At 56.2% G+C, this 57,099-nt stretch carries 52 protein-coding genes and 2 pseudogenes (2 of these 54 cut by a window edge); 13 read left to right on the top strand and 41 right to left on the bottom strand.

Annotated elements, in window-relative coordinates; all coding sequences use genetic code 11:
* The 5 genes from thiL to nrdR form a co-directional block, all read right to left on the bottom strand.
* Nucleotides 1-706 carry the 5' portion of a thiamine-phosphate kinase gene (thiL, locus tag ACMGGM_RS18175; protein WP_045134716.1) on the bottom strand. 266 nt of this gene lie to the left of the window's left edge, so 706 of the gene's 972 nt are visible here — the first part of the coding sequence; it begins with the start codon at nucleotides 704-706; its stop codon lies off the left edge, out of view.
* 77 nt (nucleotides 707-783) lie between these two features.
* Complete coding sequence (nusB, locus tag ACMGGM_RS18170; protein WP_014882759.1) at nucleotides 784-1,203, bottom strand: transcription antitermination factor NusB; 420 nt, start codon at nucleotides 1,201-1,203, stop codon at nucleotides 784-786.
* A gap of 21 nt (nucleotides 1,204-1,224) precedes the next feature.
* Nucleotides 1,225-1,695: a 6,7-dimethyl-8-ribityllumazine synthase gene (gene ribE, locus ACMGGM_RS18165; RefSeq protein ID WP_014882758.1), complete on the bottom strand. Its 471-nt coding sequence runs from the start codon at nucleotides 1,693-1,695 to the stop codon at nucleotides 1,225-1,227.
* A gap of 87 nt (nucleotides 1,696-1,782) precedes the next feature.
* Nucleotides 1,783-2,886, bottom strand: coding sequence for a bifunctional diaminohydroxyphosphoribosylaminopyrimidine deaminase/5-amino-6-(5-phosphoribosylamino)uracil reductase RibD (ribD, locus tag ACMGGM_RS18160; RefSeq protein ID WP_032637351.1), 1,104 nt, complete (start codon nucleotides 2,884-2,886; stop codon nucleotides 1,783-1,785).
* Nucleotides 2,887-2,890: 4 nt separating this feature from the next.
* Nucleotides 2,891-3,340 (bottom strand): transcriptional regulator NrdR, encoded by a 450-nt coding sequence (gene nrdR / locus ACMGGM_RS18155; protein ID WP_008503337.1) that lies wholly within the window; start codon nucleotides 3,338-3,340, stop codon nucleotides 2,891-2,893.
* A 152-nt stretch (nucleotides 3,341-3,492) separates the two neighbouring features.
* Here nrdR and ACMGGM_RS18150 point away from each other — a divergent pair, with 152 nt between their 5' ends.
* Together ACMGGM_RS18150 and ACMGGM_RS18145 are read left to right on the top strand one after the other, a co-directional pair.
* On the top strand, nucleotides 3,493-4,032 hold the full coding sequence (locus ACMGGM_RS18150) for a DUF3251 domain-containing protein (protein ID WP_014882756.1): 540 nt from the start codon (nucleotides 3,493-3,495) through the stop codon (nucleotides 4,030-4,032).
* 270 nt (nucleotides 4,033-4,302) lie between these two features.
* Nucleotides 4,303-5,187 carry a nucleoside-specific channel-forming protein Tsx gene (locus ACMGGM_RS18145; RefSeq protein ID WP_014882755.1) on the top strand — a complete coding sequence of 295 codons (885 nt, stop codon included), beginning with the start codon at nucleotides 4,303-4,305 and terminating at the stop codon, nucleotides 5,185-5,187.
* A gap of 144 nt (nucleotides 5,188-5,331) precedes the next feature.
* Here the strand turns inward: ACMGGM_RS18145 and ACMGGM_RS18140 are convergent, their stop codons facing one another.
* The 7 genes from ACMGGM_RS18140 to queA form a co-directional block, all read right to left on the bottom strand.
* Entirely contained in the window at nucleotides 5,332-6,012 is a 681-nt protein-coding gene (locus ACMGGM_RS18140; RefSeq protein WP_014882754.1) for a helix-turn-helix transcriptional regulator, read from the bottom strand.
* Between the two features lie 14 nt (nucleotides 6,013-6,026).
* Nucleotides 6,027-6,392, bottom strand: coding sequence for a VOC family protein (locus ACMGGM_RS18135; RefSeq protein ID WP_014882753.1), 366 nt, complete (start codon nucleotides 6,390-6,392; stop codon nucleotides 6,027-6,029).
* Between the two features lie 155 nt (nucleotides 6,393-6,547).
* The gene (gene secF / locus ACMGGM_RS18130) at nucleotides 6,548-7,519 is read right to left on the bottom strand and encodes a protein translocase subunit SecF (protein ID WP_014882752.1); all 972 of its coding nucleotides are present in this window, start codon (nucleotides 7,517-7,519) and stop codon (nucleotides 6,548-6,550) included.
* Between the two features lie 10 nt (nucleotides 7,520-7,529).
* Nucleotides 7,530-9,377, bottom strand: a complete 1,848-nt coding sequence (gene secD, locus ACMGGM_RS18125) for a protein translocase subunit SecD (RefSeq protein ID WP_071890803.1) — start codon at nucleotides 9,375-9,377, stop codon at nucleotides 7,530-7,532.
* 27 nt (nucleotides 9,378-9,404) lie between these two features.
* On the bottom strand, nucleotides 9,405-9,737 hold the full coding sequence (gene yajC, locus ACMGGM_RS18120; RefSeq protein ID WP_000007630.1) for a preprotein translocase subunit YajC: 333 nt from the start codon (nucleotides 9,735-9,737) through the stop codon (nucleotides 9,405-9,407).
* A 22-nt stretch (nucleotides 9,738-9,759) separates the two neighbouring features.
* Nucleotides 9,760-10,887, bottom strand: coding sequence for a tRNA guanosine(34) transglycosylase Tgt (gene tgt / locus ACMGGM_RS18115; RefSeq protein ID WP_059372393.1), 1,128 nt, complete (start codon nucleotides 10,885-10,887; stop codon nucleotides 9,760-9,762).
* Nucleotides 10,888-10,940: 53 nt separating this feature from the next.
* Nucleotides 10,941-12,011: a tRNA preQ1(34) S-adenosylmethionine ribosyltransferase-isomerase QueA gene (queA, locus tag ACMGGM_RS18110; protein WP_014882750.1), complete on the bottom strand. Its 1,071-nt coding sequence runs from the start codon at nucleotides 12,009-12,011 to the stop codon at nucleotides 10,941-10,943.
* Between the two features lie 92 nt (nucleotides 12,012-12,103).
* Between queA and acpH the strand changes: the two genes are divergently transcribed.
* Nucleotides 12,104-12,685, top strand: a complete 582-nt coding sequence (gene acpH, locus ACMGGM_RS18105; RefSeq protein WP_014882749.1) for an ACP phosphodiesterase — start codon at nucleotides 12,104-12,106, stop codon at nucleotides 12,683-12,685.
* Nucleotides 12,686-12,811: 126 nt separating this feature from the next.
* Nucleotides 12,812-13,414 carry a peroxiredoxin gene (locus ACMGGM_RS18100; protein ID WP_008503347.1) on the top strand — a complete coding sequence of 201 codons (603 nt, stop codon included), beginning with the start codon at nucleotides 12,812-12,814 and terminating at the stop codon, nucleotides 13,412-13,414.
* Between the two features lie 43 nt (nucleotides 13,415-13,457).
* Here ACMGGM_RS18100 and ACMGGM_RS18095 read toward each other — a convergent pair whose 3' ends face one another.
* From ACMGGM_RS18095 to phoB, 7 genes and pseudogenes are all read right to left on the bottom strand, one after another.
* Entirely contained in the window at nucleotides 13,458-14,843 is a 1,386-nt protein-coding gene (locus ACMGGM_RS18095) for a DUF3999 family protein (protein ID WP_045134712.1), read from the bottom strand.
* The gene (locus ACMGGM_RS18090) at nucleotides 14,840-17,461 is read right to left on the bottom strand and encodes a DUF2339 domain-containing protein (protein ID WP_045134711.1); all 2,622 of its coding nucleotides are present in this window, start codon (nucleotides 17,459-17,461) and stop codon (nucleotides 14,840-14,842) included. The genes ACMGGM_RS18095 and ACMGGM_RS18090 overlap by 4 nt, the downstream gene beginning before the upstream one ends.
* Before the next feature lie 89 nt (nucleotides 17,462-17,550).
* Nucleotides 17,551-19,367, bottom strand: a pseudogene (gene malZ, locus ACMGGM_RS18085) (maltodextrin glucosidase).
* Nucleotides 19,368-19,529: 162 nt separating this feature from the next.
* Complete coding sequence (gene proY / locus ACMGGM_RS18080) at nucleotides 19,530-20,903, bottom strand: proline-specific permease ProY (RefSeq protein WP_014882745.1); 1,374 nt, start codon at nucleotides 20,901-20,903, stop codon at nucleotides 19,530-19,532.
* Nucleotides 20,904-20,983: 80 nt separating this feature from the next.
* Nucleotides 20,984-22,303: a branched-chain amino acid transporter carrier protein BrnQ gene (brnQ, locus tag ACMGGM_RS18075; protein WP_014882744.1), complete on the bottom strand. Its 1,320-nt coding sequence runs from the start codon at nucleotides 22,301-22,303 to the stop codon at nucleotides 20,984-20,986.
* Nucleotides 22,304-22,712: 409 nt separating this feature from the next.
* Nucleotides 22,713-24,007: pseudogene (gene phoR, locus ACMGGM_RS18070) on the bottom strand (phosphate regulon sensor histidine kinase PhoR).
* Nucleotides 24,008-24,028: 21 nt separating this feature from the next.
* Entirely contained in the window at nucleotides 24,029-24,718 is a 690-nt protein-coding gene (phoB, locus tag ACMGGM_RS18065; RefSeq protein WP_008503265.1) for a phosphate response regulator transcription factor PhoB, read from the bottom strand.
* 186 nt (nucleotides 24,719-24,904) lie between these two features.
* On the opposite strand from phoB, the gene sbcD reads away from it, so the two are divergent.
* Both sbcD and sbcC read left to right on the top strand, forming a co-directional pair.
* Nucleotides 24,905-26,110 (top strand): exonuclease subunit SbcD, encoded by a 1,206-nt coding sequence (sbcD, locus tag ACMGGM_RS18060; RefSeq protein ID WP_045134709.1) that lies wholly within the window; start codon nucleotides 24,905-24,907, stop codon nucleotides 26,108-26,110.
* The gene (sbcC, locus tag ACMGGM_RS18055; protein ID WP_063614019.1) at nucleotides 26,107-29,238 is read left to right on the top strand and encodes an exonuclease subunit SbcC; all 3,132 of its coding nucleotides are present in this window, start codon (nucleotides 26,107-26,109) and stop codon (nucleotides 29,236-29,238) included. Before sbcD ends, sbcC begins: the two co-directional genes overlap by 4 nt.
* 98 nt (nucleotides 29,239-29,336) lie before the next feature.
* On the opposite strand, the gene mak is transcribed toward sbcC, so the two are convergent.
* Nucleotides 29,337-30,242 (bottom strand): fructokinase, encoded by a 906-nt coding sequence (gene mak / locus ACMGGM_RS18050; RefSeq protein WP_014882740.1) that lies wholly within the window; start codon nucleotides 30,240-30,242, stop codon nucleotides 29,337-29,339.
* Between the two features lie 123 nt (nucleotides 30,243-30,365).
* On the opposite strand from mak, the gene rdgC reads away from it, so the two are divergent.
* Nucleotides 30,366-31,280 (top strand): recombination-associated protein RdgC, encoded by a 915-nt coding sequence (gene rdgC, locus ACMGGM_RS18045; protein ID WP_014882739.1) that lies wholly within the window; start codon nucleotides 30,366-30,368, stop codon nucleotides 31,278-31,280.
* A 47-nt stretch (nucleotides 31,281-31,327) separates the two neighbouring features.
* On the opposite strand, the gene ppnP is transcribed toward rdgC, so the two are convergent.
* The 5 genes from ppnP to ACMGGM_RS18020 all read right to left on the bottom strand — a co-directional run bounded on the left by ppnP (nucleotide 31,328) and on the right by ACMGGM_RS18020 (nucleotide 33,966).
* A complete protein-coding gene (gene ppnP, locus ACMGGM_RS18040; protein WP_014882738.1) occupies nucleotides 31,328-31,615 on the bottom strand; it encodes a pyrimidine/purine nucleoside phosphorylase in 288 nt (95 codons plus the stop codon).
* Between the two features lie 71 nt (nucleotides 31,616-31,686).
* Complete coding sequence (locus ACMGGM_RS18035) at nucleotides 31,687-32,364, bottom strand: AroM family protein (protein WP_014882737.1); 678 nt, start codon at nucleotides 32,362-32,364, stop codon at nucleotides 31,687-31,689.
* Nucleotides 32,365-32,602: 238 nt separating this feature from the next.
* Entirely contained in the window at nucleotides 32,603-32,794 is a 192-nt protein-coding gene (gene yaiA / locus ACMGGM_RS18030) for a protein YaiA (protein ID WP_014882736.1), read from the bottom strand.
* A 44-nt stretch (nucleotides 32,795-32,838) separates the two neighbouring features.
* On the bottom strand, nucleotides 32,839-33,363 hold the full coding sequence (gene aroL, locus ACMGGM_RS18025; protein ID WP_014882735.1) for a shikimate kinase AroL: 525 nt from the start codon (nucleotides 33,361-33,363) through the stop codon (nucleotides 32,839-32,841).
* Between the two features lie 144 nt (nucleotides 33,364-33,507).
* Nucleotides 33,508-33,966 carry a YaiI/YqxD family protein gene (locus ACMGGM_RS18020; RefSeq protein ID WP_014882734.1) on the bottom strand — a complete coding sequence of 153 codons (459 nt, stop codon included), beginning with the start codon at nucleotides 33,964-33,966 and terminating at the stop codon, nucleotides 33,508-33,510.
* A 97-nt stretch (nucleotides 33,967-34,063) separates the two neighbouring features.
* Between ACMGGM_RS18020 and proC the strand changes: the two genes are divergently transcribed.
* On the top strand, nucleotides 34,064-34,873 hold the full coding sequence (gene proC / locus ACMGGM_RS18015; protein ID WP_014882733.1) for a pyrroline-5-carboxylate reductase: 810 nt from the start codon (nucleotides 34,064-34,066) through the stop codon (nucleotides 34,871-34,873).
* A 14-nt stretch (nucleotides 34,874-34,887) separates the two neighbouring features.
* Here the strand turns inward: proC and adrA are convergent, their stop codons facing one another.
* The 5 genes from adrA to ACMGGM_RS17990 all read right to left on the bottom strand — a co-directional run bounded on the left by adrA (nucleotide 34,888) and on the right by ACMGGM_RS17990 (nucleotide 39,227).
* Entirely contained in the window at nucleotides 34,888-35,991 is a 1,104-nt protein-coding gene (gene adrA / locus ACMGGM_RS18010; protein ID WP_023332217.1) for a diguanylate cyclase AdrA, read from the bottom strand.
* A 102-nt stretch (nucleotides 35,992-36,093) separates the two neighbouring features.
* Entirely contained in the window at nucleotides 36,094-36,414 is a 321-nt protein-coding gene (psiF, locus tag ACMGGM_RS18005) for a phosphate starvation-inducible protein PsiF (protein WP_014882731.1), read from the bottom strand.
* Between the two features lie 275 nt (nucleotides 36,415-36,689).
* Nucleotides 36,690-36,950: an anti-adapter protein IraP gene (gene iraP / locus ACMGGM_RS18000; RefSeq protein WP_014882730.1), complete on the bottom strand. Its 261-nt coding sequence runs from the start codon at nucleotides 36,948-36,950 to the stop codon at nucleotides 36,690-36,692.
* Nucleotides 36,951-37,160: 210 nt separating this feature from the next.
* Nucleotides 37,161-38,375, bottom strand: coding sequence for a multidrug efflux MFS transporter (locus tag ACMGGM_RS17995; RefSeq protein WP_023332216.1), 1,215 nt, complete (start codon nucleotides 38,373-38,375; stop codon nucleotides 37,161-37,163).
* 168 nt (nucleotides 38,376-38,543) lie between these two features.
* Entirely contained in the window at nucleotides 38,544-39,227 is a 684-nt protein-coding gene (locus ACMGGM_RS17990) for an extensin family protein (RefSeq protein ID WP_023332215.1), read from the bottom strand.
* 102 nt (nucleotides 39,228-39,329) lie between these two features.
* Here ACMGGM_RS17990 and ddlA point away from each other — a divergent pair, with 102 nt between their 5' ends.
* A complete protein-coding gene (gene ddlA / locus ACMGGM_RS17985; RefSeq protein WP_014882727.1) occupies nucleotides 39,330-40,430 on the top strand; it encodes a D-alanine--D-alanine ligase in 1,101 nt (366 codons plus the stop codon).
* On the opposite strand, the gene ACMGGM_RS17980 is transcribed toward ddlA, so the two are convergent.
* On the bottom strand, nucleotides 40,427-40,657 hold the full coding sequence (locus tag ACMGGM_RS17980) for a DUF2754 family protein (RefSeq protein ID WP_014882726.1): 231 nt from the start codon (nucleotides 40,655-40,657) through the stop codon (nucleotides 40,427-40,429). The genes ddlA and ACMGGM_RS17980 overlap by 4 nt on opposite strands.
* Before the next feature lie 248 nt (nucleotides 40,658-40,905).
* Between ACMGGM_RS17980 and ACMGGM_RS17975 the strand changes: the two genes are divergently transcribed.
* Entirely contained in the window at nucleotides 40,906-41,205 is a 300-nt protein-coding gene (locus ACMGGM_RS17975) for a DUF2755 family protein (RefSeq protein WP_014882725.1), read from the top strand.
* Here ACMGGM_RS17975 and ACMGGM_RS17970 read toward each other — a convergent pair.
* From ACMGGM_RS17970 to ACMGGM_RS17960, 3 genes are all read right to left on the bottom strand, one after another.
* Complete coding sequence (locus ACMGGM_RS17970; RefSeq protein ID WP_023332214.1) at nucleotides 41,202-42,299, bottom strand: DUF1615 domain-containing protein; 1,098 nt, start codon at nucleotides 42,297-42,299, stop codon at nucleotides 41,202-41,204. The genes ACMGGM_RS17975 and ACMGGM_RS17970 overlap by 4 nt on opposite strands.
* Before the next feature lie 14 nt (nucleotides 42,300-42,313).
* On the bottom strand, nucleotides 42,314-43,534 hold the full coding sequence (sbmA, locus tag ACMGGM_RS17965) for a peptide antibiotic transporter SbmA (RefSeq protein ID WP_023332213.1): 1,221 nt from the start codon (nucleotides 43,532-43,534) through the stop codon (nucleotides 42,314-42,316).
* 115 nt (nucleotides 43,535-43,649) lie between these two features.
* Nucleotides 43,650-44,183, bottom strand: a complete 534-nt coding sequence (locus ACMGGM_RS17960) for an isochorismatase family protein (RefSeq protein WP_014882722.1) — start codon at nucleotides 44,181-44,183, stop codon at nucleotides 43,650-43,652.
* A 204-nt stretch (nucleotides 44,184-44,387) separates the two neighbouring features.
* Between ACMGGM_RS17960 and ampH the strand changes: the two genes are divergently transcribed.
* A complete protein-coding gene (ampH, locus tag ACMGGM_RS17955) occupies nucleotides 44,388-45,548 on the top strand; it encodes a D-alanyl-D-alanine-carboxypeptidase/endopeptidase AmpH (RefSeq protein WP_023332211.1) in 1,161 nt (386 codons plus the stop codon).
* 2 nt (nucleotides 45,549-45,550) lie between these two features.
* Here ampH and ACMGGM_RS17950 read toward each other — a convergent pair whose 3' ends face one another.
* Nucleotides 45,551-46,174: a helix-turn-helix domain-containing protein gene (locus tag ACMGGM_RS17950; protein ID WP_023332210.1), complete on the bottom strand. Its 624-nt coding sequence runs from the start codon at nucleotides 46,172-46,174 to the stop codon at nucleotides 45,551-45,553.
* Between the two features lie 92 nt (nucleotides 46,175-46,266).
* Nucleotides 46,267-49,041: an autotransporter outer membrane beta-barrel domain-containing protein gene (locus tag ACMGGM_RS17945; protein WP_045134707.1), complete on the bottom strand. Its 2,775-nt coding sequence runs from the start codon at nucleotides 49,039-49,041 to the stop codon at nucleotides 46,267-46,269.
* 450 nt (nucleotides 49,042-49,491) lie between these two features.
* Between ACMGGM_RS17945 and hemB the strand changes: the two genes are divergently transcribed.
* Together hemB and ACMGGM_RS17935 are read left to right on the top strand one after the other, a co-directional pair.
* The gene (gene hemB, locus ACMGGM_RS17940; protein WP_008503294.1) at nucleotides 49,492-50,466 is read left to right on the top strand and encodes a porphobilinogen synthase; all 975 of its coding nucleotides are present in this window, start codon (nucleotides 49,492-49,494) and stop codon (nucleotides 50,464-50,466) included.
* Nucleotides 50,467-50,538: 72 nt separating this feature from the next.
* The gene (locus ACMGGM_RS17935; RefSeq protein WP_045134706.1) at nucleotides 50,539-52,242 is read left to right on the top strand and encodes a lysophospholipid acyltransferase family protein; all 1,704 of its coding nucleotides are present in this window, start codon (nucleotides 50,539-50,541) and stop codon (nucleotides 52,240-52,242) included.
* Nucleotides 52,243-52,330: 88 nt separating this feature from the next.
* Here ACMGGM_RS17935 and tauD read toward each other — a convergent pair whose 3' ends face one another.
* The 5 genes from tauD to mmuM all read right to left on the bottom strand — a co-directional run.
* The gene (gene tauD, locus ACMGGM_RS17930) at nucleotides 52,331-53,179 is read right to left on the bottom strand and encodes a taurine dioxygenase (RefSeq protein WP_045134705.1); all 849 of its coding nucleotides are present in this window, start codon (nucleotides 53,177-53,179) and stop codon (nucleotides 52,331-52,333) included.
* Nucleotides 53,176-54,003 (bottom strand): taurine ABC transporter permease TauC, encoded by an 828-nt coding sequence (tauC, locus tag ACMGGM_RS17925; protein ID WP_014882718.1) that lies wholly within the window; start codon nucleotides 54,001-54,003, stop codon nucleotides 53,176-53,178. Before tauC ends, tauD begins: the two co-directional genes overlap by 4 nt.
* Nucleotides 54,000-54,767: a taurine ABC transporter ATP-binding subunit gene (gene tauB, locus ACMGGM_RS17920; protein ID WP_014882717.1), complete on the bottom strand. Its 768-nt coding sequence runs from the start codon at nucleotides 54,765-54,767 to the stop codon at nucleotides 54,000-54,002. The genes tauC and tauB overlap by 4 nt, the downstream gene beginning before the upstream one ends.
* A 10-nt stretch (nucleotides 54,768-54,777) precedes the next feature.
* Nucleotides 54,778-55,740: a taurine ABC transporter substrate-binding protein gene (gene tauA, locus ACMGGM_RS17915; protein WP_063614018.1), complete on the bottom strand. Its 963-nt coding sequence runs from the start codon at nucleotides 55,738-55,740 to the stop codon at nucleotides 54,778-54,780.
* Nucleotides 55,741-56,366: 626 nt separating this feature from the next.
* Nucleotides 56,367-57,099, bottom strand: partial view of a homocysteine S-methyltransferase gene (gene mmuM, locus ACMGGM_RS17910; RefSeq protein WP_023332204.1) — the 3' portion only. Its footprint extends 200 nt past the window's final position; the window shows 733 of its 933 coding nt (coding positions 201-933); the start codon falls outside the window, past its right edge; it ends in the stop codon at nucleotides 56,367-56,369.

The raw sequence follows: 57,099 nt of genomic DNA, 5'->3' as shown, positions 1-57,099 counted from the left end.
GGTCGATGCGCGCGCCCACGCCGCTGGCCTTCAGAATATGGCCAAGATCGGAGATCAGCCCGTCGGAGAGATCGATAGCCGAGCTTGCCCGTTCCCGTAGCGCCTGCCCATGCAGAATACGCGGGGTGGGTCGCAGATGGCGTTTCACCAGATACGCCGCGTCGTCAGCATCCTTCACGGTCAAGCGATCCTGAAGAATAGCCAGCCCCGCAGCGCTGTCTCCCGGTGTACCGGTCACGTAGATCCAGTCACCTGGTTTTGCGCCCGAGCGTTTGAGCGCCCGACCGAGGGGCACATAGCCATGGATCGCCAGCGTCATCGACAGCGGCCCTGCAGTAGTATCACCGCCAATCAGCTGCATATCGTAGTAGTTCAGCTGTTCAAACAGCGCATCGCTAAAGGCTTCAAGCCAGGTTTCATCGACCTCGGGCAGCGTCAGGGCCAGCGTTAGCCATGCCGGATCGGCACCCATCGCGGCCAGATCGCTGACGTTGACCGCCAGCGCTTTATACGCCAGATCGGCAGGATCGATATCGGGTAAAAAATGACGTCCGCACACTAAGGTGTCGGTGCTGATTGCCAGCGTCTGTTTTTCAGGAATATTGAGAAGTGCACAGTCATCGCCAATGCCGGTTTCAACATCAAGACGAGAGGTTCTGACACGGTCGAAATAACGGGCAATCAGGGAGAATTCGCCGCATGCCATACGTTATGCCTCAGCAAATAAAAGAAAAAACCGGAGCCGCACTGCCCGTCAGGCAATGCAGGACTCCGGTTTGCGGATCACTTTTTGTGGGGACGGATCGCAGGTGCAGCTTTATCAAGAACGCCGTTAACAAATTTGTGGCTGTCTTCAGCGCCGAAGGTTTTTGCCAGTTCGATCGCTTCGTTGATGGCCACTTTGTACGGCACATCATCACGTTTAGACAGCTCAAACAGCGCGATACGCAACACTGCTTTTTCCACCTGACCCAGCTCTTCGAGCAGACGGGACAGGTATGGCTTCATCAGACCATCGAGATACGCGCTATTAGTCGCCACTCCCGACAGCAGTTCACGGAAGTACAGAACATCGACGTCTTTCACGTCCTGTTCTGACAGGAACTGGTACTCAACATCGGCGATGTCGTTGTGGGACAACTGCCAGGAGTAAAGTGCCTGAACGGCACATTCACGGGCGCGGCGACGAGCAGCAGGTTTCACGGAATTCCCCTTACAAAAAAATCAGGCCTTGATGGCTTTCAATACATTGATCATTTCAAGCGCGGTCAGTGCAGCTTCTGCACCTTTGTTACCGGCTTTGGTGCCAGCACGTTCGATGGCTTGTTCAATACTTTCGGTGGTCAGCACGCCGAACGCGACAGGAATTTCAGCATCCTGCGCAACGTGTGCCAGACCATTGCTTGCACCGCCCGCAACGTATTCGAAGTGCGCAGTGCCGCCACGAATAACAGTACCCAGCGCGATCACCGCGTCGTATTTACCGGTTTTCGCCAGCGCGCCCGCTGCCAGTGGCAGCTCGTAAGCGCCTGGAACCCAAACAACGGTAATGTTCTCATCTTTCACCTGACCGATACGTTTCAGGGCGTCAATCGCACCTTCCAGCAGGCTGTCGTTGATGAAGTTGTTGAAACGCGCAATGGTGATGGCGACGCGAGCGTCCGGGGTAGCTACAGCAGCTTCAATAATGTTCATACTCTTCCTTTACGGGTTCATTTGGCCCCGCAGGGGGGCGGATTTTATCATAATACTTTGCGCACTGCTTCCCTATTTCAGGAGCAATTACGCTGTCGTTAAATGGAGGCAGACATCCGGGCCTACAGGACGAATCTCGCTGAATGTGAGTTGCGGTGCGTCGGCCAGTTTTTCAAGGCCAGGCAGCACAAACAGGCCGCGCGCGTCGTGGCCTAACAGTTTAGGCGCAACGTATACAATCAGTTCATCCACCAGCCCGGCCTGCAACAGCGCACCCGCGAGCGTGGGTCCCGCTTCTACCCAGATGCTGTTCACCTGCTGCTTGCCGAGCAGCATCATCAGCACCACTAAGTCGAGGCGACCGTTGTGCTCAGGTACCATAATGCTACGCACGCCCTCTGGCCATTCGCGCGTATCTTCTTTGGTACGGGCAATCCAGGTTTCACCCGGCTGCTGCACGATGCGATGTTCCGGCGTTATGCGGTTCTGGCTATCAATGACAATACGCAGCGGCTGACGCAGGTTCTCCTGCGGGTAAAGCGCCTGAGTATCGGCATTCAGTTCGTCCCAGCGCACGGTCATAGCCGGATCGTCAGCCAGAACGGTTTCACTGCTGGTGAGGATAGCATGGCTTTGCGCGCGAAGACGTTGCACATCGCGCCTTGCCTGGGGCGAGGTGATCCACTGGCTTTCACCGTTTGCCATCGCCGTACGACCGTCCAGCGAGGCGCCCAGCTTAAGCTGGATATACGGGAACCCGGTGCGCATGCGCTTCAGAAAGCCTTTGTTGATCGCTTCGGCGTCCTGCATCATCAGCCCATGACTGACGTCAATGCCTTCCTGCTGCAGGCGATACAGACCGCGTCCGGCAACCTGCGGATTCGGATCCTGCATCGATGCCACCACGCGGGAAACCCCCGCAGCAATCAGCGCGTCGCAGCACGGTGGGGTACGCCCGTGGTGGCTGCAGGGCTCCAGCGTTACGTAGGCGGTGGCACCGCGTGCCTTCTCACCTGCCATCCGCAACGCATGGACCTCGGCGTGCGGCTCGCCGGCACGATAGTGGAACCCCTCCCCCACGATCTCGCCATCTTTAACGATCACGCACCCGACGTTCGGATTGGGATGGGTAGTAAAACGCCCGCGCTGCGCCAGCTTCATGGCTCGCGCCATGTAAATCTCATCCTGCATGAGCTTAATCCTGTAAGCGGGCGATCTCTTCGCCAAACTCTTTGATATCTTCGAAACTGCGGTAGACAGAGGCGAAGCGGATATAGGCGACCTTATCGAGCTTTTTCAGCTGCTCCATCACCAGGTTGCCGATCATCTTGCTTGGCACCTCGCGCTCGCCCAGACCACGAAGATAAGATTTTATGTGGTTTAACGCCATTTCGACGTCATCCGCGCTGACGGGACGTTTTTCCAGGGCCTTCAGCATCCCGCTACGCAGCTTCTCTTCGTTAAACGGCTCGCGCACATCGTTACTTTTTACCACGCGCGGCATTACCAGCTCAGCAACCTCAAAGGTCGTAAAACGCTCGTTGCACACCAGACACTGCCGACGACGGCGTACGGATGACCCTTCGCCTACAAGACGCGAGTCGATGACTTTGGTATCCACAGCGGAGCAGAATGGGCAATGCATACGGTATCCCTGTTATCCGGTTAACTGAGTTTCATTTTACCCTGATCTGGCCTGACAACAAAGGAAGAGCTTTTTGAGACAAAGGATCTATGTCTGACGGCACGTTGCTGGCTACCATTAGGGAGATCCGTTATTTCAAGGAAATAAACGCTATGACAAGACGTTACCTGAGAATTTTACTGGTGGGGAGCCTCTTCACCCTCAGTGCCTGTGCACAGCAAACCGAAGTCCGTCAGATGAAACAGAGTGTGAATACACTTAATACGGCGATGGACAAACTGAACAAAGAAACGGTGAAGATCACCCAGCAAAACGCGCTGAACGCCAAATCCAGCAGCGGGGTATACCTGCTGCCTGGCGCGAACACACCTGCGCGGCTGAATAGCCAGATTGGCACGCTGAAAATGTCGCTGGTCAATGTGGCAGCGAATGCAGATGGTACGCGCGCAACATTGCGCATTCAGGGAGAATCCAACGATCCGCTGCCCGCTTTTAGCGGCACCGTTGAGTGGGGACAGATCCAGGGCACGACGGAGAATTACCAGGAAGTGAACGTGAAGAACCAGCTCTTCACCGCCCCGGCCAGCGTTTTAGCGCCCAGTGATGTGGATATTCCGCTGCAGTTAAGCGGCCTTACGCCAGAACAGTTAGGCTTTATCCGCATTCACGACATCCAACCCGCCGCGCAGTAAACCCTTCCTTCTGAGCGGAGTGAAATGTCACTCCGCTAACATTTACATTTCGTATGGATTGGCAACATAAATGATTGCCGCTACAATCCCGGCCGTTTAAAGTACGCAAACGTGAACGCAATCGATTACGCGTGTGATAGATATGTGAAACAACACATATTTTTGTGAGCAAGGATTCCTATAATAGGCTCCGCAGAAACACGAAATATTTAGAAACGCAATTCGCGCATTTTTCACTCCCGGAAGGGAATTTCAATCAGTGGCATGATTATGAAAAAAACATTACTCGCAGCTGGCGCCGTGCTGGCACTGTCCTCCTCTTTCACTGTTAACGCAGCGGAAAACGACAAACCACAATATCTCTCCGACTGGTGGCACCAGAGCGTTAACGTGGTTGGTAGCTATCACACCCGTTTCGGACCACAGATCCGCAACGACACCTACCTGGAATACGAAGCATTTGCCAAGAAAGACTGGTTTGATTTCTACGGCTACATGGATGCTCCGGTCTTCTTCGGCGGTAACACCGATGCAAAAGGTATCTGGAACCACGGTTCTCCGCTGTTTATGGAAATCGAACCACGCTTCTCTATCGACAAGCTGACCGGTACCGATCTGAGCTTTGGTCCGTTCAAAGAGTGGTACTTCGCAAACAACTACATCTACGATATGGGCCGCAACAAGTCCGGTCGTCAGAGCACCTGGTACATGGGTCTGGGTACGGACATCGATACTGGCCTGCCAATGAGCCTGTCCCTGAACGTTTATGCTAAGTACCAGTGGCAGAACTACGGTGCGGCAAACGAAAACGAGTGGGACGGCTACCGTTTCAAAGTGAAATACTTTGTGCCAATCACTCAGCTGTGGGGCGGCAACCTGAGCTATATCGGCTTCACCAACTTTGACTGGGGCTCAGACCTGGGCGATAACGACTTCCGCGATCTGAACGGTAAGAAAGCACGTACCAATGATTCTATCGCGTCCAGCCACATCCTGGCGCTGAACTACGATCACTGGCACTATTCCGTGGTTGCGCGTTACTGGCACAACGGTGGTCAGTGGAACGACGATGCCAGCCTGAACTTCGGCAACGGCGATTTCAGCGTTCGTTCTACCGGATGGGGTGGCTACCTGGTGGTGGGTTACAACTTCTAACCCGTGCGGGACTGTGCGGGCTGATGCCCTCACCCTGCCCCTCTCCCACAGGGAGAGGGAACAAATACTAAAAACGGCAACATACGTTGCCGTTTTGCTTTTACCTCGCCGCCGGGCAAAAAAGCCAGCTCAAGAGCTGGCTTTTTATTGCTTAACCTTGCGCAAAAAATCCGCCAGAGACCTGTCCGCACTTTCGCTAAACCGTCTCTCCGTCTGCACGATATTGAGACATCTGTCGAGTCGGAAACAGCGATAGTCATCGCGCCGTTCACACCACGCCGCCAGCAGCCAACGCTCTCCCCAGAAGAACAAGCCCAGCGGCTGAACCTCACGCTTTGAAAGCTGCCCGGCTTCATCACGGTAATGCAACGCCAGCACGTGCTGGGCGGAAATTGCCTGATGAATCATGTCAAAATCGCTGCGGGAGTGGCTTTGCATGCAGAAATCCGGGGCATAAATCCGCGTCTGCTCCGCCTTTCGACGACTCTCCTCAGGCAGGATCGCCAGCACTTTCTCCTGGGCCGACTCCAGCTCGCGCGACAGCGATTCTCCTCCCCAGGTCTTGAGCAGGCGAATTGCGACGATCAGCGCCTCAGACTCCTTATTTGTCAGCATCAGAGGCGGCAGATCAAAACCCGACATCAGCCGGTATCCGCTTCCCGCTTCGCCTTCCACCGGCACGCCGGAGAGCGACAGATCGCGGATATCGCGGTAGACCGTGCGCTCGGAGACGCCAAGCCTGTCCGCCAGATGCGCTGCCGTCGTCAGACGCCTGCCCCGCAGGATTTGCACAATCTGAAACAAACGGTCAGCGCGTCGGGTCATATCGTATTACGCTCTCAGGCAGGTTGATGGAGGCCGACGCGGTTACCTTCGCTGTCGATAAACAAAGCAATGGTGCCAATACCATCCGGCAGTTCCAGCGGGCCAAACACGCACTCGCCGCCCGCGGAGGCAATGCGATCGAGCGTAGCCGTCAGGTTATCCGTATGCAGATAGATAATAGCGCCCTGCTGCGACGGCGAAACGCCCTCAAATTTTGCCAGCGCGCCGCCGGTGGCCGGATCGTCATGCGGGAATACCGCGAGCTCTGCCATGTCCATTTTCTCACGTCTCAGCTGGACCTGCATGACTGGCTCATAAAATTTGATGGCGCGATCCATATCTACCACGGGAATTTCAAACCAGTTAATCACACTTTTCATACATCCTCCTGACTGTTGTTTGGGTTCGAAAAGAGTCTACGACAGGGCTCCTGACAGCATACTGTCAGGAGTGTTTGTCAGGAGTGTTTGTCAGGAGCAGATAAAAAAAATCCCGGTCAACCGACCGGGATTTCGATAACACGCTATTCGACGCCTTACGGCAGAATGGACGGCTGATCCGCCCCTTCTTTCTCAACCTTCTGCTGGAGCAGGTGCTCGCGCTTCATGCCGAGTTTCAATGCCAGTGCGGATGCGACGTAGATAGACGACGCCGTACCGATGGAGACACCAATCAGCATGGTCAGCGAGAAGCCTTCCAGTACCGGGCCACCGAACAGGAACAGCATCAGGATCACCATCAAAGTGGTACCGGAGGTGATCAGGGTACGGTGCAGCGTCTGGGTCAACGACACGTTAAAGATTTCGTACGGCGTACCGCGACGGATCTTACGGAAGTTTTCACGGATACGGTCAGATACCACGATACTGTCGTTCAGTGAGTAACCGATAACGGACATCAGAGATGCCACGATGGTCAGGTCAACCTCAATGTGGAACAGCGACAGAACCCCCATGGTGATCACCACGTCGTGCGCCAGGGCGATAACCACCCCGGCCGCCAGTCGCCACTCGAAGCGGAAACCGACGTACACCAGGATGGAGATCAGCGCCACCAGCAGCGCCATTGCACCGGTCTGCGCCAGGTCCGCACCCACGCTCGGGCCGACAAACTCAATACGCTTGACCGCCGCGTTCTGGCTGGTTGTTTCGTTAATCACGTTAACAACCTTGCTGCCTAGCTCCTGGCTGCCGTTAGCATCGTGTACCGGCGGCATACGCACCATGATGTCACGGCTGCTGCCGAAGTTCTGCAGCAGCGGCTCTTCAAAGCCGGCTTTCTGCAGAGACAGACGCATCTGGTCCATATCGACCGGTTTTTCCAGGGAGATCTCGATAACCGTACCACCGGTGAAATCCAGACCCCAGTTAAAGCCTTTCACGCCCATAACGACGATGGACAGAATCAGCAGTAAACCTGAAATGCCGAAGGCCCAGTAGTCCCAGCGCATAAAGTCCCAGACTTTACGGCCATGGTTCAATTGTTCAACAGTATATTCCTGTGCCACAACGCACTCCTCAGATAGACAGCTTTTTGACGCGCTTGCCGCCGTACAGCAGGTTCACGATGGCACGGGTGCCGACAATAGCGGTAAACATTGACGTTGCGACACCGATACCGGTAGTAATCGCAAAGCCTTTGATCGCGCCAGTACCCACTGCATACAGGATAAGAACCTTAATCAGTGTTGTTACGTTCGCATCGAAAATAGAGCTGAACGCGCCTTTATAACCTTCGTCAATCGCCTGCTGAACAGAGCGACCGTTGCTCAACTCTTCTTTGATACGTTCGTTAATCAGTACGTTGGCGTCGACCGCCACCGCAAGGGTCAGAACGATACCCGCAATCCCCGGCATGGTCAGCGTCGCCCCTGGCAGCAGGGACATAATGCCGATGATCAGCACCAGGTTGGCGACCAGCGCACTGGTCGCAATCAGACCAAACTTCTTATAGAAGAAGATCATGAAGAGGATAGAGACCACCAGACCGGCCAGACACGCTTCCAGACCCTGTTGGATGTTCTGCATCCCCAGCGTTGGACCAATGGTACGTTCTTCAACAATCTGAATTGGCGCAATCAGCGCACCGGCACGCAGCAGCAGAGAGAGCTGACGCGCTTCGTTCGGGTTGCTAATACCGGTAATACGGAAGCTGTTACCCAGACGAGACTGGATATTGGCGATGTTAATCACCTCTTCCTCTTTCACCAGCACTGCACGACCGTTCGCATCTTTCTTACCGCTGTCTTTGTACTCCACGAACAGGGTGGCCATCGGTTTACCGATGTTGTCCTTGGTGAAGTTAGACATGATGTTACCACCCGCGCTATCCAGCGAGATGTTAACCTGCGGCTGGTTGTATTCGTCCTGGCTGGAAGTGGAGTCGGTAATATGGTCACCAGTCAGAATGACGCGTTTGTACAGCACAACGGGCTGACCTTCGCGGGTCTGTTTCACTTCGGAGTCACCCGGAATACGGCCTGCTGCGGCAGCGGACTGATCGACGTTAGAGTTAACCAGACGGAATTCCAGCGTTGCGGTCGCACCCAGAATCTCTTTCGCACGCGCAGTGTCCTGAATACCCGGCAGTTCAACCACGATACGGTCAGCACCCTGACGCTGTACCAGCGGCTCAGCCACGCCCAGTTGGTTTACACGGTTACGCAGAATGTTGATGTTCTGCTGAACGGCATATTCACGCGCTTCTTTCAGACGCGCATCGGTCATCACCGCGCGCAGCTGGTTGCTGCCCTGAGAGGTGATGACCAGGTCACGGTGACGTTGGGTCAGGTAATCTACAGCCTGATCGCGCGCCGCACTGTCGCGGAACGTGATGCTCATACCGTAGTTATCTTCTTTACGCACGGTAGTGTAAGGGATGCCTTTGTCGCGCAGATCGCTGCGCAGGCTGTCGATATTCTGTTCCTGCAGCTTGCCGAGCGCGGTATCCATATCCACTTCCATCAGGAAGTGAACACCACCACGCAGGTCAAGACCCAGTTTCATCGGCTCTGCGTTCAGCGCAGCCAGCCAACGCGGGGTTGCAGGAGCAAGGTTAAGCGCCACGACATATTTGTCACCCAGCACGCCCATCAGCGCTTCGCGAGCGCGGAGCTGCGTGTCGGTGGTGTCGAAGCGAGCAAGAATTGCACCCTCTTCCAGAGCCACAGACTTAGCGGTAATTTTTTCTTCTTGTAACGTTTTCTGGACCTGGATCAGCGTTTGCTCACTGGCGGCGACACCGCGCGCGCCAGTGATTTGAACGGCCGGATCCTCACCATACAGGTTGGGAAGCGCGTACAGCAGGCCGACGAGAATCACGACGACCAGCATGATGTACTTCCACAAAGGATAACGGTTTAACACGGCAGTTCCCTTTGGGAAAAGTTGGGATTACAGCGCCTTCATGGTGCCTTTCGGCAGAACGGCAGCTACGAAGTCACGTTTGATAACCACTTCAGTGGTGTCGTTCAGGGCGATTGCAATGTAGCCACTTTCAGCCACTTTGGTTACGCGACCGACCAGACCACCGTTGGTCAGCACTTCATCGCCTTTCGCGATGGAGTCCATCAGCTTTTTGTGCTCTTTGGTACGCTTCTGCTGTGGGCGGAGGATCATGAAGTAGAAGATCAGACCGAACACAACCAGCATCAGGATCAGAGACATCGGGCTGCCCTGCGCCGGAGCACCTGTTGCCGCTACCGCATCAGAAATAAAAAAGCTCATTCAAATTCCCTCATTATTAAAATTAAACAACGTTCAACGGTGGTACATCCCGCCCCTGACGTTGGTAGAAATCGGTCACGAAGCTCTCTAATTTACCCTCTTCGATAGCCTTACGTAAACCAGCCATTAAGCGCTGATAATAACGAAGATTATGAATGGTATTGAGACGCGCGCCCAAAATCTCGTTGCAACGATCGAGATGATGCAGATACGCGCGGGAATAATTGCGACAGGTATAGCAATCGCACTCGGAATCGAGCGGGCTGGTGTCACTCTTATGCTTCGCGTTACGGATTTTCACCACGCCGTCAGTCACGAACAGATGACCGTTACGTGCGTTACGGGTTGGCATGACGCAGTCGAACATATCGATGCCGCGACGTACGCCTTCCACCAGATCTTCTGGTTTACCCACCCCCATCAGGTATCGTGGTTTATCCGCCGGGATTTGCGGGCAGACATGCTCCAGAATGCGGTGCATATCTTCCTTCGGCTCACCCACAGCCAAACCGCCGACAGCGTAGCCATCAAAACCTATCTCTACCAGACCTTTAACGGAGATATCGCGTAAATCTTCGTAAACGCTGCCCTGGATAATGCCGAACAGCGCATTTTTGTTCTGCAGGGAGTCAAAACGGTCGCGGCTACGCTTCGCCCAACGCAGAGACATCTCCATAGAGCGTTTCGCGTAGTCCCAGTCAGCCGGGTATGGCGTACATTCGTCGAAGATCATCACGATGTCAGAACCGAGATCGTACTGAATCTCCATCGACTTTTCTGGATCGAGGAAAATCGGATCGCCGTTGATCGGGTTACGGAAGTGAACGCCCTGCTCGGTGATCTTGCGGATATCCCCCAGGCTGAAAACCTGGAAACCGCCGGAATCGGTCAGGATTGGGCCTTTCCACTGCATGAAGTCGTGCAGGTCACCGTGCAGCTTCATGATCTCCTGACCCGGGCGCAGCCACAGGTGGAAGGTGTTACCGAGGATAATTTGTGCGCCAGTGGCTTCAACTTCTTCCGGCGTCATCCCTTTTACGGTGCCGTACGTACCCACAGGCATAAACGCGGGGGTTTCCACCACGCCGCGATCAAACACCAGACGACCGCGACGCGCGCGGCCATCGGTGGTATCGAGTTCAAATTTCATTTTTTCTCCGACGTCAGAAAAACAGTCCAACGTTGTCATACGGTGCCGCGGACTTATTCCCCGACACGCTCATTCAAAGCCTGCGGATTGTACGTGATAAACATCGCGTCCCCGTAGCTAAAAAAGCGATATTTTTGTTCTACCGCAGACTTGTAAGCATTCATCGTATGCTGATAACCCGCAAACGCGGAAACCAGCATAATCAGCGTCGATTCAGGCAGATGGAAGTTGGTCACCAGCGCATCAATGACTTTGTACTGGTAGCCCGGGTAGATAAAGATCTGCGTATCGCCAAAGAACGGCTCGATGAGACCCGTTTTCGCGGCCTGTGCAGCGCTCTCCAGCGAACGGACTGAAGTCGTGCCTACCGCAACCACGCGGTTTCCGCGCGCTTTCGCCGCCAGCACCGCGTCCACCACCTCCTGAGGCACTTCGGCATACTCAGAGTGCATGATGTGGTCTTCAATGCTGTCTACGCGCACCGGCTGGAACGTACCCGCGCCGACGTGCAGCGTCACGAACGCCATCTCAACGCCCTTCGCGCGCAGTTTTTCCAGCAGCGGTTCATCAAAGTGCAGGCCCGCCGTCGGCGCCGCGACCGCGCCAGGTTTCTGGCTGTAGACGGTCTGGTACAGCTCGCGATCGGCCTCTTCGTCCGGGCGTTCAATATACGGCGGCAGCGGCATATGGCCGATGGCGTTAAGGATATCGAGGACCGTGCGCTCGTCCTGGAATTCCACCTCAAACAGCGCGTCGTGACGCGCGGTCATGGTCGCTTTAATGCTCTCGTCATCGCCCAGCAGCAGTTCTGCGCCCGGCTTCGGCGCTTTAGAGGCGCGAATATGTGCCAGAATACGTTTATCATCGAGCATACGTTCGACCAGCACTTCAATCTTGCCGCCGCTGGCCTTACGGCCAAACAGACGCGCCGGGATCACGCGGGTGTTGTTAAAGACCAGCAGATCGCCAGGGTTGAGCTTGTCGAGCAAATCGGTGAAAGTACCGTGCGTCAGCTCGCCCGTTGGCCCATCCAGCGACAGTAAGCGACAGCTGCTGCGCTCAGGCATGGGATAGTGAGCAATCAGGGATTCAGGTAGTTCAAAGGAGAAATCGGCGACGCGCATGACGTATACTCGTGACTTAAAAACAGGCGGCATAGTCTAGTGCTCACACCCTTTTGCTGCAACAATTAGCCGCCCCCGGACAAATAAAACGCATGAATTTTCTCGCTCACCTGCATCTCGCTCACCTCGCTGACAGCTCCCTTTCCGGCAATTTGCTGGCCGATTTCGTGCGCGGCAACCCTGCAGAAGACTATTCCCCTGAGGTTGTCGACGGCATCTTTATGCACCGCCGCATTGATGTCATCACCGATAACCTGCCCGAGGTCACGGAAGCCAAAGCGTGGTTCCGCCCTGAGACTCGCCGCGTTGCGCCGATCACGCTGGATGTGATGTGGGACCATTTCCTGTCTCGCCACTGGGAACAGCTCTCCCCGTCGCTACCGTTGCCAGAGTTTGTGCGCTACGCCCATGCACAGGTGTCGGTCATTTTGCCCGACTCACCGCCGCGCTTTGTCAATCTGAACAACTATTTGTGGTCAGAACGCTGGCTGGAGCGCTATGGTGAGATGGCTTTTATCCAGAACGTCCTGAATGGCATGGCCAGCCGCCGGCCGCGTCTGGATGCGCTGCGTGACTCCTGGTATGACCTGGATGCACACTATGACGCGCTGGAGACGCAATTCTGGCAGTTCTATCCGCGCATGATGGCGCAAGCGAAAAACAAACAGCTGTGACAGATTTACATTGATAGGTAAAAGCTGGCGGAACGATTGTCACCACCTCTTTGTCTTATCCATGAACACTCTCTATACTGGCTCGCGTTGCGTTCCAAATAACCTTAGTATCTACAGGAGAATCATATGGTTCTGGTAACTCGTCCGGCTCCGGATTTTACAGCTGCAGCAGTTCTGGGCAACGGTGAAATCGTTGAAAACTTCAACTTCAAACAGCACACCAATGGTAAAGCGACCGTTCTGTTCTTCTGGCCAATGGACTTCACCTTCGTTTGCCCGTCTGAGCTGATCGCCTTCGACAAACGTTATGAAGAATTCCAGAAGCGTGGCGTGGAAGTGGTTGGCGTCTCCTTCGACTCTGAATTTGTACACAACGCATGGCGTAACACCCCTGTCGACAAAGGCGGCATCGGTGCGGTGAAATACGCAATGGTTGCGGACATCAAACGCGAAATCCAGCAGGCTTACGGTATCGAACATCCGGACGCTGGCGTTGCACTGCGCGGTTCTTTCCTGATCGACGCAAACGGCATCGTTCGTCACCAGGTTGTTAACGATCTGCCGCTGGGTCGTAACATCGACGAAATGCTGCGCATGGTTGACGCGCTGCAGTTCCACGAAGAGCACGGCGAAGTGTGCCCGGCTCAGTGGGAAAAAGGTAAAGAAGGTATGGCTGCTTCCCCAGACGGCGTAGCAAAATACCTGTCTGAGAACGTATCCAGCCTGTAATCGGCACGGTTTACGAAGAAGGCCCGCACATGCGGGCCTTTTTTTATGCTTTACGCTGCGTCTCTCGCCAGATGCGCCAGGCCATGAGCGCCAGCAGGAACACGCCCACAATCAGCACGCTCCACACCAGCAGCGCGTTCATCCGGCTCTCCTGCTCGCCCGCAGAAGTGGCGGTCAAACGCGCCTCACCGCCCAACGCGACATCATCCACAATATCGGCCTGCGGCAGATTCGCCATATCATAGGTTTTGCGCAGGTCGGCGGGGATCAGCATGTCAGGTTCCAGGTTTGCTGGTTTTGCCGCCCCGTTTCCCCAGGCGAGCACGTACGGTGCTTTCCCCTGCGCGTTAAACACCAGATCAACGCGGTCGCGATGCCCTATGACGTTCGGAAGGTATTCAGGCAGACGCGCATTCAGCGTCGTGATTTTTACCGCCTGGACCCGCTCTCCGTTAAGCGAAACCGGCGCAGACGTTTTGCCCTCCAGGCGGTAAAGAACCTCTTTTTTCAGGGGGTGCCATGTGTCTTTTTCCGTACTTCGCCACGCGATCTCCACGGGCAGAACGCCGTCGCCATTCAGCAAGAAGCTGACCGCGCTCAATGGCTGCGGGTGCGCCCAGTGCCACTGCGCTTCGCTTGTCGATAGCTGTTCCCCTTCCCCCTCCAGGTCGATCGCTTCCGGAGCCATCTGCGCAGGGGCGCTAATCGCGTTTACGCCGGTCAAGGTCATACCCTGGCTCTGCGTATTCAGCACCACCATGAGATAGCGATTCGCATCAGGAGATAAAACCGTATCGGTATCGATCCGATCGAGCTTAAGGCGATCCTGGCCACTGACGACGTCCAGCAAGGGCATATCCTCGCGTAGGGTATACCAGCGCTTCAAATCCTCGCTGTAATAGACCGACGCCGTTCCCTGCCACGACGTCTTAGGGGGATTCCAGAGCAGCTGCAGCTGGGATATAGCCATCTCGCCCGTCGCCTGCTCTGGCAAGGTCAGCAGATAATGTTGCCCGGCCACGGCAGCTTTCTGCCCTTCGAGCACAATCTCAACGCCATTTCCGGAACGGAGCAGGATCTTATTGCTCTCACCGGCATCTGGCGCCGCGGCAAGCGGTGAGGCGTCCAGAGGAAAAAGACGCAGCGCCGTGGATTGCGCCACCACCTGCGGGCGCGTCGCGGTGACCAGGCTGAAGGGAACCGGCTCACCCGACTGATTAAAGACGCGGACATCGTCCAGATTCGGGGAGGTGCTCTGTTCATAGACGGCGAGCGGCAGCAACACCCGATACCACTGGGAAGGAACCGACGTTTCCAGTGAACGACCAAAGGCATAATCCCGCGGCGATTCCGTTTGCATCTCGTCGCAGAACGCCATGCCCGATAGCGCCAGCAGCGTGGTACAGACTACCGCTTTCATCCATTTCATTTTTCATCTCCAGTTTTAGGCGGTAGTGGCGAGAAATACCCCACGATCAGGACCAGTATCGCCACGCCGATAAACGCCACGGCACGGGACAGGCCGCCTCCGCCTGCGCTGTCCACCAGCATCAGTTTAACCATCACGCCCCCCAGCAAGGCGGCCCCGCAGAGCCACTCCTGGCGGGAGGCCCGGCGGGTAGCATGGACCATGACCACCAGCGCGATCAGCATCCAGAACAGGGCAAACGTGGTCTGGATAAGCCGCGAATCCCACAGCGACGCCATATTCCAGGCCACATCCCCATACCAGGCCAGGGCGCGCATCAGCGCCCCGTTAAGCCACCAGAAGCCAAACGCCATGATAGCAACGGCAGGCCACGGGCGAGCCTGAGCAAGCAACGCGGGATAGTAGCGATCCACTGCCCGATAAAAGACCACCAGCCCCAGCAGCGCGAATGCCGCGCCTTCCTCAAGCGGGTTCACCAGCGGCAGCCAGGTTTGCCGGTAAACGACGCCGTCCTGGAAATTGGTCACGACCAGCAGCACCAGCAGCGCCACGACGACAGGGATCGGCGCCAGGCAGGTATAGAGCGCAGGCCACTCCCCGAACGGCCACGCGCGGCGACGCACCGCCGCGGAAAGCGCGAGAATCACGCCGCCCCCAGCCGCCATCGCCAGTCCACTGCCCCACGCCGCCATGCCCCACGGTAGCGCGCGAGCAAACCAGTAAAGTTCAGCCGCCAGCGCCAGTAAAATCATCCAGCAAAGCGTCAGGTGCAGCCCCATCGCGATGCGCGGCAGCAGTCGTTCACCGTCACGTCGCAGCAGCATCAGTGCGGCAGGAAGTGCAATGCACCAGGCCAGATTTGACCAGCCAGCGGCAACGATCTGCTGATGCGAAAGCTGGTAAACCACCATCACCAGCATCAGTGGCCACAGCAGCCATTTGCTGGCATCCAGCTCCCGCCACGCCAGACGAGCGGCAGCCTGGCGCCAGCCCCAGACCGAGACGGCCGAGAGCGCCAGCACGCCTGCCAGAACCGGTAATTCTTGTTTCAGCACCCGTTGCGAGGCACCCAATAGCGCCACGATCCAGAACAACAGGCCGCCTGCCAACAACGCCCAACTGACCGGCAGAACACTTTTGCGCCATAGCCACGCCCCAGCCAGCCAGCAAAGGCTGAGGATGGCGAAGATAAGGAGAAGGCTCAGCGACGTCACGCCGTCCATTTGCGCCCACAGCGCGCTGCCGAGTGCCAGCACCAGCAGCGCCGTCCCGCTATAGCTCATACGACGCTGGTTCTGCTGCATGCCCAGCCAGAGGATACCCAGCCCCTCCAGCGCCCAGGCCATCGCCGTCCAGCGCGCCGAGAGCGCCAGCGGAATGGAGAGCGTAGCGAACCCGCCGCCGATGGCCAGCGCCGCCATGACCAGTGGTCGTCCGATAGACGGATAGCGCCGCAGCGCGAGGAACGCAATGGTAAGATAAAATGCCCCATATCCGAGCGCGCTCAGCGCCGGGCCATATTCCCAGTGCCGGGTCATGCCGTACTGCATCCCGAAGCCAATCAGCGGCGGAGCAAACAGCAGTACGCCGTCAATAATCTGTTTCCCTTTTTCCTGCGCCCGCAGCGACAGCGCCACGCACAGCACGCCGAATATCAGCGTATTGGCAATCAGGAACAGCTGGCACACCCAATAGTGTTCAGGTTGATAGTCGTTCAGCCCCCAGAGGCCGCCCACGCCAAACGTAAAAAGCAGACCGAGCAGATTGAGCTCGCGCCAGTGCTGCCAGATGCTGATGGCGAGAATACCGATGGAAAGCAGGAGATAGAAAGAGAACAGCGCCACAAAGTTGCCGCCTCCGGTAGACAGGAGCAGCGGTGCCAGATACCCGCCGAGGCTCGCCAGCATGGCCAGGCTCAAGGCCTTTTGCAGCACGGCCAGCCCGACGCTCGCGGCGCAAATCGCTACCAGCAGCGCAAAAGCCAGCGTCATCGGCAACATTTGCCAGAGCCGGAAGGCACCAAAGACCGTCAGGTAAAGAATGCCCGTCGCCCCACCCTGTAAGATAAGCGCATAAACCGGCTGCTTATGCCGCAGTCGCCAGCCAATCGCCAGCAGAACGATGGCAAACAGCGCCGTCGCCACCAGGCGCAGCTCAAGCGGGAACAGAGAATGTTCGACGGTATAGCGCAGCAGGAAAGAGAGACCGAGGAAAAGCAGCAGGATCCCCAGCTTCGCCAGCGGATTACCCTGCATAAACCAGCGCACCAGCGACGTCAGTATGCCGCCAAAGGCGGATGGCTGTTTTGCCGCAAGGGCAGGAGCGGAAACGGGAGCGGGTTCAGCCCTGGGCACGCGGGCGTCCGGACGCCAGGGGTCGACAGGTGCGGGAGTGTGCTCCACCACTGGCGCGGTCACAACCACCGGCGCGGCGGTCTTCGCCGTCTCCGGCGCTATCTCAGCGGCACCACGCTGCTCAAGCGCTTCAATACGCTGGCGAAGCCTGGCGATCTCCTGCCGCGCCGCCGTGCTCCGATTAAAGCCAATAACCGCAAGCACGGGCGCAACCACCAGCGCAAAAACCAGTAACAAACAGCCAAGGATGTAGAGCTCGTCCATGTTTCCACCTTCACCGTAAACTATTCGTTAAGATTGACACAAATCGTTGCATTTGCGCCATCTTAAAGGTGGAAACATTTACCGTCGCGTTAGCTACCGACCCAGATCGTCGCGGATATCGCCGGCAGCGCCAGCACACCGTCCTGAATCGTCGCCTTGCCCTCTTTATTCTTCCACGTAGCCACCTTCAACAGCGGGGAATCATCCAGCACCACTTCACAAGCCTCGCCCCGGTTGATAGCCACCAGCACGCGCTGCTGGTTATAGACGCGGACAAAGACCACCACGTTATCATGGGCGTACACCACCTGGCAGCCGCCGTAGCGCAGGGCGAGGCTCTGTTTACGCAGCTTCGCCAGCCGCTGATAGAGGCTGAACAGCACCTTGTCCTGTTTTTCCGGCGCCCACGGGAAGGTTTTGCGACAGAACGGATCGTTGTTGCCGTCCAGTCCCACTTCATCTCCGTAGTAGATACACGGTACGCCCGGCCAGGTGAAGAGCCAGGTGACCGCCAGCGGCAGACGCGCCACATCCTTGCCGAGCAGGGATTTAAAGCGTGCGGTATCGTGACTATCAAGCTGGTTAAACATCCTCAGCTGCTGCTGATGAGACAGCCCGGCGCGGTAGTTATCCATCCACGCTGCGCAGGTTTCGGCGTCAATGTGGTTCGGATCGTAGGAGATATCAGTATTCGCCAGGAAACCCCATAGCGGGAAGGTAAAACCGCGATAGTTCATCGCCGCATCTTCGGCATCGTTTTGCAGCCACTGCCGCGCGTCGCCAAAGTGTTCGCCAAATACGAACGCTTCAGGCCGGGCCGCTTTTGCCGAGCGCGTGATCCCACCGACGTGCTGCAGGTTATTTCGCGCCCCTCCCGCTTCACCCAGCATATGTACGACGTCCAGACGCCAGCCGTCCATATTCCACGGGGCGTTCAGCCAGTGGCGGACGATGCTGTCTTCGCCGCCGTAAATCTCATTAACCAGCGTTGATGACTGGAAATCCAGCTTCGGCAGACTGGGGTAGCCCAGCCAGTCCAGGGCACGCCCCTCCTCATTAAAGCTGTACCAGTCACGCTGCGGCGAGTCCGGGTTATGACATGCTCCGCCCATCGACTGGTTATGACGGTCAAACCAGGCGTGCGAATCTCCGCTGTGGTTAAACACGCCGTCCAGAATCAGGCGCATGCCTTCCTTAAGGGTGTTCTCTCGCAGGCGCAGCAGTGCCTCGTCCCCGCCAAACTGCGCGTCAACGTGGCGATAATCCTGTGTATCGTATTTATGTACGCTCGGGGCTTTAAACACCGGGTTGAGGTACAGCGCCGTCACGCCCAGTTTTTTCAGGTACGGCAGCTTTTCGCTGATGCCGTCGAGATCGCCGCCGTAAAACGTCGAGCCGCCCGCCTGCGCCGTCACCGGCTCATCCCATTTTTTCAGGATAATGTCGTGGCCCGCCGCGTGGTGGTGATAGACCTTATCCTGGTCGGCAGTGCGTTTTTCGCTACGCGCAAAGCGGTCCGGGAAAATCTGGTAAAAGACCTGATCGTTAACCCACTGCGGTCCGCTATCCGGATAATCAACGGCAAACTGTTCCAGCCGTGCGGGCGGAACCGGCTAAACCCCTGCGGGGTAAACCACAGCTGACGATGGTTCCACAGCAGCTTGAAGCTATAACGGCGGCGCGGCTGTCCGCTACGCAAATCGATATTCGCCCGCCAGGCGGTGATCCCCGGCTGCGGCTGGCTGCGCAGCTTGTGCATTTTCAGCCCGGTCTCTTCATTATCAATTTCGGCGCGGAGCGTCACGCGTTCAGGCTGATTTTCCCCCGCCAGCCAGAGCGTAATCACAAGGTTGTCTTTGTTTTGCTTAACAAATGGGGCAACCGGAAGGTGCCAGGCATTTAACATCACGAATCCCCTTTGATGAAATTGACGTCACCTTGCCACAGGGTGGTTAAGGATAGCTCACCATGACGTGATTTATTGGGGGAGGAGGACGGGGGAGGAGGGATCAGTGCGGCCTGATGCCCTCACCCTAACCCTCTCCCACAGGGAGAGGGAATAAAAAAATTACTGCGCTTCTGCCAGTTGGCGATCGCGGCGGCATTTAAACACCCAGCCAACCAGCAGCAGGACGATCCACGCACAGCCCACGTAGAGGGAAATACGGGTATCCGGATGGTAGCCAATCAGGCCAATGATAAACACCAGGAAGATCAGCCCGACGACGGTTGTTGCAACGCCACCCGGGACTTTAAACTTCAGCGCTTTCGCCTCTTCCGGCGACAGTCGACGGCGGAACGCAATCTGCGACAGCAGGATCATGATCCACACCCACACGGTCGCGAAGGTCGCCAGCGACGCAATCACCAGGAAGACGTTCTCCGGCATGATGTAGTTCAGGTAAACCGAGAACAGCAGCGCAACGGTCATGACCACCACCGTCACCCACGGCGTGCCGCGGCGGGAGGTTTTAGCGAACACCTTCGGCGCACTGCCCTGCTCCGCCATGCCGTGTAGCATACGGCCTACGCCAAAGACGTCACTGTTGATCGCGGAAAGCGACGCGGTCAGCACCACGAAGTTCAGAATGCTGGCAGCAAACGCAATGCCCATATGCTGGAAGGTCAGCACAAACGGGCTACCGTTGGTACCGACCTGGTTCCATGGGTAGATGGACATAATCACGAACAGCGTGCCCACATAGAACACCAGAATACGCATCGGCACGGAGTTGATGGCACGTGGAATGGATTTCTCAGGGTCTTTCGCTTCCCCGGCGGTGATACCAATAATTTCAATACCGCCGTAGGCGAACATCACCATCTGCAGCGACATCACCATCCCGAGCCAGCCGTTGCTGAAGAAGCCCCCGTTGCTCCAGAGGTTATGGATCCCGGTCGGCTGACCGCCGTTGCCAATCCCCCAGAGGATGATGCCAAAACCGGCCACAATCATGATGATAATGGTGGCGACCTTGAAGAAGGAGAACCAGAACTCAAGTTCGCCGAACACCTTCACGCTCATCAGGTTGACGGCGCAGATGAGCAGCACCACGCTCAGCACCCAGATCCAGTGCGGCACCGTCGGGAACCAGACGCCCATATAGATACCAAACGCCGTCACATCGGCAATGGCCACAATCAAAATTTCAAAGCAGTAGGTCCAGCCAGTGATAAACCCGGCCAGCGGTCCGAGGTTTTCCTGCGCATAGCGCGAGAACGAACTGGCAGAAGGATTGTGAACCGACATCTCTCCGAGGGCGCGCATGATGATATACGCCGCCACGCCGCCAATGATGTAGGCCAGCAGAACGCTTGGACCGGCCATTTTGATGGCATCTGCCGAGCCATAAAAAAGACCGGTACCAATCGCAGAGCCCAGCGCCATAAAGCGGATGTGGCGTGTGCTGAGACCACGTTTAAGTTTGTTAGTGCTTTCCATTAAAATCTTGCCATTCAACACGAAAAAACAAAAAACCACGGGGCCTTAAGCCCCGTGGTTAAACAGTTTGTTGCCGTTGATTAATGGGCGTTAGATGCAACCTGGCGCCCTGCAGCACGGTCCCAGATAATCGCCAGAACCAGTGCAACAACGGTAGGCATCAGCCAGGCCAGGCCCTGCTCGGACAGCGGCAGACGCTGTGTCCAGGCGGGCAGAATCGCGGCGAACGCTGATGCTTTAATCCCGTCAAGGATACCAAAAATCAGGCTGATAAACATGGCTGGCGCAATAATTCGTGAGGAGTTATTCCACCACGGACGGGTGAAGCTCAGCACCACCAGCACGATGCACGGCGGATAGATGGCCGTCAGCACCGGAATAGAGACCTGAATCAGGTGGCTCAGACCGAGGTTGGACACCGCCATGGAGAAGATACCGAGGATAAACACCAGGGTGCGGTAAGAGAGCGGCAGATACTGCGCAAAGAACTCAGCACAGGCGCAGGTCAGGCCCACTGCGGTCACCAGACACGCCAGGAAAATCAGCGCCGCCAGCAGCATACTGCCCGCACCACCGAAGGTGTGCTGGACGTAAGCGTGCAGAATAGCCGCACCGTTCGCGTTCTGATCAACCAGCATGGCGCTATCAGAGCCCAGGCGGAACAGCGCCAGATACAGCAGCGTCAGACCCACACCAGCCATCAGGCCAGCCCAGATGGTATAGCGGGTCAGCAGACGCGCTTCGGTCACACCGCGGGAACGCGCGGCGTTAACGATAACAATACCAAACACCATTGCGCCCAGCGTATCCATCGTCAGGTAGCCGTTCACAAAACCGTTAGAGAACGCGGCGTTTTTATAGGCGTCCATTGCGTCGCTGATCGGGCCTGCTGGCCAGATGATAGCGGCCACGGCGAGAACGATCAGGGCGATGATTTTCAGCGGCGCCAGGAAGTTACCCACGGTATCCAGCAGTTTGCCCGGATAGAGGGAGACCAGAATGACAATCGCGAAGTAGACCAGGCTGTAGATAAACAGCGGCATCGGGCCGTCGCCGGTCAGCGGAGCAATCCCCACTTCAAAGGAAACGGTCGCCGTGCGCGGGGTGGCAAACAGCGGGCCCACGGCCAGATAGCAGACGGTGGCCAGCAGAACACCTGCGACTTTGCCAATCGGCGTGCTGAGGCTGTCCACGCCGCCACCGACTTTCGCCAGCGCGACGACGGTCAGTACCGGTAGACCCACGGCAGTAATCAGGAAACCAAACGCAGCGGTCCAGACGTGTTCACCCGCCTGTAAGCCAACCATTGGAGGGAAAATAATGTTGCCTGCGCCAACGAACAGCGCAAATGTCATAAAGCCCAGCGCGATGATGTCACGCGATTTTAAGTGATGGGTCATAAAACCTTACTGCCTGTGGATGTGGTGTTGAAAACATTGAGATTTTCGTTTTCCCTGACGGGACGATACAGCCGAAAAATTGCTCAATTTCAGCGGGAAATGCTCCCGTCCTGGCGTGGAGAAGAATAGTTTTTCGATTTACCACGCAAATACAGTCGGTCTGACAGTATCTGGGGGGCAATTTAAACGCTTATAACGTTTAAAGGCAAGGTGGGATCTCAAAACCAGAACAATATGCCATCATGAAAATACACGCCAGCACAATACGCTATTTACAGGAAAAACTCATGGCTAATCATGCGAACAAAAAACACCCAGCCGTATATTATTCATCCGCGTTTCGCTTGACTGCAAAGCAAACGGGCCAGCAGACGCTGACCCGTGGAAAGGGAAAATGACACACCTGCCCTCAGGCGGTCTTTTTGGCAATTAATCGTTCCGGAATAACGAAACTGAAGCGGGTTCCTTTCCCCAGCGTACTCTGAATATCAAGTCGGCTTTCGTGGTGATTTACCGCGTGCTTCACAATCGCCAGCCCAAGGCCGCTCCCCCTGTTTGCCGCGACCGCGCTTTATCCACGCGGTAGAAGCGTTCGGTCAGACGCGGGATATGCTCCGGTGCGATCCCCGGCCCGTTATCTTCCACGCTAAACTCGGCGCCCGTAGGGGTACGGTTCCAGCGCACCATAATATCCGTCCCTTCCGGCGTATGGTTCACTGCGTTGTACACCAGGTTGGATATGGCGCTACGAAGCTCATCCTCACTGCCCAGCACCTTTAGCGTGCTGTCGACCTCAAAGGTCAGGTGATGCTTTTTGTGGCTTAACGTCTGCGCTTCACGCTCCACAACCCGCAGCATCATCGGCACATCTATCGTGTCATTCAGCGCAAGCGTAGGCGCCGCTTCAATCTTCGAGAGCGTCAGCAGCTGCTTCACCAGCCCTTCCATGCGATGCGTTTGCTCGCGCATGGTATGCAGCGCTTTTTCACGCGGCGCACCTTCCAGCGTTTGCTCCTGCATCATCTCCAGATAGCCCTGAAGCACGGTCAACGGAGTACGCAGTTCGTGGCTGACGTTCGCAAAGAAATTACGGCGCGCGCCCTCAAGCTGGTGCATTTGGGTAACATCGCGCGCCACCATCAGCCACTGCTTATCGCTGTAAGGCATCACGCGGATTTCCAGATGGCGACCATTATTGAGCTTCAGATTGTGCGGGCGGGTAAAATCACGCTTTTTCAGATACAGCGTGAATTCGGGATAGCGTAAAAGGTTAAGGATGTTCTGACCGTTATCGTCCGGCCAGCGAAGGCCCAGCAGCTGTTGCGCCAGGCCGTTACACCAGAAGATGGTGCCTTCTTCAGTGGTCAGGATGACCGCATCCGGCAACGACTCCGCCCCGCTGCGAAAACGCTTAATCAGGCTTCCCAGCTCGCGACGGCGCTTTTTATTACGCATCTGCATCTGGTGCAGGCCGTACAGCAGGGGCTCCCAGCTGCCGCTGCCCGGCGGTGGGGTCATACTGCGGTCAACCCACAGCCACCAGGAGAGGCGCAGCAGGTTCCAGAAATGCCAGATCAGCAGCCCGGTGACCGACGCCAGCAGAAACCACGGCAGATGTCCGAGAAAGGCCCCAAGAATGAAGGCAGGAATACAGCATAAGATCAGTTCAAAGACGAGCCTTTTCCATGACAGACGTTCCAGCACGCGTCACACTCCTGTCATTGTTCAGAAACGGGTCGAAAAACGATAACCCGTGCCGCGGACCGTCTGTACCATGCGATCGTGGCCGCTCAGTTCCAGCGCTTTTCGCAGGCGGCGAATATGTACGTCAACCGTCCGGTCTTCGACATACACGTTAGTTCCCCAGACGTTATTCAGCAACTGCTCGCGGCTGTATACGCGTTCCGGGTGAGTCATAAAGAAGTGCAGGAGTTTAAATTCGGTAGGGCCCATATCGAGGGGGTTTTCGCCGGTCATCACGCGGTGCGAGGTAGGGTCAAGGCTGAGTCCCTGCATCTCTATCACCTCTTCCACCGCCATCGGTGAAATACGGCGCATCACGGCTTTAATGCGGGCGACCAGCTCTTTTGGGGAGAACGGTTTAGTGATGTAATCGTCCGCGCCGGTTTCTAGTCCGCGCACGCGATCCTCTTCCTCTCCGCGCGCCGTGAGCATGACAACCGGGATGTCGCGGGTCAGTGCCTCACGCTTCAGGTGTTTGATAAACTGCAGTCCGGAGCCGCCAGGCAACATCCAGTCCAGCAGAATCAGATCGGGCCAGGGTTCATTCAGCTGGTTCACTGCGCTGTCATAATCTTCCGCTTCAACCGGCTGGAAGCCATTTTGCTCGAGCACGAAGCACACCATTTCACGAATTGGAGCTTCATCTTCTACGACCAGAATACGTCTCGCCATACTTTGCCCTGTCTTATCTTATTAAGTTACACGTTTGTAATTCGGCGCCATTATGCGTCAGATTTATGACAGATTTATGAAAAACATTACCACGGTAGCGGGCAAACCGTTGTTTTATTACAGCGGTTATTTTCCCTTCTCTGAACGTTTATAATCCTGCTTTCTCATTTTTGCCACGGAACCGCTATGCGCATACTTCACACCTCGGACTGGCATCTCGGTCAAAATTTTTACAGCAAAAGCCGTGCGGCTGAACATGAAGCGTTCCTGAACTGGCTGCTGGAGACGGCGCAGGCCCACGAGGTCGATGCGATTATTGTCGCGGGTGACATCTTTGATACGGGGTCGCCCCCCAGCTATGCGCGCGAGCTGTATAACCGCTTCGTGGTGAATTTGCAGCAGACCTGCTGTCATCTGGTGATAGTCGCCGGTAACCATGACTCCGTGGCAACGCTCAATGAATCCCGTGACATTCTGGCGTTTCTCAATACTACCGTCGTCGCCAGCGCCGGGCATGCCCCGCAGATCCTGAAAAAACGCGACGGTACGCCGGGGGCAGTGCTGTGCCCGATCCCCTTTTTACGCCCGCGCGATATCGTACAAAGTCAGGCGGGACTGTCGGGCACGGAAAAGCAGCAACATTTATTACAGGCCATCACCGACTATTATCACCAGCAGCACGCGGATGCCTGCAACCTGCGTGGCGAACAGCCGATACCGGTGATTGCGACCGGGCATCTCACCACCGTTGGGGCCAGTAAAAGTGACGCCGTGCGTGACATCTATATCGGCACGCTGGACGCCTTTCCGGCGCAGAACTTCCCGCCTGCGGACTACATTGCGCTCGGGCATATTCACCGCGCCCAGGTTATCGGCGGCTGCGAGCATATTCGCTACTGCGGATCCCCTATTTCGCTCAGTTTCGATGAAACCGGCAAAGCCAAATCCGTGCATCTGGTGAGCTTCAGCGAGGGCAAACTCAGTGCCGTCGAGACGCTGGAGGTGCCGGTCACCCAGCCGCTGGCGGTGCTGAAAGGCGATCTGGAGGCCATCACCGCTCAGCTTGAACAGTGGCGCGGCACCGCGCTTAATCCCCCCGTCTGGCTGGATATCGAAATCACTACGGATGACTACCTGCATGATATGCAGCGAAAAATCCAGGCGCTGACGGAAGACTTGCCGGTAGAGGTCTTACTGGTGCGCCGCAGCCGCGAGCAGCGCGAGAAAATTCTGTTAAGCGCCCAGCGGGAAACGCTCAGCGAGTTGCGGGTAGAAGAGGTGTTTGAGCGCAGGCTCTTGCAGGAGGATATTGACGACGCGAAGCGCGAAAGACTCAGCGAACTGTTCACCCATACCCTGCATGCCCTCAATGACGAGGAAGAAAACGCATGAAAATTCTAAGCCTGCGTCTGAAAAATCTCAACTCCCTCAAGGGCGAGTGGAAAATTGACTTTACCGCTGAACCCTTTGCCAGCAACGGGCTGTTTGCCATTACCGGCGCCACAGGCGCAGGTAAAACCACCCTGCTCGACGCCATCTGTCTGGCGCTTTATCACGAAACGCCGCGCCTGAGTAAGGTTTCCCAGGCACAAAACGACCTGATGACGCGAGATACCGCCGAGTGTCTGGCGGAAGTGGAGTTTGAGGTAAAAGGCATCGCCTACCGCGCATTCTGGAGCCAGAACCGGGCACGCAACCAGCCGGACGGCAACCTGCAGGCGCCGCGCGTGGAGCTGGCCCGCTGCGAAGATGGCAAAATCCTCGCCGATAAAGTCACGGACAAGCTGGAGCAAACCGCCGCACTCACCGGTCTGGACTATGGCCGCTTTACCCGTTCAATGTTGCTCTCACAGGGGCAATTTGCCGCCTTCCTGAATGCCAAACCGAGCGATCGCGCAGAGCTGCTGGAAGAGCTGACCGGCACCGAAATCTACGGCCAGATTTCCGCCATGGTGTTTGAAAAACACAAAGCCGCCCGCAGCCTGCTGGAAAAGTGCGAGGCGCAGGCAGCGGGCGTCGTGCTGCTGAGTGAAGAACAGCAGCAGCAATTACAGCAAAGTTTGCAGGCACTTACTGACGAAGAGAAAACGTTGCTGGCACAGCAGCAAAACCAGCAGAAACATTTTCAGTGGCTTACCCGTCATGATGAGCTTGTGCGCGAGCAACAACGCATCACCGCATTGCAGCAGCAGGCACAACAGGCTCTGACGGACGCTGCGCCTGAGCTGGCAAAGCTCCAGCTTGCGCAGCCCGCCGCCCAGCTTCGTCCGCTCTGGGCGCACCAGCAGGAGCAAACCGCGCGTCTGACGCAAACCCAGCAGCGAATTATTGAAGTAAATACTCGCTTACAAGCCAAAACCGCGCTGCGCGCGCGGATCCGTAATAGTGCCCTGCGTACCCACGCCGAGCTTCATACTGAACTGACGGCGCTGGCGCAGTGGCTGGCGGAGCACGAGCGTTATCGCCTGCTGGGTCAGGAGATTGCCGGATGGCGCGCGCTCTTCTCACAGCTTAACCGCGATAAAAACCAGTTGGCCACGCACGCTGCGCGGATGACTGAGTTACGTAACAAGCTGACTGACATGCCGGAAAATACGCTCACGCTGACGGCGGATGAGGTCAACGTGGCAATGGAGCAGCAGTCCCGGTCACGCACGCAGCGCCAGCGGCTGACGTCGCTACATGCTCGCTATCAGCCGCTGCAAAAGCGCCTGCGCCAGAGCAATGAAAGCGTACAGAAAGCCCAGGCGGAGCAGAGCAAACTTAATGAAACGTTGACGCTGCGCCGCCAGCAGTACAAAGAGAAACACCAGCACTATCTGGATCTGAAGGCCCTGTGCGAGCGTGAAGCGACAATTAAAGATCTGGAAAGCTATCGTTCACAGCTTGAGGCAGGCAAACCTTGTCCCCTGTGCGGTTCCTGCGAGCATCCCGCCGTTGAGCAATATCAATCGCTTGAGCTGACGGATAACCAGCGCCGCCGTGATGCGCTGGAAAAAGAGGTGGCCGCGCTAAAAGAAGAAGGCCTGCTGGTGCTGGGGCAGGTTAATGCTCTGGCTCAGCAGATTCAGCGCGAGACGGGCGACGTGCAGACCCTGTCTGAGGAAGAGCAAGCACTCACTAAAGAGTGGCTTGAGATCTGCGCGTCCCTGAATATCACATTGAATATTCAGGAAGATATCGCGCCATGGATAAACGAGCAGGAACACTATGAGCGCCAGCTTTATCAGCTCAGCCAGCGTCTTACCCTGCAAAACCAGCTGAACGAACAGGAAGCGCAGGCGCGCCAGTATCAGCAGCAGCTGACGGCGACACGCCAGACGCTGGAACACACCCTGCTCACGCTGTCGCTTAGCGTTCCCGAAGAGGGGAACGAAGCCGCCTGGCTGCGCGCCCGCGAAGGAGAATTCGCGCAGTGGCAGGAAAAACAAACGCAGCACGGCGTGCTTGTGGAACGCAGCAACGCTCTGAAGCCGTTGCTCGACACACTTCCGGCAACCCACACCGAAGAGACCGAACCGGCCATTCCTGATGGCTGGCGCGCCATTCACGATGAATGCGTATCGCTGCAAAGCCAGCTTACCGCCCAGCAGCAACAGGAGGCGCTGGAGCAAGAGCGCCTGCAACAGTCGCAGACCCAATTCTCCGCGGCGCTCTCTGCCAGCTGTTTTGCCGACAGGGAGGCGTTCATTGCCGCTCTGCTGGATGATGACATCCTCCGTGGCCTCGAACAGCTGAAGCAGTCGCTGGAAAACCAGATACAGCAGGCCACGGCGCTATCCGGCCAGGCGAACCAGCAGCTACAGGCGCATGTTGCGCTGCGCCCGGAAGGTCTCGAGGCCGATGCATCCACTTTGCAAATCCAGCTGCAGCAGCTGGCGCAACAGCTTCGCGAGAACACCACGCATCAGGGCGAGATCCGCCAGCAGCTCAAGCAGGACAGCGACAACCGTCAGCATCAGCTGACGTTGATGCAGCAAATTGAAGAGGCCGCGCGTCAGGCCGACGACTGGGGCTATCTGAACGCGCTGATCGGCTCCAGTACCGGCGATAAGTTCCGTAAGTTCGCTCAGGGGCTGACGCTGGATAATCTCGTCTGGCTTGCTAACCAGCAGCTAAATCGCCTGCACGGGCGTTATCTGCTGCAGCGCAAAGCCAGCGATGCGCTGGAGCTGGAAGTGGTCGACACCTGGCAGGCAGATGCCGTACGCGATACACGCACGCTCTCTGGCGGCGAGAGCTTCCTGGTCAGCCTGGCGCTGGCGCTGGCGCTTTCCGATCTGGTGAGCCACAAAACGCGAATCGATTCGCTGTTCCTGGATGAAGGATTCGGCACCCTCGACAGTGAAACGCTGGATATCGCACTGGATGCGCTCGACGCGCTGAACGCTACCGGGAAAACCATCGGCGTCATTAGCCACGTCGAGGCGATGAAAGAGCGCATACCGGTGCAGATTAAGGTGAAGAAGATTAATGGGCTGGGGTATAGCAGGCTGGACAGGGAGTTTGCGGTGGGGTGAATAAAGGGTCGCTGCGGTCTGGTGCCCTCACCCTGGCCCTCTCCCACAGGGAGAGGGTACAAACATCAAAAACAGCAACTTGCGTTGCTGTTTTGCTTTTATTCCGGCCACAGCCACGCCGCGCCGCGCACGCCGCTGGAGTCGCCGTGGACGGCTTTGCGGATCGGGGTTTCACACTCGCCGCCGAAAACCCATTGCTTCACAAGATTTGGCACCGTGGCGTACAAGCGGTCAACGTTGCTCATCCCGCCCCCCAGCACAATCACGTCCGGATCGAGAATATTCACGACGTGCGCCAGCGATTTTGCCAGACGCATTTCGTAACGGCTCAGGGCCAGTTCAGCCACCGGATCCTGTTCTTCAACCAGACGCATGATTTCATTACCCTTGAGCGGTCGACCGCTCAGGCGGTGGTAATCGGTCGCAAAACCGGTGCCGGAGATAAACGTCTCAATACAGCCCTGCTTGCCGCAGTAACACGGCACGTCGGCGCGGTATTTGAGTTCATCTTCATCCATCCACGGCAGCGGATTGTGCCCCCACTCGCCCGCCGTGCCGTTGCCACCGATGTGCGAACGCCCCCCAAACGCCACGCCCGCACCGCAGCCGGTCCCGATAATCACCGCAAAAACGGTCTGCGCCCCTGCGGCGGCGCCATCAACGGCTTCGGAGACCGCCAGGCAGTTGGCGTCATTGGCCAGACGCACTTCCCGGTTCAGACGCGCGCTTAAATCTTTATCAAACGGCTGACCGTTCAGCCAGGTGGAGTTAGCATTTTTAACCACGCCGGTATAAGGGGAGATTGACCCCGGGATACCCATCCCGACGGTACCGCTTTGCCCTGTCGCCTGCTCGGCCATATCGACCAGCCGGGCAATCGTCTCGATGGTCTGGTGGTAATCATCGCGCGGCGTAGGCAGACGGTGGCGGAACAGCTGTTCCCCCTGCTCGCTCAGTGCAATGACTTCTGTTTTGGTGCCGCCCAAATCAATCCCAATACGCACAAGACTCTCCTCATTCTTTTGATTATCAACAGAGTAGAAGCACGCTTCCCGATTAGCAATGCAAGCGATGCGACAATTCGTTATCATGCCCGCTGATTTAACGACAAGGCCGTGGAAATTATCATGCTGTGGTTCAAAAATTTGATGGTTTACCGTCTCAGCCGCGACGTTTCGCTGCGTGCAGAAGAGATGGAAAAACAGTTAGCCGCTTATAGCTTTTCCCCTTGCGGTAGCCAGGATATGGCAAAAACCGGTTGGGTTCCGCCAATGGGTTCACAAAGCGATGCCCTGACCCACGCCAGCAGCACGGGACAAATCATCGTTTGCGCTCGCAAAGAAGAGAAAATTCTGCCCACGCCGGTGGTGAAGCAAGCGCTTGAAGCAAAAATCTTCAAGCTGGAAGCCGAGCAGGGCCGCAAGCTGAAAAAAACCGAAAAAGATTCGCTGAAAGATGAAGTCCTGCACTCTCTGCTGCCGCGCGCTTTTAGCCGCTTTAGCCAGACGATGATGTGGATCGATACCGTTAACGGGCTGATCATGGTCGACTGCGCCAGCGCCAAAAAAGCAGAAGATACCCTGGCCCTGCTGCGTAAAAGTATCGGTTCTTTACCGGTCGTTCCGCTGGCACTGGAAACGCCGATTGAGCTGACCCTGACAGAATGGGTTCGCAGTGGTACTGCGGCGCAAGGTTTCCAGATTCTGGATGAAGCCGAGCTGAAAGCCCTGCTGGAAGATGGCGGCGTGATCCGCGCCAAAAAGCAGGATCTGGTGAGTGACGAAATCGCGGTACACATCGAAGCCGGGAAAGTCGTTACCAAACTGGCGCTCGACTGGCAGCAGCGCATTCAGTTCGTGATGTGTGATGACGGCTCCGTGAAGCGTCTGAAGTTCTGTGATGAGCTGCGCGATCAAAACGAAGATATTGACCGGGAAGATTACGCCCAGCGTTTTGATGCGGACTTTATCCTGATGACCGGTGAGCTGGCGGCGTTAATTCAGAATCTGGTGGAAGGCCTCGGCGGCGAAGCGCAGAGATAACAGGCAAAACACAGGCCGGGTAAGCGTTAGCGTCACCCGGCTTTTTTTTATTTCAAATAGCGGCACAGATAAGAGGTCGGTTCAGCAACCTGCAAATGAAATTCGCTGTGGCCAGGAACGTTGAAGGCTTCCCCGGCAGCGTAAACTTTCCATTCCGTTTCACCCGGCAGTAAGACGTTCAGCGCGCCGCTGACTACCGTCATCTCTTCCGCTTCGGCCGTGCCAAAGGTGTATTCCCCTTCAGCCATGACGCCCACACTGGCGCGGCCCGTGCTGCTGCTGGTAAAACCAATGGATTTCACTTTACCGGAAAAGTATTCGTTACTTTGAAGCATGAACTGGCCCTTATATTCAGAGATAAAAATTCACTATAGGGGCCATGCTCATTGCCTGTCACGCAAAATCATTACATCAGGAGTTCGGAAGCCAGGCGCGCCATCAGAACATTTGATAACAGCACCGGCACGTCCAGCGCCTTTTGCAATAAATCACGGTGATGCTGATGGAAACCGAGGCAGTCCAGTATCAACACATCCGCCCCTTTCTCCAGTAGCGCCTTCCCGGCAGCGATCAGTTTGGCCTCGCTGTCCCAGAAGGGATTTGCCAGGGCATACAGAGGCGTTTTTTCAAGCACGTGCCATTTTGCTTCCTGGTTGTTCATGAGCTCTTCCATCGGCACAATCACCCCCACCTGATGCCCGTCAACAATAGAGGCCACCAACGGCGGAATGATGCGCATTGGCTCAAGCAAAATCGCATTGCGCGCCACCAGTCCCTTAATGGGGGCGGTACTCATCAGCAAAATAACGTCATAATCTTGATTATCGAGCACTTCTATCACTGCCTGCAGCGAACGCTCAATTTTCTGTCGTGAAACATGCGCCAGTTTACCGTCGCTTAATAACGTCGCCAGGGGCTCCTCCCCCGCCTCAACAGCGTAGTCCTCCATGACCTCTTCCCGGCTCATCTTACCAAGCAGGCTGAGATGCGTGATCTGCTGTTCAGAGACATGCTCGGTTAAAAGCGGTAACACTTCGCTTACAGGGACCACACCAATAGTGAGGATCGCCAACGTTGCCTTCATCGTCTTCGCCTTCCATTACTACAAAATCTTATTACACAGGTACAGGCTCACTACGCTGCACAGTTCGTTTTTTCAACAAAACAGCACCAAGCGTAGCAGGTGATCTGCATCGCGAAATGTAAAGATCACCTGCGGGTAACGGAGTCACCTGTAATAACTAAATATTAACTCCTGCTTAACATTGGCGATGAGTAAAAAGTGTGATTCAGGCACGGTATTGGAGCGTTTAGGAAAACATCTATGACTTTTCGGGATCTTCGTAGCGCCGTTTGGCATCCAGGGCTTCCTGTTCAGTCTCATGTTCACTGATCAGCGAGTCCGGTTTGGGGTGATCGGCACGCAGCTGATACCAGGTCACGGTTTGATCGCCTGTGCCTTTTTCAACGGTAACGATACGTGCTTCGCGCGGATAGGGAGGTCTGGTTGGCATAGCTCATCCTTTTTTTATGTCTGAGCTATCAGTATAGACGGCGGTTAGCTGGCACAAGCCAAACGCAGGGCGGTAATAATCTGAATCACCACCTCTTCCGGTGCCGCAGAAGCATCCACAACGTGGTGCGCCGCTTCACGGTACAGGGCATCACGCTCGGCCAGGACTTCGCTCACCTCTTCGCTGAGCGGTCTGGAGGTCAGCGCCGGACGTTGTCCCTCCTCCGGAAAGGCCTCAAGGCGCCCCACGAGAGCCGAAACCGGCGCGCAGAGATAGATCACAATGCCCTTTTCACGCATAAAATGCCGGTTACACTCGGCGAGAACAATCCCCCCTCCTGTCGCAATCACGGCTGACGGCGTGGTGACCGCTTTCAGCGCGGCCGTTTCGCGTGCGCGAAAGCTCTCCCATCCCTCTTGCTCAACAATGTCCGCGATGGTTCTGCCGGCCTCGGTTTGCAGCCAGTGGTCGGTATCAACAAACTGACGATGACATGCGCGTGCCAGTTCCAGGCCAACGGTGGTTTTCCCACAGCCGCGGGGGCCAACTAAAAAGATGGGTTGGGTCATAGCCAGGTGTTCCCCTTGATGCCGGATGGCTGAAGAGTGTAAAGAAATCATTGCAGAAGATGTGTAGAATACTTTACTGCAAAGCGGTACGGGATGACAACCCTGCGGAAGCCACACTGTACCACAAAGTGACAATAATTATCATTACGCTGTGCGACGCTTCACTTCCAGCAGCCATTTATCCAGTTCGGCAGCAAACTGCTGGCGATCGCGCTGGGACAGGCTGTCCGGCCCTCCGGTCTGCACGCCGCTGGCCCGCATGGTATCCATAAAATCACGCATAGTGAGTTTTTCCCGGATGGTTGAAGGCGAATAACGTTCACCGCGCGGGTTGAGCGCCGCTGCGCCTTTCTCCAGCACTTCCGCCGCCAGTGGAATATCAGCGGTAATGACCAGATCCTCCGGGCTGCACAGACGAACAATTTCATTATCCGCCACGTCGAACCCGGCCGGGACGCGCAAGGAACGGATAAAGCGCGAAGGCGGAACGCGGATATTCTGGTTCGCCACCAGCGTCAGTGGCATCTGAACGCGCTCGGCGGCGCGGAATAAAATCTCTTTAATCACATTCGGACACGCGTCCGCATCAACCCAAATCGCCATATTGTCTCCCCATAATGTCTCTGCCGACTATTGTCGCCTGCATTTCGTTGTTAAGCTATCAATCAGAGAAAACAACGCATAATGACGGAGAATCGTGATGGATAAGAAAATCGGGTTTATCGGCTGCGGTAACATGGGCAAAGCCATCCTGGGCGGCCTGATCGCCAGCGGGCAGGTTCTGCCCGGTCAGATTTGGGTCTATACCCCGTCACCGGACAACGTCGCCGCATTGCGCGATCAATACGGGATCAACGCCGCCGAAAGCGCGCAGGAAGTCGCCCAGGTCGCCGATATCGTCTTTGGCGCCGTTAAGCCGAACATCATGATCAAAGTGTTGAGCGACATCACCTCCAGTCTGAATAAAGAGACGCTGGTCGTGTCGATTGCCGCGGGCGTGACGCTCGATCAACTGGCCCGCGCGCTCGGTCATGACCGTAAAATCGTCCGCGCGATGCCCAATACTCCCTCACTGGTTAATGCCGGTATGACCTCCGTCACCCCTAACGCGCTGGTGACCTCAGAAGAGGTGGCTGATGTGCTGAACATTTTCCGCTGCTTCGGTGAGGCGGAAGTGATTGCGGAATCCATGATCCATCCTGTTGTCGGCGTCAGCGGCTCTGCACCTGCATACGTGTTCATGTTTTTAGAAGCCATGGCCGACGCCGCCGTGCTTGGCGGCATGCCGCGTGCGCAGGCGTATAAATTCGCCGCGCAGGCGGTGATGGGTTCCGCCAAAATGGTGCTGGAGACCGGTAAACATCCGGGCGAACTGAAGGACATGGTCTGCTCGCCTGGCGGCACGACCATCGAAGCGGTACGAGTGTTGGAAGAACGTGGATTCCGCTCTGCCGTCATCGAGGCGATGGCAAAATGCATGGAAAAATCAGAGAAGCTGAGTAAATCCTGATTTCTGACCGGGCGTCAGGCGGCCACTTCGGTGCGGCCGCGCCCGGCATTTTTCGCCTTATACAGCGCCACATCTGCCGCCTTCAGCCATTCCCGATAATGTCCAAACTGTGGCCCCCAGGGGGCAATGCCTACGCTGATGCGCAGAGGCTCTTTCGGTGCGCACGGTAAGGACAACGTTTCCAGACGCTCGTGAACCCGAGACATGACGGCGATGGCGCTTTCAGCCGCTGTCTGCGACATAATCACGGCAAACTCATCTCCGCCAAAACGGCCTATCGCATCGCCTGACCTGACTGACATCTGAAGCTGACGGGTAAGAGCAACAATCGCCTTATCGCCCACGTCATGCCCCCAGGTATCATTGATGTTTTTAAAATGGTCGATATCAATCAGCAAAATGGTGGCGTTGCAGTGGCTCCGGCGGCAGTGCTCAAACTCATTACGCAGCAGCATTTCCCAGTGTCGTCGGTTAAAGACCCCGGTCATGCCGTCGCGGGTACTCATCATTTCCAGCCGCCGCTTATGTTCCGCAAGCCTGATGGCCGTCCGGTGGCTGAGCCAGGCAAACAGCATGGGATAAAGCATGAGCACCGGAAGCGTTAAGCCCCACTCCACGGGATCGGGGTTGAAGACAGTTACTTTCCCGACGAGGGGCAGCGTCACCAGCGCGGTCAGGAGGGTTAACGTTATCCCCACAAGAAACAGGCGGCAGCCACCGGAGCCCATCATGTTCATTCCCACCATCATTACCAGCGCTGCCGTGGGTAATGCATACAGCCCCATCACGCCAATCCAGAGCCCGGCGATAATGGCATCCATCTTAAGGTTGAAAATCTCCTGCTGGTGAGGTGACGCGGCGCGGCAGGATAACTGCCAGGCAAAATGGGGCCAGACGAACGCCCACCCTACCAGGATCAACCACCATCCGCCGGGTAAAAAATGGATGACCAGCATTCCCGCCACGGGGAAAAACATGGCTGCCAGACCAACAGCGCGCGCCAGCCGAACCCGCCGGGCAAACTGGATGCCGGCGCGATAAGGGTCATCCTGAGAAAGGGTTAAACTCCACTCTTCCCGAATGCGCTTTTTGTTGTAATACGTTTCATCATTCATCATTTTTGGGAATATTCTGAAACATTTTCCCAAATTATAGAGAGGGGGACTGCGGGGAAAGTATGAAATTTCGGGTGAGCAGCCGACGCCACTCACCCGTTAGAACTACACTTGTTTCTTCAGACAGGCACTCATGAACTTGCTGCGATCGTCTCCCTTCAGGGACTGTTCGGTCGCTTTCGCATTACACTCGCGCATTTTTTGCTGCTGCGGCGTCAGACTTTTTTCGCCAGGCTTCGCGGCACCGTTTTTAAGGCAGTCGCTCATATAGGTCTTACGGGCATCGCCTTTCAGACTCTGGGACGTCGCCTGTTGATTACAGGTCGTCATCCGTTGCTGCTGAGGCGTTAGCGTTTTCTCTTCCGCATTCGCCGATGAGATCAGGAACAGGCCGGAGAGCAGAGTAACCAGTAATGTTGTTTTCATTGCACCATCCTTTTGTGAATATTCCCTGTAAGTCTGGTTCGTAACAGGAAAAAAACCACCCGGCAGCGGTGATTTTGCCGGGAATTTCTCATTTCAGACCCAACGTACCGGTATTGGCGGTATCGACATAAAGGATAGGGGAAGTAACGCGATAACACGTGTGCTCTGTTTCACTTTTATTTTCTCGCGGTACAAACAGATAAAAAATAAATACAGAGCAGCGCCAGGCATCCTGCATGACAATTTTGTGAAACGTCAGAACCGTTCGTGACGGCTTAACTGCGCGGATGCCTCAACAGCTTCTTTACGTATTGCTGCAGCAATTCGGCATCCTCTGGTGGAACCTGAGTGTCGGGTCGCGCCTTATCCAGCGCCCCTTCGATGCTATTGATTAACGCCTGCTGATCGGATGTATCCATCCGCCGCAATAGCGCGGTGACGACAATTTCCAGCGCTTCGACCTGGGCAACCAGTTCTTTAGACTCTTCTTCCTTTTGTGCAAGCTTAACCAGCAACTCAGCAATGAGATTCTTCATCGTGCTATTTCCTTATGGGGTTTCCTCTGAAATTAACACCAGGAATGAAATATGCAAAGCGGAGAAAAGTATTATCTTATGTAAAAGTGACATTACCGCCAAATTAGGGTGCCACCCTTATTAGCGAAACGTTTTTCTATAAAAAAACGCCGCATTTAGTTATATAAAAATACGGCTACCATAAGAATATATAATACACCCGCGAAAGGACTATTTCGCTGATTTCGCCTCCGCCATTCGTGTTCGACGGCGCAGGGCAATCGCCAGCTGGATAATATTGATTAAAACGACAATTGCCGTAGCAGCAAATACCCAACGAAAACCTGCCATCGCAGAAACGGATGCGCCAATAAGCGGACCGGCAACGTTGCCTAAATACATAAACGACTGGTTATAACCAAAAATACGTCCGGTGACCTGGTCGCTGGAATATTTGACCAGCAAGGTCTGTACGGCAGGCAACATAGCCCCATCGGCGAAACCGAGTAAAAATCGCAGCACGCCCAGCTGAAGCGGAGAGGTAACAAACGACATCGCGAAAAAGAGCACCACCGCAAAAATCAGCGTCGCCATCAGGATACGCGCCGTGCCGATCCTGTCCCCCAGCTTCCCCAGACGTGGCGCAGAGATCAGCGCGGAAACGCCCGGCACGGCGGCAATCATCCCGCTGAGAAAAGCAATATTATTGCTGTCTGGCTCCATTGATTTAATAAACAGCGCCAGAATGGGCCCCACCGAGCCGTTACAGAGCTGGATCACCATGGTGGTGACAAACAGGCTGATCATCAACCCTGGGTAAGGCAGCGAGGCGAAGACGGCCTTACCGCTCAGGCGTTCAGACTTGCTGACAACGGGGCGCCCTCCCTCTTTGATCAGAAAGAGCGTGACCAGAAAGCTAACCACCAGCAGGATCGCAGTGATGATAAATACCGCGCGCAGCCCAACGTGGTCTGCCAGAAAGCCGCCCAGCAGCGGGCCACCGATGACGCCGCTTATCTGCGCCGTTGAGAGGGTGCTCAGCGCCCAGCCGCTTCGTTCGCGTGGCACCTGAGAGGCCACCAGCGCCATGGCATTCGGAATGTACCCGGACGTCAGCCCCATCACCGCCCGCAGGAAAAACAGCTGCCAGACGTTCGTGGCGAAGGCCTGGAGCAGAATCGCAATCGCCATCCCGAGCGAGGCGCGCAGCAGCATCAGCTTACGGCCTTTCCGATCCGCCAGGCTGCCCCACATCGGAGACACAATGGCGGAGACCAGAAACGTGACGCTGAACGTCAGACCGGACCACATGGAGAGCGCTTCGTGGGAGGTAACCCCCAACTGCGACACGTACAGCGGCAGGAACGGCAGGATCTGGCTAATGGCCAGCCCGGTAAAAAAGCAGCCGAACCAGACCGAGATGAGATTAACTTTCCAGGATTCCATAAAGAAATAGTCTTCATTTTTAGGCGAATTCGCCGTCAGATTAGCAAGTTACGCACGCCGGCGTCGCACCAGAGATGCGGCTTTGCTGACTTTGGTGTTTTATCTTCCCAGTCATCATATTTGTGAAATAAGTCACAAATCATCCACTTTCTGGCGGAAGATTATGCTTCAGCGACAGAGTCCGAAACCGCGCATCCCCAGATGAAAATGGTTGGCATGCGCCGCGTTATACTCCGGCCCCAAACCGTTACCGTAGTAGCCGCAGCTGGCCGCCAGCAGGGCCTTCAGCCATGGCTGCGTTTTTGCCGATTTCCAGCCGTTCAGCACCGTGACGCGCTCCCCGTTCGCCAGCCGAAAAGCGGCGATATCCAGCGCGTCTGCGGTGGCATGCTCACTGCGCCGCGCATCGGGCCGGTGGTAGATATTGCGACAGGCAAAGCTGCCAAGGTGCTCAATGCGCGTCAGCTCATGTCCCGTGAAGCGCTGCGTCAGTGGCCGGACCTGCTGGCTGACAAACAGTGCAGAGCTGAGCGCCAGCGGACAGCTGGCAAGAAAACTGCCGTTCAGACTCACCGGGCCGAAGTCACGCACGCGCACGACGTTGCGCAGCGGACATGTCCCGCCGCCGTCAGCGACCGGTTGGGTGCGGATAAGGTTTCGTTGATTGGCCTGCGTTAACAGGCTCGCGCAGGCTTCGGGGGTTAAACGTCGCAGTTTATACTGGGTAATACGGCCAGGGGGATCGTCCAGGGCCAGCGGTTTAAATGGATTGTAGTAAGACGGCAACCAGCGATAACCCGCCGTTGCAACTGCCCCCAGGATGAAAACGGTCAGCAGAGTTTTTCCTTTCACGTTCCCCCTCACTCTTCCCCAAAACATTATGGCAGAAGGCCGCGAAACCCGCAGGGCATCGTGGTATGTTATTGGCTTTTCGTCAGACTGGAAGAGAGTGAGATGGCAAAGCAGCGCGTAGGTATTGTCTTTGGGGGAAAATCAGCGGAACACGAGGTGTCATTGCAATCGGCCAAAAATATCGTTGATGCGATCGATAAAAGCCGTTTTGACGTGGTCCTGCTGGGCATTGATAAACAGGGCCAGTGGCATGTTAACGACGCCAGCCAGTATTTGCTGAATGCCCACGATCCGGCGCACATCGCCCTAAATCCTTCGGACATCAGCGTCGCGACCGTTCCTGGCGTCATGAAGGGACAGCTCATCGACGCCGGCAATGCGCAGGCTCTCACTCAGATCGACGTGGTCTTCCCTATCGTACACGGCACGCTCGGGGAAGATGGTTCCCTGCAGGGGATGTTGCGCATGGCCAACCTGCCGTTTGTTGGATCAGACGTACTGGGATCCGCCGCGTGCATGGACAAAGACGTCACCAAACGCCTGCTGCGCGATGCCGGACTGAATATCGCGCCATTCGTCACGCTCACCCGCGCCAACCGCGACAAGTACAGCTTCGCGCAGGTTAGCGGTCAACTGGGGCTGCCGCTGTTTGTGAAGCCTGCCAACCAGGGGTCATCCGTGGGCGTTAGCAAAGTCGCCAGCGAAGCAGAGTTCACGCAAGCCGTCCGTCTGGCGTTTGAATTTGACCATAAAGTGGTTATTGAGCAAGGGATCAAAGGTCGCGAAATTGAGTGCGCCGTGCTGGGCAACGATTTTCCACAGGCGAGCACCTGCGGTGAAGTGGTCTTAAACAGCGACTTCTACTCCTACGACACCAAATACATTGATGATAAAGGCGCACAGGTCGTTGTACCTGCGGATATCGATCCGGCGATCAACGACAAGATCCGGGCGATCGCCATCAGCGCCTACCAGACTCTCGGCTGCAGCGGCATGGCGCGCGTGGATGTCTTCCTGACGCCGGAGAACGACGTGGTAATCAATGAGATCAACACGCTGCCGGGTTTCACCAACATCAGCATGTATCCAAAACTGTGGCAGGCCAGCGGGCTTGGCTACTCTGAGCTGATCACCCGCCTGATCGAACTGGCGCTGGAGCGTCACGCCGCCGACAGCGCGCTGAAAAGTTCCGTTAACGGTTAATCGGCACCCTTCGCCGTCTCTTCCGTCGTCGTCTCTTCCGGGCGACGGCGGATAATCAACCCCGCCAGCCAGAAACTGATCACCCAGGTCACCAGCCCGACGGCATAGGTTTGCCACCCTTTTGCTTCAAATCCTAACAGCCCCACGACGCCGTTAAGAATAAAAATCAGCCCAATAGCAAAGGCATAGTAGTGCCAGTCACGGCGAAGTTTGGACGTGAGCTTCATAACAACTCCGGCAGGAAAAAAGACATCCTCTCACAGTTTAAGCACGAGGTCTGTGGCAGATGCGGAAATTCTGAAACGCGACGCAATTTCACTTAAGTTTAAAAATTGTGACGCGCTGCAGAAATCAATAATCCAGGAGAATTCCTGAGCGTAAATTACCACGATTCTGATATTGACAAATGCAATCACCTGTCAAACTCACCCCGTAAGACGCGTATTAAAACAGAGTTATACCTCGGGAGGTCAACATGGCTGACTTTACATTGTCGAAACCGATTTTTGGCGGCAAACCAAAAACCTCTACGGCGGGTAATATCGCGTATGCCTTGTTTGTCCTTTTCTGCTTCTGGGCAGGCTCCCAGTTGCTCAATATGCTGGTCCATGCGCCAGGTGTTTATGAACACCTGATGCAGGTGCAGGATAACGGACGTCCGCGAGTGGAGATTGGATTTGGCGTGAGCACGCTGTTCGGTCTCGTTCCTTTCCTCGCGGGGTGTATGATTTTAGGCGTAGTCGCGTTAGTCCTGCGCTTTCGTCGTCGCCATTAAAGCCCCATACAGCGAGCCCGGCGATCGTCCACGCGCTTCGCAAACCAGGCGGTGGTCAGGTTACGTGTGATCTTCGGGCTTTCCAACTGAATACCCGGCAGGATAGCCCTCGGTAACGTTTTCCCACTCTTCTGCTCCGCAAGGGCAAACACCTTCTTGTAGAGATCCGTTTTCTCGAATGCCAGGCTATCGCCTTTTTCAAGCTGACGGCGGATATCGCTGTTGCTCATATCAAGCGCTGTCGATAATGTCCGTACCGCGCTTTCGGTGCCTCCCGCCTCGCTGCTGCCGTAGGCGATGAGATCGCCGTCCAGCGCCAGCTTGACGCCGCTTGCGCGGCTAAGCGCACTTTGAAACGCCGCGTTACGGCTGGCATACCAGCCGGCATTAAAGTCTGCGAAGCGGTACAGCGGCGCGTTGTAATTCGCCGGATAGTTCAGCAGATGATACGTGCCGAACCACAGTCCGCCGCGCAGTGAGAAGACCTCCTGGCGCACCGTACCGTCAATTTTCCATGGATAGCCGTCGGTATGCTTCTCGGCAAACGCGATGCTCACCTGCATTGGTCCGCCGGTGTGAACCGGGTTGAGCGAGCCAAACAGTTTCTGCCCCATTGGCACCATGTTGATGAAATCATCAAAAATGGCGCTGAGCTGTTTTTCGGTTTTCACCGTGTCCAGCCGGTCGCTGTAGCTTTTACCGTTCGGCGAGGTGATTTTCAGTGCGGTATGCACGAGGAACACCGGGATATGCATCGATTCCGCGCGGCGGTCGATCTCTTTCCAGGCAATTTTATTCAGACCCGGCACCACCGGGTCTGACTGGTACATGGACTCCTGCTGCGCCACCGCCAGCACCGAGCAGATATTTTCCTCGGTCGGGGCAATCTTCTGGCTTTCAAAGGTTTTAGCCAGCGCATCTGCCCACGCATTGCGATCCTTCACGCTGGCGGGCATTTTTTGCCGCACAACGCTTGCCACATCCACGGGCTTTTCACCCTTTTTGAGCGGGGCTGCCCCTTTTTCGGCACAGCCCGCCAGCACCAGAGCGGCCAGTAAGGACAGCGATAACGCGCGCGGTACGGCAAAAGACATAGCAACTCCCTGTATTAGCTAAAGGTATTGGTCACTTCCTGCAGGTCACGATCGTCCAGCTCACGCTCAAAGCTGCGGAGACGTTTGTAGATGGACATCAACTCCACCAGCGTGGTCCAGGAGCTGATCAGATACTGGAACGACCCGCGCACCTGACCGAAAACATTGGTGATCTGCGTCATCAGACCGAGCGTAATCGTACCCGCAACAATCGACGGAAACAGCAGGAACAAGCCGAAAACGTTATCCACCTGCAGATACAAAATGCGCGCAATGTTGAAATACATATAGTGGAAGTAAAGGCGGAAGTAGTTACGACGCACGGCACCAAACAGCTCACGGACGGTCGGTGGCGACGCGCGGCTGGCATCATCTTCCCCGTAAACCAGCTCTTTACGATACGCCGCTTCGACGCGCTGATTTTTAAACTCCAGACCCGGCAGCTTGATCCCCACCACCGCCAGCAGGCCCGTGCCCATCAGCGACCAGACAATCGCGGCAATCACCAGACCATACGGCAGATGGCCGACAATCGGCAGATCCGGCACATGCGCAGAGAGCGTCACCAGTACCGGCAGGAAAGCAATCAGCGTCATGATGGCGTTGATGAAACTGACGCCCATATCTTCAAGGGTGGAGGCAAAACGCATGGTGTCTTCCTGCACACGCTGCGCGGCACCTTCGATATGACGCAGATGCTGCCAGTGCGCCATGTAATGTTCGTTCATCGCGGTACGCCAGCGGAAAACATAGTGGCTGACGAAGAAATTGTTCATAACACCAATGATCACCGCAATAAGCGCGATACCGAGGAAGACGCCGACTTCATGGTAGAACTGGTTAATGGTGACCTTGTGCGGCGAACTCAGTGCGGTCTGAATCAGATCGTAGAACGGTGCATACCAGGCGTTTACCGCCACCCCCACTTCCACCAGGAACCACGTCACAAAGATGATCAGCGAGGTACCGAGAATCGACCAGTACTGCCAGCGGTGCGGAGAATAGACAAACCAGAACAGCGCAAACAGCCCTACGCACAGCATGTAGTAGGCGTAAAACAGCAGATAGCTCAGTGACCAGAAGCGCGCTGCGCTAATCGGCACGTCGCCTGTCGCCCCGGCTATGCGTGCCAGCCATGCACCGCCGCCCGCCTGCCAGAAAACGACCGCGATAAGAGCCCAAATAAATGCCGACAGGAAAAATGGCCCCGGCTTTGGGAAAAAAGACTTAAACATGATGCTTCCTTCTTGTTGTTATGGTTGTTGCTGTGCTCAACACATGACCAAACGAATACCCTGCCCGGGCCGGAAGACCGGCTCGGGCAAAAAGGTCAGACCCGAGGGTTGATTATTAGTTCGCTTTCCAGTTTTCGAGAATTGTTTCGGTGCGTTTCACCGCGGGAGGGTTCATCGGTGCAATGAAGTTACGCCAGACGTCATTATGGTGGTTAATCAGAATCTGTGCTTCAGCCGCCGGGCGATTCGCGGTGGTATGGGCATCCTCAGCCACGGTAATGTGGTAGCCCCGACTGACGCCGTTTTTAATTGTCGCGTCCACGCAGTAATCCGTGGCGCAGCCGCAGATGACAAACTCACGAATTCCGTGTTCACGTAACAGCGCTTCAAGCGATGTGTTGTAAAAAGAATCACAGGCGGTCTTGGTAACGTAAAGCGCATCAGCCGGTTGATGGAGTTCAGGCAGCAGCGCAAACCCTTCACTTCCTTCTTCCAGCCCCCCGGCCTCGGTATGCTGAATAAAAATGACGGTGTCGGCCGCCTGCGTAAGCTGGTTGATCAGAGAGACACACTTTTCGCGCTGATGACGAGGGGTTTCAAATACCCCGTTTTGCATATCAACCACCATGACCACACGCTTTTCAGACATACCGTTCTCCGTAAGATTGAGTAATACTGGTGCCTATCATAAGCCCGATGCCAGAAAATGGGAGAGCGCTCGCAAGTAAATTATTCATATTTACCCATGGTTACGTTTTTCTGGCTATCGTTATGCTATTCCGGGCATTGCACGGTAGAGATTAGTAGTATAAATACCCATTACTTTCTTCATTCACTTCATGGATGCTTTTCGTTGAAACGTTGTCTGCTCTCTTTTGCCGCGCTGTGTGCGGTGAGCTTCTCCACCGCCCAGGCGGCCCAACCGCTGACGGCTCCCGTTTTGGCTTCAGACATTGCCGATCGCTACGCGAACCTGATCTATTACGGCAGCGGCGCAACCGGGATGGCAATGGTGGTTATTGATGGCAACCAGCGCGTATTCCGCAGCTTCGGTGAAACGCGCCCAGGCAATAACATTCACCCGCAGCTGGATTCCGTCGTTCGCATCGCGTCCTTAACCAAGCTGATGACCAGCGAAATGCTGGTGAAACTGCTCGACCAGGGCGTGGTGAAGCTCGACGATCCGCTCAGCAAATACGCCCCACCGGGTGCACGAGTGCCGACGTATCAGGGAACGCCCATTCGCCTTGTGAACCTCGCGACGCACACCAGCGCGCTGCCGCGTGAGCAGCCTGGCGGAGCGGCGCACCGCGACGTGTTTGTCTGGCCCACCCGTGAGCAGCGCTGGAACTACCTGAGCACCGCCACGCTGAAGGCGGCCCCGGGTTCGCAGGCCTCTTACTCCAATCTGGCGTTCGACCTGCTGGCGGATGCCCTCTCAGCGGCTGCGGGCAAACCCTACACGCAGCTGTTTGAAGAGCAGATAACCCGTCCGCTGGGGATGAAAGACACCACCTTTACCCCTTCTCCGGACCAGTGCCGTCGCCTGATGGTGGCGGAGAAAGGCGCAAGCCCGTGTAACAACACGCTGGCGGCAGTGGGGAGCGGCGGGGTCTATTCCACCCCAGGCGACATGATGCGCTGGATGCAGCAGTTCCTCTCATCGGATTTCTATTCGCGCAGCAGCCAGGCCGACCGTATGCAGACCCTGATTTATCAGCGAACTCAGCTGCACCGTGTGGTCGGAATGGACGTACCGGGTAAAGCCGATGCGCTCGGCCTGGGCTGGGTCTATATGGCACCAAAAAATGGCCGTCCGGGTATTATTCAGAAAACCGGCGGCGGTGGCGGGTTCATTACCTATATGGCGATGATCCCGCAGTCCAACGTGGGCGCATTTGTGGTGGTCACCCGCTCCCCGCATACGCGTTTCGTTAATATGAGTGATGGCATTAATAACCTGGTGGCTGAACTGAGCGCCAATAAAGCCCAGGTGCTGACCGCGTCTAACTGATCTTAATATTCCGTGGGCAAGCGGTTGATGCTGACCAGCTTGCCCCGGCTCATATTAATGTAGTTTCCCTGCCGCAGCGCAGCGAGAACCTCTGCAACAACCGAGCGCGAAATACGGGTGCTTTGTTGAATATGATTCATCACACCAATTTTCGAGCGCAACGTTTCATCCCACTCCGCCATATTCAGCAACATGGCGCGGATCTGGTGATAAGAATTATTTCCCACCAGCTGCATGTCGCGTTTCGCAAGAATGTAATTTATCCATGATAACCAGGTGAAGGCCTCTTTCCAGAGCGCATTCTGTTGTATGAGCTGACGGGTGGTTTCCGTGGATAAATAAAAACCCGTACAGGGTGTTTTGGCGATAACTTTGTATTCGTGACAGTGTTTAATCATCACGGTGGATAGCCCAAAAATAAATGGCGCTTTCGCGATCCCCAACAGCAATTCATCTGGATAACGATAGATTTCGATTATACCGGTCTGTAATACGACCGTGCGTGACTCATTGCACTCGTGAGAAGTAATGATTTGTTGTGGAGCACATTGAAACGTACTACTGGCTGCTATCAGACACTGTTCGAGCCGGCTTAATTCAGAAAGCGGTTTCGCATTAACGTTCATGCAGACCTCAAGACATCCGTATTGGTCGGTTCAATATTGTTTTTTGTTTTTATCGTAAAAAAGCGGGGGATATTCTCCCCCGCTTTCAGGTATTACCAGGTATATTTCACACCCAAATTGGCGCCCCAGTTCTGGTCAACGTCACCGCCGCCAAGATACGTGGCATCCGTATACGCGCTGAAGTTCTTCGTGAAGCTGAACTGCGTACCCAGCCCTACACGCACCGCAGAGCCTTTAACGCCGTTGTCGATACTGTCGTCGTTGATATCCGCAGTGTTATCAGCATCATCATAGACATAGGCCAGCTTGAAGTAAGGCGTCAGCGCCTGCTCGCCACCGTAGTTGAAGGTATAACCCGCATCCAGGCCGAGTTCATAGCGCAGGCTATCGTAAGATTGCCCATCAACGCGCATGTCATTACTCAGGCGATAATCATCCCCGGACTGGAACAGACCGGATACCGCCGCGTAAGGGGTTACGTAGCCAGACAGGTTTGGTTTCCAGTCATAGCCCAGCTTCATGCCAAAGCCAACCGCATCGGTGGTCGTGTCACCGTCAACGTATTGACCGTTGCTCATGGTAGCTGAAAGGTCGTTGTTAAAGCGGGTGTAGCTCAGGGAGCTGTCGAGGAACATATCGTTCGCAAACTTCGCAGAGGCATAGATCATTGCCGTCTGGCTGTCCTGATCGACCTGACCGGTACGATCGCTGATATCCCCCTTCGCGAAGCCTGCTGCACCGCCGACGATCCACTTCGCATTGTTACCGTCAATCTGGGTGTCCAGACCGACCATAATGCCGCTCACGTCCTGATCGTAGCTGATAACGCCATTGTCACCGTCGTAGTTGCCACCGAAGTAGCTCACCCAGGCTCCGCCATTGTCCGCCAGGCCATGACGGCTGTTGGTCAGACGCGAACCGACGGTATCCTGCTGCAGATTCCAGATATTGGTATTGGCAGAAGGAATGCTCAGCGCCATGTTGGCGTAGTCGCTCAGCGCTTTCTGCTCAAGGACAACGGTATCACCCTGCTGCTGTGCCTGATAGGTGTAAGCCCCTAAATCCGCTTTGTTTGCGGCAGTAAAGTGGGCTGCGGTATCCGGATTGTTATCATAAACACGGACGATCTCTTTGTTTTTGTAATCAGCGACAGAGCCTGCGCCGGTCGCATCATCAATGCGCACTTTATAGTTACCGGCAACGTCACCGTTCACCGCCAGATGGCCGTCTGAGTTCAGTGCGACGACACCATAGTCGTAGTCCGCGCTGTAACGATCGTTAGTGATATAACGCGCGTTATTCAGATCGCTGTTCAGCACGTAATCACGGCTGGCTACGTTCAGTACGCCGCCGTCGGTCAGCACCATATTGTGCGTGTCGACCTGACCCAGACCCAGAGCCAGCTCGGCACCGTTATCGACGGTGATCGTATTCGCATACAGCGCGGCCGTCTCTTCGGTCAGAGCTGCACGGCTATCGCTGTCCAGATAGAGGCTGTCGGTCGCTACGCCGCCGCTGTCGCCAATATTCAGCGATGAAGCATTGGTTAGGGTAATGGAGTCCGCCAGCAGGCCAGCGTTTTCAACGTTGACCTGAGAGCGGTTATTCACCGCCAGCGCGTCGATGTTAGAGATCTTACGGGTATCCCACTCGGAACCGTTGTCCAGCGTTACGTTGAACAGGCCGCTCTGGTAGACCGCTTCGCCCGCTACGTGGCCGTTGCTGTCAAAGGTGGAGTCAGGCCAGATGCTATTAGGCGCCAGCGCATGCCAGTCAACGTTGCTGTAACCCAGACCGTACATCTGCGAAGTGCCAATGGCTTGAACGCTGGACTGCGCCGCACCGACCCACTTGCTGCCGTTGGTCAGCGTCACGTCCAGCCTGTCGGTGCCATCCCAGCCGTTAGTGGTTGGGTTATAGACGCCATCATCGGTGGTATCGGTTGCCGGATCGCCATTTTCGTAGAAGTTGTTATCGAAGGTGCTGGCGAACAGGATGTCGCCGGTGACGGTAGAATGGTCGAACGTGGCGGTGGTCTGCATGGCGTTGTCAGATGCGCTGGCCGCAACGATCAGCGCCGCGTCATCCGCACCCGTGGCGTGGGTTTCACCGTAGTCGCTCGGCTTAGCCGTTTGACCGTAGAATCCGCTGGTACCTAGATCGCTGTAGGCGCCTGACGTCAGCACGGAGTCTTTAACCACCAGCGTATCGGTGAACACGTTTGCGCTGTTCGCCACGCCTTCAACGCCGTCATACGGAGTATTATCGAGTTCCTGATAGCCCTGCGTTAGCGTAATGCCCGCAACGTGGGAATTATTCTGGATAACAATATCAGACTCCACGTCCAGCGTAATCGCGTTACCGAGAGCGTAGGTATCCTGATAATGGGTTTCCGTCGTTTCGCCATTCACGACGTCATAAGCGTAATGCTCGTAAGCGTCGTTGATCGTGCTGTTATCGACGGTCAGGCTAAAACGATCGAACTGAGCATGTGCGGTACCGTCGGCGTCTACGCCGTCGGCACAGTTTGCGGTCATACACTCAGAGGTAATCATACCGTTGATGGTGCTGTTAGAAATGCTGAGCGCATTTGAATGACCATTGATGCCGTCATCCAGATAATACGTCGAAATAACGCCATTCACCGTTGATTTATTGATCACCGGATAAATATCACCGTCATGGCTGGCATCAGTGTAATCCCAGTCAGCATAACCATAATACCACGGGGTTGAGGCGGCGTTATCATATCCAAATGTATTATACGTCGTACCGGAAATATCTTTCGCATTGGCCTGAGAAGCGATAGCCAGGGTACAGGCTAATGCAAGTTGAGATACAACCAGTTTCTTTTTCCATGTTTGCATTGGGTCATCCCTCCTCAGGGACGTAAGCAAGTTTGTCCGTCAAATCATTGTGCAATATTCAATTGCGGAGAGAATTATGCAGTTGCATTTAGAAAAGGTTCAATGAATGATTCCATTAAGTCCGCATACAGACAAAAAAAGAGAAAAAAGGTCAACCACACAGCAGGCAATCATTATAAACATTATAAAAACAGAAAGTTGAAAATTAATTTCATAACTCACATTAATATTATTAAAATAAATAGATCATTATTTTTTATATATTCTATCTGATATAGAAATCATACTAATCATTCCCCTTTTCCTGAAAAAACAGACCGCGCGAGTGTAGAGTGAAAAAAGGTTCTTCAGCCGTCAATTTGAGAAAAGAAAAAAGCCTACTTTCGTAAAACAACGGCCTTCACTTTGAGGTACACTAGGCCTCTTTGTTCCACAAACATCAGGCATCCCATGACCGATTTAATTGCACGTCCCCGCCGTCTGCGCAAGTCACCTGCACTGCGCGCTATGTTTGAAGAGACAACCCTGACCTTAAACGATCTGGTGTTGCCGATTTTTGTTGAAGAAGAGATCGATGACTACAAAGCCATCGAAGCCATGCCGGGCGTGATGCGCATTCCGGAAAAATATCTGGCGCGCGAGATCGAACGTATCGCCAACGCGGGGATCCGCTCGGTGATGACCTTTGGCATCTCCCATCATACCGACGCCACCGGCAGCGATGCGTGGAAAGAAGATGGCCTTGTCGCCCGTATGTCCCGCATCTGCAAAGAGACCGTGCCGGAAATGGTCGTCATGTCAGACACCTGCTTCTGCGAATACACCTCTCACGGCCACTGCGGCGTGCTGTGCGATCATGGCGTGGATAACGATGCCACCCTGCTGAATCTCGGCAAGCAGGCCGTGGTCGCGGCCGCAGCGGGTGCAGATTTCATCGCCCCCTCTGCCGCGATGGATGGACAGGTTCAGGCGATTCGTCAGGCACTGGATGCGGCAGGCTTCACCGACACCGCCATCATGTCCTACTCCACCAAATTTGCCTCCTCCTTCTACGGCCCGTTCCGTGAAGCGGCTGGCACGGCGCTGAAGGGCGACCGTAAAACCTATCAGATGAACCCGCTGAACCGCCGGGAAGCGATTCGCGAATCCCTGCTGGATGAAGCTCAGGGCGCAGACTGCCTGATGGTCAAACCGGCTGGCGCGTATCTTGATATTCTGCGCGACATCCGCGAACGCACTGAACTGCCGCTGGGCGCTTACCAGGTGAGCGGCGAGTACGCGATGATCAAATTCGCCGCGCAGGCGGGAGCGATTGACGAAGAGAAAGTGATCCTCGAAAGCCTGGGTGCGATCAAACGTGCGGGCGCGGACCTGATCTTCAGCTACTTCGCGCTGGATCTGGCTGAGAAAAAAATCCTCCGCTAATCTTCACCAAACTGCAATACAACCGACATCTGCTCCTTCTACTGTCTTCGCAAGACGGCAGGAGGAGTAACCATGTTTAGCCTCGATAGCGTTCTCGACGATCTTTGGCCTCAGGCGAGGCCTGCACCCTGGCAAAAAAGTCTGTTAAAAAGACTGTTTTACGAAGATGAATTCCAGCAGTTTGCCGCCGCACACCGCCACCTCAAAGGACTGGACATGGTGGAGCAAGTTCTGGAGCATCTTGATATTCTCTGCACCGTTTCCGCCCGCGATCTCGAACAAATCCCTGAACATGGCCCGCTGGTCATTATTGCCAACCACCCGACGGGTACGCTGGACGGGCTTGCGCTATTGTACGCCGTCTCCCGCGTACGGCGTGACGTCAAAGTCGTGACCAACCGGATGCTGACCCACCTTGAGCCTCTCAGTTCACTCTTTATTCCGGTGGACAATATGGGGGGCAGGACGGCGAAATCCTCCCTGGTGCAGATGGAACAACATCTGCAAAATGCGGGCGTACTGATCTTCTTCCCGGCGGGAGAAGTTTCACGTCCGACGCGCAAAGGCATTCACGATAAAAAATGGCACCCGGGCTTTATCAAGCTCGCCAGCAAGCTGCGCGCGCCGCTGCTGCCGGTGCATATTCAGGCGCACAATAGTCTCCTCTTTTATGCCAGCACGCTGGTGTCGCCGACATTGTCGATGCTGCTGTTAATGCAGCAGATGTTCCGCCGCCGCCATAGCCAGCTGCCGATTAAAATCGGCCAGCAGATCGCCTGGCATCACTGGCACAGCGCCACCCTTTCGTCGCGTGAGATGGCCGAGCAGTGCCGTCAGCACGTGATGCGTCTTGGCAAGGGAATGCCTGGCGTCTTTAAAACCCAGTGCGCCATTGCTCGTCCAGAGGACCGGGCGACTCTGAAACGCGAGCTGGCGCAGGCCGAGTGTCTGGGCAAAACCGGCGACGGTAAGCTCATCTATCTGTGGCAGCGCAACGGCCAGGAAGAGGCTCCGCTGCTGCGCGAGCTGGGCCGCCTGCGCGAAATTGCGTTTCGTGCGGTGGAGGAAGGGAGCGGCAAGCGCCGGGACACCGACCGTTACGATGACGATTATCTGCACCTGATCCTGTGGGATGATGAGGATCTGGAGATCGTGGGGGCGTATCGCTTTATGCCCACCGCAAAGCAGGTTGCGCATCGGGGTCTGGAAGGGTTGTACAGCTACAGCCTGTTCCACTACGACGATAAAATGCAGGACGTGCTGGAGCACGGCATTGAACTGGGTCGCAGCTTTATTCAGCCGCGCTACTGGGGACGCCGCGGCCTGGATTATCTCTGGTCCGGGATTGGGGCTTATCTGGCACGTTATCCGCACTACCGTTATCTGTTTGGCCCGGTCTCGATCTCCGGAGGCTTACCGCCAGCGGCGCGGGATCTGCTGGTGGCATTTTACCGTCTGTGGTTCCCGGCAAGCCATCCGCTGGCCGCGTCGCGCCAGCCTTATCCTGCATCGTTACCGGACGTGCTGGCACAGTTTGGCGGCGTGGATTACGTGGACGATCTGACGAAGCTGAAATCCCTGCTCGGCAATCTGGGCTGCGGCATTCCGCCACTCTACAAGCAGTATTCCGAGCTGTGCGAACCGGGCGGCGTGCAGTTTATTGATTTTGGCAGCGACCCGGCGTTCAACAACTGCGTCGACGGGCTGGTGCTGGTGGATTTGTGCTACCTGAAGACGAACCGCTATCAGCGGTATATAGGGGTACACTCTTTGTAGGCCGGGTAAGCGCAGCGCCACCCGGCAAAAACGGTGCAAAATTGCCGGGTGGCGGCTACGCCTTACCCGACCTACAGGTACTACAGGATCAAGGGCGATAAAACGGCTTATCCCCCAAAATCGTCGCCCGCTGCATAATCCGACGCTGCGGCAGATAATCCGCATTGGCATAGTGCTGCGTCACGCGGTTATCCCAGATCGCGAGATCGTTCTCCTGCCAGCGCCAGCGCACCTGAAACTCCGGTTTGGTGATATGCGCAAACAGGAAGCGTAGCAGCGCCTCGCTCTCTTTTTCCGTCACGTCCACAATGCGCGTGGTAAACCCTTCGTTCACGAATAACGCTTGCTTGCCCGTGACCGGATGGGTACGCACCACCGGGTGCAGCAGCGGAGGATGTTTTGCAACCGCATCCAGCCAGCGCTGATGCTCCTCTTCGCTTTTACGGTACTTGTATTCCTGGAACGATTTTTTGAAATCGTGCTCCGCCCGCAGACCACTCAGCAGCGTCCGGAACGGTGCGGACAGCGCCTCGAAAGCCGCAATGCCGCTCGCCCACAGCGTATCGCCTCCGGTCTCCGGCAGCAATTTTGCCGCGAGGATCGCCCCTGCGGGCGGCGTCTCGATAAAGGTCACATCGGTGTGCCAGTTGTCATTATCCGGCGGATTATCGTTATGGGTATCCAGGACGATAATCTCCTCCACCCCTTCCGCATGCGGATAGACCGGATGGATATGCAGATCGCCAAAGCGTAGCGCCAGCGCGCGCTGCTGCTGCGGGGTGATCGCCTGCTCGCGCAAGAACACCACCTGATGGCGCAGCACCGCGTGATACAGCTGCTCGAACTGGTTATCGCTCAGCGGACGGGTTACATCCAGGCCCGACACCTGCGCGCCAATATACGGCCCCAGCGGGATAATGGTCAGACGTTCACTCATTGTATTTCTCCATGCCAGGGCGTCAGACGACGCTGTAGAGCGCGCAGCCCCAGCTCTAATCCGAAGGCGATCGCGGCAATGACCGCGATCCCAGCCAGCACCACGTCAGTCGCCAGGAACTCTCCCGCCGACTGCACCATAAACCCTAATCCCCGCGTGGCGGCGATCAGCTCTGCCGCCACCAGCGTGGACCACCCCACGCCGAGGCCGATGCGCAGCCCGGTTAAGATCTCCGGCAGCGCGCCCGGTAAAATCACGAACAGCAGCACCTGTGTCCGGCTGGCGCCCAGCGACTGCGCCGCGCGGATCCGCACCTGCTGGGCACTTTTGACGCCCGCCAGCGCCGACATCGCAACCGGGGCGAAAATCGCCAGATAGATCAGCAGGATTTTTGACGTTTCACCGATGCCAAACCAAATTACCATCAGCGGCAGATAGGCCAGCGGCGGCACCGGGCGGTAAAGCTCAATCAGCGGATCGAGGATGCCGCGCACCGTCGGGCTTAAGCCCATCGCGATGCCAACCGGAATGCCGATCATCACCGCAGCCAGCAGCGCCACCAGAATGCGCGTCAGGCTTGCGCCCAGATGCTGCCAGAGCGTGGCATCCATAAACCCCTGCGGCCCGGCGATGGCAATAAGTTTGGCCAGCACCTGTCCCGGCGGCGGCAGAAACAGCGGGCTGATCCACTGCAGTGCCGCCACCAGCCACCACACCGCCAGTAACACCAGCAGCGTCCCGACGCTCAACGTGAGCTGGCGGGAGAACGGCCAGCGCAGCGCCTGACGCGTGCGGCGCGTTTTTTCACTGAAGACGATGCTCATGAGAAAGCCTCCCGTTGGTCAAACACGCGGCTTAGGATGTACTCACGCTGGTCGATAAACTGCGGATCGGATTTGATGCTGCGCACGGGTTCTCCGGCGACATAACGGCGCGCGAACTCGAGCGGCAAGCGTTCCACCACGCGCCCCGGCCCCGGCGATAACAGCACCAGCTCGGTCGCCATAAACACCGCTTCTTCGATGTCGTGGGTGATCAACAGGACCTGCTTGCCCGTCTCATGCCAGAGACGCAACAGCAGGGTTTGCATCTGCTCGCGGGTGAAGGCGTCCAGCGCGCCGAACGGCTCGTCCAGCAGCAACAGCTGCGGGTTTGCCGCCAGCGCACGGGCAATGCCGACACGCTGGCGCTGACCGCCGGAAAGCTGCCAGATAAAGCGTTTTTCCGCCCCTTCGAGACCCACTTTTTTCAGCATCTGCCGTGCCGTTTCCAGCCGCTGTTCGCGGTTCACCCCCGCAAGCTGTAGCCCAAATGCCACGTTTTCCTGCACGTTGCGCCAGGGGAGCAAACCTTCATTCTGGAAAACCACGCCGCGCTCGGCGCCGGGGCCTTCCACCTTTTTGCCTTCCAGTTGGATGGTGCCACGCTGATAAGGGACAAAACCGGCAATCAGATTCAGTAGCGTAGTTTTCCCACACCCGGAGGGGCCCAGCACCACCAGCAGTTCACCGCTGGCCAGCGTCAGGTTGATCTCCTCCAGCGCAGGTTTGCCGCCGTAATCGGCATACAGGTTCGTTATGCTCAGCATGGCGGACTCCTTATTTCACAAAGCGGTCGGTGACGTACTGGCTGTAATCCGCCGCTACCGCGGGCACTTTGCCCTGCGCTTTCAGGAAGGTGGCGGTATCGACAATCGCTTTGTTCACCGGCCCGGTCAGCTGCTGCACCTGCTGCGCAGGGGTCAGGTAGGTATTGCCTTTCACCAGCCCCGGCACGTCCGCTTCCGGCACGCCGCTCAGTCGGGCGAGTTTTTCCAGATTGGCGGTCTGCTTCAGCCATTCATCGGGATTACTGATATAAGGCTGTTGGGCGTCGAGGGCGCTTTTGGCAAAGGCTTTCACCACCTCGGGATGTTTCTCAGCAAAGTCTTTGCGCACGACCCACACGTCGAGCGTCGGCGCGCCCCACTGGCCCACCTTTTCGGAGTCGGTCAGCACGGTGCCATCTTTTTCCAGCTCGTTCACGGCTGGGGCCCAGACATAGGCTCCGTCAATATCCCCACGCTGCCAGGCCGCAATTATCGCGGGTGGCTGGAGATTAAGAATCTGAACCTGCCCCGGCTTGATGCCCCAGTGTTTGAGCGCCGCCAGCAGGCTGTAGTGGGTGGTAGAGATAAACGGCACGGCGATGCGCTTGCCGATCAGGTCTTCCGGTTTGGTGATGTTTTTCTTCACCACCAGCGCTTCAGAGTTACCGAGCTGCGAGGCGAGCAGGAACACCTCAATCGGCACCTGCTGGCTGGCCGCGACCGCTAGCGGGCTGGATCCGATATTGCCGATCTGCACGTCGCCGGAGGCTAACGCACGCACGACGGACGCCCCGCTGTCGAACTTGCGCCAGTCGACGTTCGCGCCGCTCGCTTTGGCAAAGGTGTTATCCGCCTGCGCAACTTTCGCCGGTTCCGCAGAGGTTTGATACGCGACGGTGACGTCTACCGCCTGCGCCTGAAAGGCCCACAGCGCCAGCGCGCCGAGAAGTGTGATTCGCGATGAAATTGCCATAGTATCTGCTCCCCTTGTTGTTATGAGGGCAGTATTTCCGGCGCGGGAATTTTGATAAAGGAATTAAAACGCATCGCTCATAACGATTCGTTTTTAGATAAAAAGTGGGAAAGGATAGTCAGTATTGTGCGATTCGTTTTTCCCCTCTCCCTGTGGGCTGATGTATCCCCGCAATTAAATGCGAGCCGTGAACAATTCCCTCGCCCCTTCGGGGAGAGGGTTAGGGTGAGGGGAACATACGGCTGTAGTGGTCATTCCGTTCACTTAATGTTCCTTGCCACTCTGTGACGGCATGACCGGTGAACGTGCCAGGGTGGCTCAATCGCCACCACCCTGGCGACCCGGGCTCCCGGCGGTAAATCGCCGCTTCGCGGTGCCCTCAGCTTATTCCTTCAGGCTATCGGGTCGGGCATGAGCCTGCATCCCTGCAGGCCACGCCCTCTCGGCGCATCCGTGCGCCTCGCCCCGGCCTTACGGAAACGCTTCGGCGATTTACAGCCGGACCAGAGCATCGCTGTAAGTTAGTCATTTCACATTATAAAATTGAATGGCTTCTGGTTTAAAAATTTACACGGAAACCCTCAGATGTAGGCCGGGTAAGGCGTAGCCGCCACCCGGCAGAGAAATCAGCGCTTTGCGTTTAGCTCAGCAATATCCTTCGGTGTGGTGCGACAGCATCCACCGATTAATTTCGCTCCAGCCGCCAGCCACTGAGGCAAATAGCCCGCCAGCGTCTCGCACGCTTCGCCGTGGTGGTGCCAGGTTTTGGTCACCGCATCATAGTGCTCGCCCGAGTTCGGGTAGACCACCAGCGGCAGCGCCGTCAGGCTTTGCAGATGTTTCAACGCCGCGGTGGTGTTTTCCAGGGCGATGCAGTTGATGCCCAGCGCGACAATGTGCGGGGAGTTTGCCAGCACGTCGACCACCTCACGCAGCGGCGTGCCGTCGCTCAGGTGCTCGCTATCACGCAGGGTAAACGAGAACCACGCCCGGGCGCGAGGATACTCGGCCAGAAGCGCCGCCAGCGCCTTAATTTCCCCAAACGAAGGCAGCGTTTCGCAGGCCAGCAGGTCCGCCCCCGCATCCAGCAGCGCTTCCACACGCGGGCGGTGGAAGGCGGTAAACGCCTCGGCGCTGCGCACGTAGTCGCCGCGATATTCCGAACCATCCGCCAGATACGCGCCGTACGGCCCCACGGAGCCTGCCACCAGCAGCGTACCTGCGTGCGGGTTTTCAGCCAGATACGCTTCGCGGGCCTTACGCGCCAGTTCCACGCTTTTGCCAATCAACGCCCGGGACTGTGCCTCGTCCAGCCCGCGTGCCGCGAAGCCCGCGGGCGTGGCCTGGTAGCTGGCAGTG

The organism is Enterobacter sp. BNK-14 (assembly GCF_047456095.1).
Lineage (GTDB): Bacteria > Pseudomonadota > Gammaproteobacteria > Enterobacterales > Enterobacteriaceae > Enterobacter > Enterobacter kobei.
This window is presented reverse-complemented; position numbering and strand designations above follow the sequence as displayed.

What these genes read in the sequence shown, in the direction of transcription:
- proC (WP_014882733.1), top strand. Translation starts at nt 34,064, where the DNA reads ATGGATAAGAAAATCGGGTTTATCGGCTGCGGTAACATGGGCAAAGCC.
- tauC (WP_014882718.1), bottom strand. Translation starts at nt 54,003, where the DNA reads ATGAGCATCGTCTTCAGTGAAAAAACGCGCCGCACGCGTCAGGCGCTG.
- ACMGGM_RS18090 (WP_045134711.1), bottom strand. Translation starts at nt 17,461, where the DNA reads ATGGACGAGCTCTACATCCTTGGCTGTTTGTTACTGGTTTTTGCGCTG.
- yajC (WP_000007630.1), bottom strand. Translation starts at nt 9,737, where the DNA reads ATGAGCTTTTTTATTTCTGATGCGGTAGCGGCAACAGGTGCTCCGGCG.
- phoB (WP_008503265.1), bottom strand. Translation starts at nt 24,718, where the DNA reads ATGGCGAGACGTATTCTGGTCGTAGAAGATGAAGCTCCAATTCGTGAA.
- ACMGGM_RS18145 (WP_014882755.1), top strand. Translation starts at nt 4,303, where the DNA reads ATGAAAAAAACATTACTCGCAGCTGGCGCCGTGCTGGCACTGTCCTCC.
- tgt (WP_059372393.1), bottom strand. Translation starts at nt 10,887, where the DNA reads ATGAAATTTGAACTCGATACCACCGATGGCCGCGCGCGTCGCGGTCGT.
- sbmA (WP_023332213.1), bottom strand. Translation starts at nt 43,534, where the DNA reads ATGTTTAAGTCTTTTTTCCCAAAGCCGGGGCCATTTTTCCTGTCGGCA.
- psiF (WP_014882731.1), bottom strand. Translation starts at nt 36,414, where the DNA reads ATGAAAACAACATTACTGGTTACTCTGCTCTCCGGCCTGTTCCTGATC.
- ACMGGM_RS17935 (WP_045134706.1), top strand. Translation starts at nt 50,539, where the DNA reads ATGTTTAGCCTCGATAGCGTTCTCGACGATCTTTGGCCTCAGGCGAGG.
- tauD (WP_045134705.1), bottom strand. Translation starts at nt 53,179, where the DNA reads ATGAGTGAACGTCTGACCATTATCCCGCTGGGGCCGTATATTGGCGCG.
- nrdR (WP_008503337.1), bottom strand. Translation starts at nt 3,340, where the DNA reads ATGCATTGCCCATTCTGCTCCGCTGTGGATACCAAAGTCATCGACTCG.
- ACMGGM_RS17960 (WP_014882722.1), bottom strand. Translation starts at nt 44,183, where the DNA reads ATGTCTGAAAAGCGTGTGGTCATGGTGGTTGATATGCAAAACGGGGTA.
- ACMGGM_RS18020 (WP_014882734.1), bottom strand. Translation starts at nt 33,966, where the DNA reads ATGGCGATTTGGGTTGATGCGGACGCGTGTCCGAATGTGATTAAAGAG.
- sbcC (WP_063614019.1), top strand. Translation starts at nt 26,107, where the DNA reads ATGAAAATTCTAAGCCTGCGTCTGAAAAATCTCAACTCCCTCAAGGGC.
- ACMGGM_RS18140 (WP_014882754.1), bottom strand. Translation starts at nt 6,012, where the DNA reads ATGACCCGACGCGCTGACCGTTTGTTTCAGATTGTGCAAATCCTGCGG.
- ddlA (WP_014882727.1), top strand. Translation starts at nt 39,330, where the DNA reads ATGGCAAAGCAGCGCGTAGGTATTGTCTTTGGGGGAAAATCAGCGGAA.
- ribE (WP_014882758.1), bottom strand. Translation starts at nt 1,695, where the DNA reads ATGAACATTATTGAAGCTGCTGTAGCTACCCCGGACGCTCGCGTCGCC.
- queA (WP_014882750.1), bottom strand. Translation starts at nt 12,011, where the DNA reads ATGCGCGTCGCCGATTTCTCCTTTGAACTACCTGAATCCCTGATTGCT.
- acpH (WP_014882749.1), top strand. Translation starts at nt 12,104, where the DNA reads ATGAATTTTCTCGCTCACCTGCATCTCGCTCACCTCGCTGACAGCTCC.
- sbcD (WP_045134709.1), top strand. Translation starts at nt 24,905, where the DNA reads ATGCGCATACTTCACACCTCGGACTGGCATCTCGGTCAAAATTTTTAC.
- adrA (WP_023332217.1), bottom strand. Translation starts at nt 35,991, where the DNA reads ATGATGAATGATGAAACGTATTACAACAAAAAGCGCATTCGGGAAGAG.
- ACMGGM_RS18135 (WP_014882753.1), bottom strand. Translation starts at nt 6,392, where the DNA reads ATGAAAAGTGTGATTAACTGGTTTGAAATTCCCGTGGTAGATATGGAT.
- ACMGGM_RS18100 (WP_008503347.1), top strand. Translation starts at nt 12,812, where the DNA reads ATGGTTCTGGTAACTCGTCCGGCTCCGGATTTTACAGCTGCAGCAGTT.
- yaiA (WP_014882736.1), bottom strand. Translation starts at nt 32,794, where the DNA reads ATGCCAACCAGACCTCCCTATCCGCGCGAAGCACGTATCGTTACCGTT.
- ACMGGM_RS18035 (WP_014882737.1), bottom strand. Translation starts at nt 32,364, where the DNA reads ATGAAGGCAACGTTGGCGATCCTCACTATTGGTGTGGTCCCTGTAAGC.
- hemB (WP_008503294.1), top strand. Translation starts at nt 49,492, where the DNA reads ATGACCGATTTAATTGCACGTCCCCGCCGTCTGCGCAAGTCACCTGCA.
- rdgC (WP_014882739.1), top strand. Translation starts at nt 30,366, where the DNA reads ATGCTGTGGTTCAAAAATTTGATGGTTTACCGTCTCAGCCGCGACGTT.
- tauA (WP_063614018.1), bottom strand. Translation starts at nt 55,740, where the DNA reads ATGGCAATTTCATCGCGAATCACACTTCTCGGCGCGCTGGCGCTGTGG.
- tauB (WP_014882717.1), bottom strand. Translation starts at nt 54,767, where the DNA reads ATGCTGAGCATAACGAACCTGTATGCCGATTACGGCGGCAAACCTGCG.
- ACMGGM_RS17975 (WP_014882725.1), top strand. Translation starts at nt 40,906, where the DNA reads ATGGCTGACTTTACATTGTCGAAACCGATTTTTGGCGGCAAACCAAAA.
- aroL (WP_014882735.1), bottom strand. Translation starts at nt 33,363, where the DNA reads ATGACCCAACCCATCTTTTTAGTTGGCCCCCGCGGCTGTGGGAAAACC.
- ACMGGM_RS17995 (WP_023332216.1), bottom strand. Translation starts at nt 38,375, where the DNA reads ATGGAATCCTGGAAAGTTAATCTCATCTCGGTCTGGTTCGGCTGCTTT.
- ACMGGM_RS17945 (WP_045134707.1), bottom strand. Translation starts at nt 49,041, where the DNA reads ATGCAAACATGGAAAAAGAAACTGGTTGTATCTCAACTTGCATTAGCC.
- ACMGGM_RS18095 (WP_045134712.1), bottom strand. Translation starts at nt 14,843, where the DNA reads ATGAAATGGATGAAAGCGGTAGTCTGTACCACGCTGCTGGCGCTATCG.
- ribD (WP_032637351.1), bottom strand. Translation starts at nt 2,886, where the DNA reads ATGCAGGATGAGATTTACATGGCGCGAGCCATGAAGCTGGCGCAGCGC.
- proY (WP_014882745.1), bottom strand. Translation starts at nt 20,903, where the DNA reads ATGGAAAGCACTAACAAACTTAAACGTGGTCTCAGCACACGCCACATC.
- ACMGGM_RS17980 (WP_014882726.1), bottom strand. Translation starts at nt 40,657, where the DNA reads ATGAAGCTCACGTCCAAACTTCGCCGTGACTGGCACTACTATGCCTTT.
- brnQ (WP_014882744.1), bottom strand. Translation starts at nt 22,303, where the DNA reads ATGACCCATCACTTAAAATCGCGTGACATCATCGCGCTGGGCTTTATG.
- ACMGGM_RS18150 (WP_014882756.1), top strand. Translation starts at nt 3,493, where the DNA reads ATGACAAGACGTTACCTGAGAATTTTACTGGTGGGGAGCCTCTTCACC.
- ppnP (WP_014882738.1), bottom strand. Translation starts at nt 31,615, where the DNA reads ATGCTTCAAAGTAACGAATACTTTTCCGGTAAAGTGAAATCCATTGGT.
- ACMGGM_RS17970 (WP_023332214.1), bottom strand. Translation starts at nt 42,299, where the DNA reads ATGTCTTTTGCCGTACCGCGCGCGTTATCGCTGTCCTTACTGGCCGCT.
- iraP (WP_014882730.1), bottom strand. Translation starts at nt 36,950, where the DNA reads ATGAAGAATCTCATTGCTGAGTTGCTGGTTAAGCTTGCACAAAAGGAA.
- ACMGGM_RS17950 (WP_023332210.1), bottom strand. Translation starts at nt 46,174, where the DNA reads ATGAACGTTAATGCGAAACCGCTTTCTGAATTAAGCCGGCTCGAACAG.